Here is a 57,671-nt window from a genome sequence, read left to right on the forward strand (position 1 = left end):
GCCTTATTAATCCATTCTTTTGGCACTGTATAACTCAGCGAAACTTCACGAAATGCTAAATAATCTGCTTTTTTCCAAAACATATCACTTGGACGATCAAAGTTTTTGGCATTTAACTGGTCTGCCCAAACGTAGCGGGGATACTTCGCTGTAGGATTATCAAGTGTCCAAGTATCGTTCACTAATGTAGTGGCATTAAACTCTCCTTGAAAAAAACCAAGAGACCACATCTGCATTTGATCCATCTGAATATGTCCTAACGCAAAATCAAGTCTAGTAAACAAGGAAAGTCCTTTATAACTCAATGTAGTATTTATCCCTCCTGTCCAATTCGGCAACTGATTACCTAATTTCACTCGATCATCCTGATTAATAACACCGTCTCCATTAATATCCTCCCACATCGCATCACCAAGCTGTGTTGGCAAATATCCTGATAAACCCTGTTCATCGATGATTTGTTGACTAGCTACTCTTTTCCCAATTGCACCACCATAATATACTTCTCCGGCCGCATCGTCTCTCACATTATAATTAGCAAGATCATGTTCATTACGAATAATATCATTCATGCGAAAGCCATACACATCTCCCCACTCCATTCCTTCCTGATAGCCTCCGACCCATATCAATGCTCCACTAGCAGGATCATATACTTGCGTCCCCCCCTGTCTGTTACGTTCATTTCCGTTAAACGGTAACTTAACTATCTTGTTACGAACATAAGCAGCATTTGCATTCACCGTCCATGTAAAATCTCCATTTTGCAAAATTCTGTACCCTAGTTCAAACTCAACGCCACGATTACGCATAGTTCCGTTATTCGTACGAATAGAACCTATACCAGAAGAGCTTGGGAGCTCAATATTGGTAAGTTTATCTGATGTAATTCTATTGTAATAAGCCGTCGAAATATTTAATCTATTATTTAATAGCCCAATATCTACCCCGATCTCTGTTGTATTTGTTTTCTCCCATTGCAATGTTGGCAAAATGGGGTTAGAGAATAAGAATCCACGAGTTTGGTCATATGCATTCTGCACATTATAACTACCTTGCACCTCATAAATACCAATAGCATTATTAGTTCCGATGCCAATATTTCCATTTTTACCCCAACTAGCACGAAGCTTAAGAAAATCTAACCACGGTGCACTGTCTCTTATAAAATCTTCTTTTGTCGCTACCCATCCAACTGAAGCTGCAGGAAAAAAGCCCCATCTATTATCAGAACTCAAACGAGAAGCACCATCTTGTCGAAAAGTAAATGAGGCTAAATATTTATCAGCAAAATCATAATTAACACGTGCAAATTGCGAAATAATGCGATCGTTAGTATGACTTGAAGAAGCACCTCTAGTCGGATTATCCGAAGTATTAGTTGTCAAACCAAGAGACATAAAATCATCTGTAGGAGCTAAAGCACCCGATGCTCCAAGTGAACGATAATAGGAATCATAAAACTCTGCTCCTAACAACCCATTAACATTATGATATCCGAATGATCTATCATAATTTAAAATCACATTATATGTTTGTCGAATATCACGTCCAAAGCTTGCAGAGCTACTTCGCTGTCTGTTCCATCCTGCGTCAGGATTAGTATAGCTTAAAAAGTTTGTTCTAAAATCACGATTAAATGATTCATAATAGCCTTCCTCATAATAAAGCACACCGTTCATTCGTAAACTCAGTTCAGGCATTAAATTAATTGTCACAGCCTGGTTTAATGTAAACTTATCCGTGTGATTACGGCGAATATATTTATCAATATTAACCAATGGGTTGCCGTCGCTAGCGTCACGTCCTAAAATCCAATCACCTGTAATGGGACTACGGCTTCTTAAAGTTGGTGGTGCAGAAATCATTCGCCCCCAATAATTTGCTTCTCCGTTTGTCAACGATTGATCGCGCCAATTTGCACGAGTAAAATTTATCCTAGACTCTGACTTTATCCAATCCTTTATTTTGTAATCAGCATTTACTGCAAAATTATATCTACGGTAAAATGTTTCCAAAGACAATCCTTTCTCATCATATAAGCCTATATTACTATAGTAAGTGGCTTTATCATTTCCTCCAGAAAAAGATAAATTATAATCCTGCGATGGTGCTGAAGAGTGAAAGGCAACATCACGATAACTAAAATCTTCATAAATGAGATCATAATATTCTCCGCTAGGATCATAATTACCAGCCGCATTAGTCGGAATAACATCTTTCATCGTTTTCCATCCTTGATTAAGTAAAAACCGATTCTGATCGTCCAACCGCATTAAGCTCCATCTAGCTTCATTCGCATAATTTCCATCCAATGGTGTTATGCCATCTGCCGCAAAATAAGCATTCCCAGTACCCCTTGGACCAGGAGATCCTAAAGTTGTATTAGGAAGTGTACCCGAATTTATAGCCCCTACAGCACCTAGGCGATTCCACTTCACATAGTCTCCAGCCTCCAAAAAATCGTAGGGTATATTTAAGTAGTTTATACCACGATTTGCCTTAAATGCTAATTCAGAACGTCCTTCTTTCCCACCTTTTGTTGTCACTATAATCACTCCATTACTAGCTCTTGCACCATATATTGCAGTAGCAGCAGCATCTTTCTGAACATCTATACGCTCTATCTCTTCTGGATTGATATCGGAAAGAGAAGAACGGACTTGACCATCTACCAAAATTAAAGGACTTCCCGAACCATCAAAGTGGGTTCCTCCACGTAAAGTAATACCTCCAATTGCCCCAGGACGCCCCGAACCTGTAGATATACGGACTCCTGGAATTGTCCCAGCTAAAGCCTGAACAGGATTAGCACGCATACCACTTTCTAACACTTTACTATCTAATGTAGAAACAGAAGCTGTCGCTTTTGTACGTTTCACAATACCGTACCCCATAACTACAACTTCTTCCAAAGCTGTATTTTCAAAATCTAAAACTATCTGAAGAGTCTCTAATTCATCTAATACAACTTCCTTAGCCAAATAGCCAACAGAAGTAAAAATAACTTTATCCCCCTTCTTCCCTCGCAAAGTAAACTTTCCTTCCTTATCGGTAGAAGTAGAAAAACTTAATGTACTATTTGTAACACTAACATCCGACAATGGAAGCCCGTCTTGTCCTAGCACTTCCCCTCTAATTGTACTCTGTGCATACAATGCTATGTGCAGAATACTGAATAAAAGAACTATTAAAGTCTTTTTCTGAATTATAAAACTAAATCTTGTCATAAAATATGGTTTAATAAAATTATTATGTCGTACATAATAATACCAAATGTATAACATAATATCTGAAATACAAATATTTTATATATAATTGTTCAATTAATAAACGAGGTAAAGAAAATGGATAACAAGAATAAGGTAGGAGATATTACTAAGTTGGGAAACGTTGATACATCTAGCTTAGTAGATAAAGTAGAAGAAAGAATAGTGACCTTCATTCAAGAAACAGAAATGAAAGTTGGAGATATACTCCCAAAAGAATTAGATTTAGCAGAAAGCTTAGGTGTAAGTCGCACAGTTATTAGGGAAGCTCTATTACGATTAAAAACTGTAGGGCTTATAGAGTCAAAAAAACACAAGGGATCTGTTCTTACTAACCCAGATGTATTAGGCTCATTCAGAAGAATATTTCATCCATCATTATTAGATAACAATACATTAAAAGATCTCTTTGAAATGCGTTTAGCATTAGAAGTCGGAATGGCAGATTTTATCATCAATAAAATTACAGACCAAGATATTAAAGAATTGGAAGAAATTTCTAATTCAATTGCATCAGGTGATACTGCCTTTCCTTGGAACATTGATGACGAGATTAGATTTCATGGAAAGCTATATCAGATATCAGAAAACAAAATGTTATTGGAGCTTCAACAATTATTACTTCCTATTTTTCAATATGTACATAATAGTGGTTTCTTAGAACACAGCATAAATAGTTCAGAATTTGTAACACATAAAGAATTAGTCGATGTTTTAAAAAAACGAGATGCTGATGCATATAGAAGAGCAATTAGAACACATTTGAATAATCATTTTTTACGTATTTTCAATAATGACAAACCCTTATAAAAAATCAAAAAACATCACCTACAAACTCCTCATCACTTAATGTGCCGATGAAAGAAATGATATCAACTTTTTCCTGCTCGGTCATAGGAATTCTGTTCCCATTCTCTTTCAAAATAGGATCCAGATTAGTAGCGTCCAAAACACCTTCATCAAGATAGTCCAAAACAGCCCGTAATGTTAAAAATTGCCCAAAACTACCATAAGGAGCAGTATAAAAAGCATTCCGCAAAGAAGGCACCCTAAAGCTCATCATATCATTAGGATCACCCGTTACACGTGCACGTCCAGCTTCTTCTGTACTCGGGTTGATAGGAAATCCAATATTTCTAAAACTCTGATCTGTAAATAATTCTGTACTATGACAACTTCCACATTTCAGCTGGAAAATACGATAGCCCCTCTCTTCGCTATCGGTAAACAAAAGCTCCTCTCCTCTTTTTACCTTATCGTACTTACTATCTGCCGAAACCAGCATATACTGATATTGCGAAATGCTTCTATAAATTCTATCAGCCGTAATATTTTCATCACCAAAAGCCTTTCTAAACAATTCCCTATATATACTTTCTTCTTTTAGTTTATTAATAACTTCTACGATCGAAGAATTCATTTCTTCATGGGTAATGATAGGTACTAAGGTTTGCCTTTCCAATTGGCGAATATTTCCATCCCAATTGTAAGCCTTCATAAATGCTAAATTCTGAATAGATGGTGTATTTCGAAGTCCGACCCTACTGTAAATCCCTATAGCTTGTTCATTATTATCCGCAAAAGCATGTGCTTTATTATGGCAACTCGCACAGGATATCGTATTATTTCCACTAAATTTCTTTTCATGAAACAGCTTTTCACCTAGTTCTACCCCATATTTTGTCGGCATATTCTCGATGACAAACGGGTTGAATTCAGGAAAACCATCAGGGATATTCAAAGCTAACTCATGATTATCATCAGGCACTATCTCTACTTGATCTTCTTTATTACATGAAAATAAAAATAGTACCAAAAATAATTTAACAAACAACCTATTCATCTGAATAAAATATAATTCAAGAATAGCCGCCCATACTTAAAGGAAGGGGCGGCTAAACTACATCCTTTAGTTATTTACTGCCTCGATAGAAAACATGCCTGAAATATCATTCTCACCGTTTCCTCCCAAATTGTCCACAAACTTCATCATTTCCACCGCAGTATGAACATTAGGCGTCGCATTATCTGCATCGCCCCTGCCCGAAGACAAAGTAATCGTATGCACTTTACCGCTTAATAACTTATCAAAGTCCGCTTTAATCATAATTTTAGGTGCAATCTTACCTACCATAGCATGCTGAGGCAATGTCAAAACCACATCCCTATAAGCATCTACTCCTGGAACATAAGAACTTGGGTCATTTCTATTGCCATCTAATGTGCTTCCAGTATGTATAGACAGCTCTTTATTATCTATCTCATAGAAACCTTCTATCTTCGTAAAACGATATCCTGTTCCCCACTCCCACATCATCTTCGTGTCATTAGCTCCAGCTTCAGCATAAAACCCAGGAAATTTCACCTCATCCAATGTATTCAAACCCTGTTTAACACCTAGACCAAACTTGATCTGCTTATATTCACCTGCAGGGATATTTGTCATGACATAATCTAGAGTCTGCGGCTTAGCCTGATTTATGACAGTCGCACCTTTATCTAAATCGTTAATATGATAAGGAATCTCTCCTCCATCCGCCTTAATCAACCGGATATTACTAATCACATACTTTACTTCGGAAAATCGGTGTTCTTGGCCTTTTGCAGACGTATTCACCGATGCTAAAGAAGAAGATGCATCGCCCAAAATAATAGTCTCATCCTTAAAGGTATTATTAAAACTCAATGTTAACTGATTCGCGACAGGACTATCACTATCCTTACTACACGATATAAACGAGATAAAAAATAGGCCTAAAAAAAAGTATGGATTCAATATTTTCATGATATAAAATTTTATAGTTTATTTAATAATTTGCGTATTGTTATTCGTTGCTTTTAGCATAAAAAACATCAGCCGATAGGCGGTGGTACAATCACCTCCCTAAAAGGATCTTCGTAGCAAATATCCTGATAAACAGGAGCATTACTACCAATATCAATTATTAAATCACGCACTTCAAATTCTATAATCGGAACCGTCATTAGGTCTACTTTCGAATATACAGTAGACGGCACCGAACCCTTCTCTTCCGTGTTCTTTAGTTGCTTCCTTAAGAAACATGCTCCGTGGCAATGCATCATAGGCTCATCTTTGTTTACACAAAAAGCAGCTTCAATTTCTTTCTGGTTCAATTTAAAATGAAGCACAATAATAGCCTGTTGAAAACCGATCAACAGTGATAATATCATTAACAAAGAAATCAATAGCCTTTTCATTTTTTTAAAAAGAAAGCTTCATAGAAGTAAAAATATTACGCCCCATTCGTGGTATACTTCCCCAATCTGCATAGGTACTGTAATATTCATTAAATAAATTTTCAGCTCCAACCTGTAACATCGCCTTATAACCTCTAAAACTAAACATATAACCCGCCGAAACATTCCAAAGGGTATATGCAGGCGTTAAATCTTCCCCATATTCCGGACTATAGTTTTCTTGAGAAAAATCACCGTTAACTGAGGTTTGAGCCGAAAATCTACCATACATAAAATGTAAAGAAGTCTGATAACTCAACGGACGTATAAAAGGTAGATTTCCCCCTTTATCATCAGTCGAGCGAGCATAAGTCAAAGTCCCTTTCCAATGTAAATTTTGCAATAAATCATAATTCGCATTTAGCGCTAGGTTAAACAATCGAGCATATCGTAAAGAAGTATAACCTTTAACACCTACAGATTGATAATTCATCGGACTTCCCAAACTTAAAATTTGCCCGACTATATAGTTTTCTATGTGAAAATAATTCACCTTAGCTCCTATCCCTGCTCGATCAGTTTTATACCCCACCCCAGCGTTCATCTCATACGAAACTTCATTCTTCAAGTCAGGATTTCCTATATAATCATAGCGATCAAAACTATTATAAATATAATACCCGTACCCTTCTGATACCGAAGGTGCCCGATGCCCATATCCTCCTCCAATAGAAAAATCAAATTGATCTATGTTTAATTCATATCCCGCAAACAAACTTGGAAGCATCCTATCTTTTTGTTGAGAGGCTCCTGGATGAAAAATCCAATTAAACTCAATATATTTAGAACGATTGTAATTCCAACCTAGCGATCCCCCAAAATTAAAACGGCTGTTAGTCGAAGCATCCCATGCGTTTTTCATAGAAACACCCGTAAAACGTGTCGTCACCCAGGGCCAAGTATAAGCAAACATTGTTTTTTTTTCTCTATCCTGTGGATACATAGTCATTTCTGCTATAGAGACATTTTCGTACATATTCAACTGTAGCTCTGAACTATAATTTCCCTTCTTTAGATTTACCTGCGAAAGCAATCCATAAGTCGTACTCCACCCAGGCATATCCATGTGCACCAAATTCTCCGGACGTTTCGTATCATCCATATAATGTTCTATCGCATTAAAATAAAACTTAGTATCCCACACCTTTAACAAGCCTTCTTCAAATAACCGCTTATAGGCAGCTGACGTAATAATCGCACGGGAAAGCCATAAATCCATAGGTAAAGCTGGAAACCCAACATCCTTTGCCTTATCATATATAGCATCAACTCGAACTGACGACAAATCATCAATTTTATAAGCTAAACCCATAGACGTATTAAACTTATTATACTGTGAATGCCTAACCTCGTTATTCTTCCCATCCGAATAATTCCCCGCATTACGAAAAGAAACACTCCCATCAGCTACAAACTTAGCCCCCGAATAAGACAAACTCCCTAAATTAAAAAACTGCTTATTATTAAATTCAAAACCACTCTCATATACACCAGACCATTGTTTATCCAAAGCAAAAGGTGTACTTTTTCTTTTCATATCAATGCTTCCTGCTACAGTAGCACCATGCATACTCCCTTCCTGCCCCGAAGTAATTTCAATAGTCGATAAGTTATTTGTCTCAACATAAGAAGTCACAGGATCCATCTTATCTGTACAGGCACCAAAAATATGCATACCATCAATCGTAATGGTAGATCGTTCAATAGCCATATTGTTCAGCAACGGCTCCCAAGCGTAGGCACCTCTTTTAATAAAACTTATATTATCTGAAGAAGCTAAAAACTCATCCACTGACACTGCCATTTTTAAATCGGTTTCAATCTTTCGCTTAGCCTTTGCTGTTATTTCTACTTTTTCAATATTTCTTATACTATCCCTTTTTATACCTACCTCCTGCGCATGTGTGTGCAGCACTCCCAAAACTACAAGCCCCAAAAACGTATTAATCGTCTTCATACTTTAAAATAAAACATCTAGATGCAACTCACTTTTCTTACCTTCCACCCCCGGTGTAAAATCATCAGGAACAACCGTACCTTTCAAAACTTTCCCTTGCTCATTCAACATAATAAAATTCAATGTCCAATTTCCGGTCATCGTATAGTTCACTCGGCCTTCATACGTACCATCTTCTTTCTGAGTAAGATCTTGATTATTTGGTGATGAGTGATTGCCCATGGATGGTTCAGGCATACGCGGATCTAACCGCAATGTATACCCTTGTGCCTCTTGATAAATAGGGAAAGTGGCTTCGCCATATTCCTGTTCTATTTCATAATTCTCCTGGCTATAAATACCTGCCACCAATGTATTCTCACCTACCTTTGGACTTTGTGGGGCTATCAAAGCAATAATATACTCACGTTCATCCCTACCCAGAAAAGAAGTCATATTTAAGTTCTTATTTTGTTGTTCTCTAACAATAACATCTTGCCTAGCTTTAGATATAGTCCCGTCAACTGTAAGATTAATTTCAAACGCCCACTTTCCGTTGTCATCACTCCTTTCAGTAAACACTACATAGCCTTCCAAAAAATCGTCCCCCGAGTTATAAACCATCTCTTGCAAATGCGGACAGGAAGATAACTGCTCATTTTCACCTATCCTTATCGGTGTAAAACTCACAACTGCTCCCTTAACCTTTTCATTACTAATCTTATCGTAAACCTTTAAGCGTATATCATTATACCCCTTATAAAAAGTACCATTTAGGGCCTCCACACTAATTTTATGAGATTCTGTTTGTAAAACCGCAGCTTCTTCAAACTCGCTATATACCGGCACCTCCTGATCTATTTCTGCTTCATAGTCTGTTTTACTTTTCGTACATGATAAAAACATAAAAAACAACAGGATAAGAAAAAGTAGATTTACTTTCATACAAGTCATATTATTTAAAGATTTAAATGCTCTACCACAAAGCTTAGATTATTATAAAAGGTCTGGCACAGTCTCCTTTTATAAAATCAAAAATCTTTTTCGTTAAAATGTTAAATGAATAAATACCTGAGATATATACCACATATCAAAATACTTCCATTTAAAAAGAAGTACACTATCCAATCACATGAATAAAATATGGATATAACTATGTTTAAATGAAATTAAACTAACTAATAGGGGGGCGAAAAACAGAAATATTATAATTATAACGGTAATCAGTAGAATAAAAAGAAAGGCTACTTTTCGTAACATCTAACAGAGGGTCGGACATTAAAAAATCAACATATTCAGGAGTTACATACAGCGAACTATACTCGTACACCAATAGATTTTTTTTAGTTCCTTCCTTTTCGTGTTCCGCTACTTTCTTCATCAACACACACTGACCGTCACAGTGCAATTCAGGTAAATCGATGTTCATACACTTTGCTAAGTATTCTGGCAAATGCAACTGATAGTCCAAAGTCATGATACTGCGATAAAACGATTGCAGTGTCAAAACGACTAAAAGAATATATGCACAACAACGGATCAAAACTACTTTACCTTTATTTTTAAATGATTTGTGCCAAATATAAATAATACATAGAAGGTTTAAAAGGTATTTATTTGTTTTTATAGAAAATCGTTGTCAAAAATAAAACTCCAAATACAAAAAAGATTACTCTTAAGGATATTAAAGTCACTTCAATGATATTGGTCTATACAGATAAAACGGCAATATTTCAACCTATGGTCTATAAAAAAACGTATACCTAGAACAAAAAAACAACCTTTTTTCACAGATTTTAAAACCAATCCTTGCCTACTCCTTTGTCATATTTTTGTCTTAAAACCATTAGTACTAAACCCTACTCATCAATAATTATTAACATTGCTCTTATTTATAATAATTCTAAATAACAATGAGTAATTCACTACTTGATAATCAAATACTGGAATTAATTGCAGATGGTGATCATCAGGCTTTCCATGAACTGTTTCGTCGCCACTATGCCAAATTGTGTAGCTTTGCCAATCAAGTTTGTAACGACAGCCAACAAGCAGAAGATATTGTTCAAGATTTTTTCCTTAACCTTTGGCATAAACGGGATCAAATTATCATTAAATATACTTTTAAAGCCTATGCCTATCGCTCTGTTCACAATGCTACAATCAATTATTATCAAAGAAATAAGTTTAAACATGTAGAATTACAGCCCGATGATACAGCAGAAGCATTTGCCATTCCAGATAATGGTTTAGACTATGAGGAAAGAGAACATATATATAGTTGTTTAGAGTTAGCTGTCGAAGAATTACCAAAACAATGCAGAAAAATTTTTAAATTGATATATTTCGAAAACCACTCCTACGCACAGGCCGCTAACCAACTTGGTCTTTCAATTAATACAATTAAAGTACAAATGAACAGAGCGTATACGCGAATACGAGAACAATTTGAAAAAGACCACAAAATATATGCTAGCTTACTCTTCCTGCTGATATACCTTCTCGAAGAAAAAACGGGGTGTATTTTATAAAAACGCCTCTTCTTCATTTAAAAACACAAAAATACAAAACAAAAACAAACTGATAAACAGCGTTTTATAAATTTATTTATAATCAGTTTAAATAAACGTAATACAAAACTAAGCTTTCTGTGTCTTAGGAGTAGTGAAAGCAGAAAATAAATATTTATTAAGTACAATCAGTGAAATCGAGTGGGCACTCGTACTGCAGGTACTAGATGGTCGCATCCAGGAAACTGACCGTTTATTTCAGGATTGGTTGGCTGAAAAGGAGGAGAATAGTTTGTTTTACAACGCAATTCAGGAAAGCCTGAAACCTAATGCGCTTCAACACTTCGAATTCAACACCGAACAGCAACTATATAACATACAGAAAGAAATAAGCCATAAAAAAACTACCTGGAGAAGAAGTTGGCGCCTATGGCGTATAACAGCCGCAGCCGCATGTCTCTTATTCGTTACAATTGGAGCAACATTATTTTTCAAATCTGAGAATAATAAAAATACACCCCAGATATCGTTGCACAGCACTACCCCCCTAGACACAATACGACTAGAAGACGGGTCAATGGTGTGGCTAAATGAGAAAAGCTCTTTATCCTTAGCTGCCGACTTCGGAAAAAAAGACCGTAAAGTGATTCTACATGGTGAAGCCTATTTTGAAGTTGTAAAAGATAAAACAAAACCATTTATCGTACAGGTTGACGATGCAAATGTTCGTGTCACTGGTACATCCTTCTCTATCGATGCTCGAGAGGCTAAAAAAGTAATAACAACAACATTATATAGTGGTGGAATCATTTTCTCAACGTCAAAAATAGCTGATATCACCCTAATACCTCAACAACGCATAGTCTATTCTCCAACCACTGGAAAAGCAACCATAGAATCACTAAACCGTCATATAACATCACCAACTTGGAGGCTGGACCAAGTAATACTCGAAGACATGCCATTAGCCGAGTGTATGACTATTCTAGCCGAATGGAATCAATTGGAGGTAAAGTATGCTGAAGAAAGGTTAAAGCTGATTCCATTTAATGGAACATTGACACGTTCAAACTCATTAGAAGAGTGCCTAAAAATGTTAGAAGCCACCAAAAAAGTTAGACTAAAATTGCTAAACAACGAAGTCTATGTTATGCCGGCAAAACAAAAATAACACAGCCCATACATTATGAAATTTACGTTCTTAATTTAAACACAAATGATTAAAAAACAACCATATATCAGGTCACTAAATGGCAGGGTAAAACTATCACGATACAAAATAAGAGTTATCGCACTCTCCTTATTCTGTATAATAGGATTGACGGCAACCGTAGTAAGTCAAACCATCAAAGTAGATGTCAAGAACACGCCAATATCAACTATACTTGATCAAATAAAAAAACAGAGTGGACTTTCACTTTTTTATAGTAGTGAAGATATAGATACCCACAAACGTGTCAATTTTAACTTCATAGGAAAAGAAGCTGATGCAGCATTAAAACAATTACTAGGTCTTGATTATGTTATAACACATAGCGGACACCAGGCGCTATCAATAGCTTATCAACCCCAACCCAAAAAGAAAACAACCCGTATTTCCGGAGCCATACAGGACAGGTCTGGGCAACCGATAGAAGGTGTGACTCTCCAACTCAGTAATAAATCCATGGGGGCATTCACAGGAAGAGATGGACAGTTTTCACTGTCATCTATGCCAGGCGATGAACTCTCTATCTCATTTGTAGGTATGCAACGCCAAGTCATCGAAATTCCAACTCAGGACACAACGATTCTCGTAATAATGCAGCCTTCAAACCTTACGGTAAGTGATGTGGTGGTTACCGGCTATCAAGAGCTGCAACGAAAACAAGTAGTAGGGTCAATATCTTCTCTAAGTCCTAGTAGCCTTACTCAACTAGGAGCAGTAAGTGTTGATCAAATGTTACAGGGGCGTATACCTGGCATGACTGTAACAGGTATTATCGGCAATCCCGGAGCTCCACCAAAAATCAGAATCAGAGGAACCTCCAGTATTACAGGGGATCAAGAACCAATATGGGTAGTCGATGGAGTAATTTGGGAAGACCCTATACCTATCAGAAACCGCGATCTAGCAACAGCTGACGACCTGACATTACTAAATATGGTCGGAAGCAGTATAGCGGGTCTAAATCCAAATGATATCGAGTCCATTGATGTATTAAAGGATGCGTCAGCTACAGCAATATATGGAGTACGTGCAGTCAATGGTGTTATTGTAGTAACGACCAAGCAGGGAAAAACAGGAGAAACACGCGTCAATTATTCTGCCGATGTACAGATTCGTGCTAGACCCAACTATGGACAGGTAGATGTTATGAATGCCGCACAACGACTGCGTACATCTGAAGAATTATTTGCAGCAAACATCCTATCTACCACTCGCTCTAATAAAATTGGATGGGAAGGAGCATACTTGGACTATACGGCTAAAAACATCTCTAAAGAAGAGTTTGATCAACGTCTCCAAAATATGGCTACAATGAATACAAATTGGTTCGACGAACTATTTACTAATTCTTGGAGTCAGAATCATAACCTTAGCCTTAGTGGCGGTTCTCAACGCACCACCTACTTATTCTCTGGTAGTATCTACGACGAGAAAGCAAATGCAAAAGGTAGTGGACTTACACGTTATGCAGCAACAATGCGCTTAGGTAACCAAATCACTGATCGTCTATATACAGATCTGAAAGTTGGAATTAACATTCGAGACAATAAGGGCTTTCACAAAAGTATAAACCCTTACACTTATGCAATCAATACCAGCAGAGCTATTCCAGCCTATGACTCCAATGGCTTACCTTTCTTTTATGATATGGGAGCACCACAAAATGGAGGTTGGCTTAACTACAACATTTTCAACGAACTATCAACAACAGGGTCTACATTAAAAGCCAAAGAACTCCAAGCCCAACTCAATCTCCGCTATTCTATTTTAAAAAACTTACGATTTGAAAGTTTATTAGCTTACAATACAACCACAAGTAGAAACGAAATGTGGGCCGAAGAGCGCTCGCACTACATCAGCTATATACGAGGTTATCAGTACGGAGCTTTCTCACCTTCTACATCGCAATTTGATCGCAGTCCCTTACAAATGGGCGGTATTTTGGAAACTAACAGAATGGATCAATCAAGCTATACAGTAAGAAACCAGTTGTTTTATGATAAAGAATTCACTGGAGAACACCGACTTACTGTTCTAGCGGGTAATGAAATACGTAGTGTTGGTTACTATGGCGATGAACAAAAATTACATGGTTATTTCCACGATCGTGGTGGACTTATCGTAAATTTAGAAAACAAACAAGCTGAAAAAAATAAATACAATTTCACCAACAGACGTAATAATTATTTATCTTATTATGGAATTGCAGACTACCGATATGCTAACCGATACATAGCCAACTTCAGTGCGCGTTATGACGGTTCCAATCTTTTTGGAAAAAACAGCAGATTCCGTTATTCTCCAATCTGGTCCGCAGGAGCTAAATGGATCATCTCAGAAGAAAATTTCTTGCAGGACAGTAAGCTACTATCACACCTTGCGGTCAGAATGTCCTACGGGTGGCAAGGCAATATCCGTTCAGATGCTTCACCATCATTAGTTGCGGAACAAAATAATGTAGATCCTCTCACTGGTAAATACTATTCAAGCATCCGCTACTTCCCCAACCCCGATCTTCGATGGGAGAAAAGCGCCACATTGAATGCAGGTTTAGAAATAGGTTTATTTAATAATAGGATAAACATAGCAGCTGACTATTACAACAAAAAAGGCAAAGATTTATTAATTGACCAAATAGTATCTTATACCAACGGTCGCAATACTGTATTAGTCAACGGTGGCGATATGTATAATCGCGGAATAGAATTAAGTCTGAGCGCTTATGTCCTAAGAAACCAGCAATTCAGCTGGCACACGACACTGACCGGAGCAAATAACCGCAACCGCATCACGCTTGCAAATGTCGAAGAATCATCTCGCCAAAACCGATATAATGGCCGTGCAGTTATTCAAGGAGATGCTTACGGAAGTCTATACTCCTACCGTTTTATGGGATTAAATGAAAAAGGCTGGCCAACATTTTTAAATGAAGATGGCACCCAAGCGCACATGTCCACGTTAGATCAGGCAATACTCCTTAATTCAGGAAGCATCAATCCAGACCTTAGTGGAGGGTGGCATAACACATTCCGTTATAAAAACATCACCCTTGACCTGGCTATGGCCTTCAATTTTGGAAGTGTTAAAAGACTACCCAAATACTATCCGAGTGAATCGATAGCATTCCCTTTTGATGTTGTCCAAAACTTCCCAGCCGAATATATTAACAGATGGAAACAACCCGGTGATGAACAATTCAGTAATCTCCCGGTTTTAATGGATGTATTAGCACTTACACAAGGGAAAAATTCACCTCACAATTTCCCAACTCCCAATGGTTTCGTGTACGCGACTTCTACTCAAGCCGCACTTCACATGCATGAAATGTATAACAACAGTGACCTTCGTGTTATCAAAGCTGACTATGTTAGGCTACAAGCAATAAATGTCCACTATGACATGCCACAGAAATGGGTTGCCAGAACGCCTGTAAAAAGTTTGCGCATACGTTTATCTGCACAAAATATTGCTTTCTGGGCGGCAGATAAAGATCGTCTCTCCGGTAGAGACCCTGAAATCATTGATCAGCCAGACGCACTTCCTATTCCTAGAATATATAGTTTCGGTATTAATGCCGGTTTTTAAAATTTATTATAGATAAAAATAAACATGATATTTTCAATGATAAATAAAAAGATCACCATATTGATCTTACTCCCTTTATTTGGTGCCTGCACAAAATTTATGGAGGAAACCTCTGCTGATATAGTAATCCCAGAATCCATCTCTCAATACGAGGAACTACTATATGGCGGTGGATATCCGGCTGGTAGTGCTGGTGTTTCCGCCGTAGACAGCTACAACAATCTCGATATAATGACTGATCTTGTCGGGTATAACCCAGTAGGAGGAACGTCCTCCCCATGGAATGCAGACAACATGACTTTTCGAGCTTTTTATAGATGGGAGGCAGATATGGAACAATGGAACTCCTCGCTTCTACATGGCATTTGGCAAAAAACCTATGCGGCAGTCATGGTCTGTAATACTGTAATAAATGACCTCGAAACAGCACCTATCAAAACGTTTGAAAATCAAGAGTTCCGCGACCATGTACAAGGTCAAGCTTTTCTACTTCGTGCTTTTCATCATTTCACACTTGCTACATTATTTGCAGAACCTTATCGCCCGGACATAGATAATGAAATGGGCATACCTATAAAACTTGAAGCAGGAGTTGTAAAAGGAGGAATAGCACGAAACACAGTGCATCAGGTGTTCAAACAAATTCGCAATGATATAGATAAAGGTTTGTCATTAATAGATAAGAAAACCTTTGACACGCCTTACACCATTAATTATCGTGCCGGATTAGTGCTAGCAAGCCGAGTAGCCTTAGTTATGGAAGACTGGCAGTCGGTAATCAAATATGGTGAAGAATTCACAGAAATACACCCTGCATTAGCTCCTTTAGAAGGAGCCTACAATGACAATAACCGCTTTATTCAAGCGAAGAATGTTGAAGTAGTTTTTCTTTATGGTGCTAGCAACCCTGTCACATTACTTTATAATGGTCAACACCCAGGTTTTGTTGTAGACGACGCACTATTCGATCTGTACAAAAAAGATAAAAAAGAAACAGAAATAGATTTACGTCCCACTTGGTTTTTCACTAAAAACTCCACAACGGGAGTTCCTTACCCTACAAAAAAACAAGGAACAGCAGGTGCCCGAGGCAATGCCTTCCGCAGTGCAGAAGTTTACCTAAACCTAGCAGAAGCCTATGCGAAAAAAGAAGAAAGGGCAAAAAGTGTACAAATATTAAACAAATTACGAAAAAACCGTATTCAAAACGCTATTAATTTAGCCGACGCAAACTGGAAAGGAGAAACACTAATGCAATTGGTCAAAAATGAACGCATCAGAGAGTTGTGTTTTGAAGATCAGATACGGTGGATGGACTTAAGAAGATTTCAAGAGACAGTACAGCATGAATGGCAATTAAATGGGCAACACTATAGAGTTGTTTTAACACCTGAGGATAAAGGGTATACATTACAAATTCCAAAAGCCGAACTGGACAGAAACCCTTTATTGAAAATGATTCAAAGACCGCAACGTCCCGTAGAAGTTTTAAATAATTAAAATATGAAAATGAAAAACAACTCAACTATACTTTGGATATTATTAGCGCTATTAACCTTCTGCTACGGATGCGAAAAAGACAATATCGCTAAATTTGAATCTACAGGTGTATTAGATTATCCGGTTGATGAATCATCACCATCCCATGCAAAACTAAAAGAATGGAGAGAAAAATATAACACAACCATCCTTTATAAAGACCTTCATGAACGGGATTTTGTATGGGATTTTGAAACAAAAAAACTAATTGGAATGGTAACTACAGATGTATCTGAAGAAGTATTACCAAGTGCAATTTCTTTTTTTGAAAAACATATTTTCGCTTATTACCCCCAAAGTTTCTTAAAAGAATACTTCCCTTTGCGTTTAGCTTTGGCCGATAGCTGCTATATGTTTATGGATCAATTTAACCTCAAAGTTCCACATGCTTCTGTACAAACAGCCGGGACCATGTTAATGGCTAACATAAACGAGCCCTTCACAATGCTGAGCGATAACACATTACAACAGCAAGCTCGAACATTCAACAATGAATTTTTCAAATACATGTACAGGCGAATAGAAAAAGACCTGCCTGAATTTTTCCAAATGGTAGATTACTCCTACAGCAGACCTGCAGATGCTAAAGATCCGCAACCAAAAGAACTCGGGTTCTGGGCATTTCGATCCGTACGATTTGCTCCTTTAGCTATAGATGACTTTGCAATCTGGATGACAGAAATTGCTTCCACTCCTCCTGAGAAAATGGACGCTCGATTTTATTTTACTAGAGAAACAAATTCAGAGCCCCAACTCGAATACTCGCCTATGATGAAAAAAAGATATGACCTGCTTTCAAATTATTTCAAAAGCATTGGATTAGATATTCATGAATTAAGAGGATTATACCAATGATAACAAGATCAGCTCATTTGTCCAAATATATTATAGCACTATCCATATGGATAGTGCTATCCTATAACTTGGCACAAGCGCAAGAAGTACAGCGTACAAAAACCAACAGTACAATAATAGATTGGCACTTACAAAAATGGCAGCCAGGAAAGAGTTACGGAATTAGTTGGAACATCGTAAAAGACAGCCTACTCACAAACCAAATCCCCACTCCTGTCGTAGTTGCTATTCTAGATACAGGCGTAGATACGGCGCATCACGCAATCTATAAAAGATTATGGCATAACCCACATGCACAAAACGCCCCCCATTCTAAGAAAAGACACAATAAATATATTAATGACAAATATGGATGGAATTTCTTAGGGAACAGTATTGACAACCAACAGAATATCACTAAAGAACATTATGAATATCAGCGCATATATTTTAATGGTCTTTCATCCTATGGATCATATAAACCTAAAAAATGGGCTAAACTATTCCATAAAAAAGGTTATCAAGAATGGCAGCGTGCCAAAACGGAAATGATTTCAAATAGCCCCGAACGCCTTATGGCTAGAGGGTTGCGTTTTTATCAGTCGTTACTGCCCGACCAAGACACTGTTCTACAAATAAAATTTCAGAAAACATACGATTACAACGATCTGGAAAAAATGACTATAGATTCTACCGATCATACACTAGTAGCAGCTAGAGGAATGATGATGGGAATGTATCGTTATTTTCCTAAACACACGAAGAATTCTGATATAAATAATGCTATGGATAGTGTAATAGCCTACTATCAAGCACTCCCTCCTACTTTACCGGACTCACTGGGCAGTTATCGCACAGCGGTGATAAACTTCTCAAAAGGAAAAAAAGGGAAAAGACACTATGGGAACCCTAACATAGCAGCTTCAGATACACGACATGGTACCCATGTCGCTGGAATCGTGGCAGGCATAGCGCAAACCAATGGATTCTCCGGTATCGGAAGCTCTGAAGTATCCCTTATGATCGTTCGGGTCGTCCCATCTGATGGTGACGAACATGACGAAGATATAGCTGCGGGAATTCGTTATGCTGTAGATAATGGAGCTCACATTATTAATATGAGCTTTGGGAAATCATATTCACCAGATCTAAAGCTTGTCAATAAAGCTATACGCTATGCTCAAAAAAAAGATGTCCTGCTTGTTCATGCTGCAGGCAATAGCAGCATAGATCTAGATACCACATATAATTATCCTAATCCTAAAGTCGGTCGAAAGAAAGCTAAAAACTATATCACAGTAGGTGCATCAACAAACCCCCATTTCTCCCATGGGAAAATAGTCGCAAAATTCTCCAACATCGGAAAAAATACAGTAGATGTTTTTGCTCCCGGCGACAATATTTATTCCACCCTACCAGGCAATCGATATGCGGCACTAAGTGGAACCAGTATGGCTGCCCCTGTAGTTACAGGATTAGCTGCTGTACTAAAAGCTTATTATCCAAATTTGAAAGCACACGACTTAAAACAAATTATTGAAGCATCCGTATTACCCCCCGATCAGAACGATCCTTTAATTAACAAAGAGCAAAAATATATCATGCAGGAAAATTCTATTTCCGGTGGAATCATAAATGCTTTACGGGCTTTTGAACTTGCAGAGAAATGGTATAACCCAGAAAACAAAAAACTATAAATGAAAAAGCTATTATTATTCTACTTAATAACCCCTATATACCTTTCGGCGCAAAAAGATCCGCTATACAAGGTATACAACACAGCGGACAAAAAGGAAATAACACTTGACCAACTCATAAAAGAAATCAGTTTGGCACAAGTTGTCTTCTTTGGTGAAGAACACAATGATTCTGTTGCCCATGTCCTCCAACTGGAAGTATTCAAAGGGCTTCATAATATCCATGGAAAAAACATTTCACTTTCTATGGAAATGTTCCAGACCGATGTACAGCTTGTATTAAATGAATACCTCGCTGGACAAATCACAGAGAAAAACCTTCTTGTAGACGCACGACCGTGGCAAAACTATAAAGATTACCGTCCATTAGTCGAATACGCTAAAAGTAACGGCATCTATGTCCTAGCTGCCAATGCTCCCTCTAGATATACAAACCGAGTAACACGTCACGGAGTTCAAAGCCTAAAAGAATTATCAACAGAAGGAAAAAAGCTCATCGCACCATTACCTATTGATACATTAACGGGCAGATATTATGAGAAATTTGTTGGCTTACTGGGTGGACATGCCGGTATGGGAAATATGAAAATATATCAGTCTCAAAACGTCTGGGATGCGACCATGGCATCTAAAATAGCAAAGCTAGCTAAGAAACGCTCCATTAAACAGGTTTTGCACCTCAACGGTCGCTTCCATACCGATGAAAAACTGGGCACCTATGCACAGTTGCAGCGTTATGGTAGAAAACTAAAACTGATAAATATCTCATCATTCAGCCATGACAATCTCGATGCACCCAGCTGGGCATCATGGGAACACCTCGGCGACTACGTTATTCTCACAGCGTCTAGCGTTCAAAAAACTTTTTAAAACACTCTATTTAAATCATTTTACAACCATTAATAATTACACAACAATGAAAACATTCAAAAAAATAATCTATACAAGTTTGTTTTTCACTAACGCCCTCATATTGGGAAGCAGCTGTAACTCCGCACCTCAACAAAACAAACCCTCCCTACTCGATTCTGCACGCATTGTATCCGTCAATGGCACAACCTCCGAAATCCTAGCCGGATTGGGACTCGAAGACAAAATTGTGGGAGTCGATGTGGCAAGCACCTATCCAGAAAGCCTATCCAGCATACCGCAAATTGGTCATAGCCGCAAATTATCTTCAGAAGGGATTCTAGCCCTAAATCCCACAATGGTCATCGGAACGAAAAAAGACGTCAGCCCCGAAATCGCTGAAATACTATCCTCTGCAGGAGTCAACTTAATGCTTTTTGAGCAAGAATTCAGCGTTGAAGGTAGCAAACACCTCATTCGCTCCATAGCTGATAGTCTAGGAATCCATAACAAAGGAGATTCCATCATACAAATACTAAAAAATGACCTCGAGCAAATCAACATTCAAAAATATAAAGACCAAAAAAGTAAAGTACTCTTTATCTATGCACGTGGCACCGGGACAATGATGGTAGCAGGAGAAGATACTCCTATACAGAAAATAATAGAACTGGCAGGAGCAGAAAATGCGGTAAGCGGCTTTACAGATTATAAACCTTTAACAGCAGAAGCCTTAGTAGCTGCCAACCCTGATGTTATCCTTTTATTTGATTCCGGACTGAAAAGCCTGGGCGGTATTCCTGGTCTACTAGAAGTTCAGGGAATAAAAGAAACCAAAGCAGGAAAAAACAAAAAATTCATCGAAATGGACGGTCAGTTTCTAACTGGATTCAGCCCCCGATTAGGTAAAGCTTTGCAAGAGCTTTCGACAAAGATTTATCAATAATTTAAGCCAATTTTAAATTGAAGAATAGTATTATATTTATTGTATTATCCGTCATACTCATCGTAGCTAGTTTGCTATCACTCTGCTTAGGAGCTGTTCAAATCAGCGTAAGTGAATTAATGGCTATTATCGGACATCAGCTTGGCTTTACAGACGGGGCCACATTTCAGCCACAACAAGAAGCCGTTTTTATAAACATACGTTTGCCAAGAGTATTACTTGGCATACTGGTCGGTAGTGCACTCAGCATATCTGGAGCTGTGATACAGGGACTATTTCGCAACCCGCTTGCAGAACCCGGACTGATAGGCATATCCTCTGGAGCCATGCTATTTACCGCATTACTCATCGTAGTTGAAACCCCGTTATTACTCCTCATAAAAACTTATATGGGATATTATGCGCTAGCATTTTCCGCTTTTGTCGGAGCTTGTCTTACAACATGGATGGTCTACAGGCTATCCATGCGCAACGGGAAAGCGGATATCACTACCTTGCTCCTATCCGGTATAGCTATAAATGCCCTTTCAGGAGCATTTACCGGTTTGCTCATTTTTCTGGCCAACGATGAACAGCTCCGTAATATTACATTTTGGAGCTTGGGAAGCTTAGGCGGTGCTAATTGGAAAACTGTAACAACCATGTTGCCATTTGCCATCATTCCTGTAGCTATTCTTCCCTTCTTTGCAAAATCCATCAACGGTCTTGCCCTCGGAGAGGCACAAGCTATGCATATGGGTATTAATGTATCCACTTTGAAAAAGATCATTATCCTACTGGCAACACTGGGTGTCGGAGCATCAGTAGCTGTAACAGGACTGATCGGTTTTGTAGGGCTGGTCGTACCGCATATTATCCGTATGTCACTTTCGTCAGACCACCGGTTGGTCATCCCTGCTTCTGCCCTTTTAGGTGCCATAGTCCTGCTCCTATCCGACCTTATAGCAAGAACTATAGCATCTCCGGCAGAACTTCCCATTGGTATATTAACAGCTATGATAGGAACACCCATCTTTATATACATTATCGTACATGAACGCAAAAAAAGATTTTTTTAAATAAACAGCAGATGGAAGCACTTACCGTAAATAATATTGAATACAAAGCCAACGGAAAAATATTGCTGGACAATGTTTCTTTCACATTACCCAAAAATTCTATGCTTGCTGTTATCGGGGCTAACGGGGCCGGAAAGAGCACCCTAATCAAGTTACTCTGTAAAGAATTGGAACCGTCCGCAGGCCATATTCACATCCATGGAAAAGCTTTAGTAAACTACACCATATCTGAATTGGCTGGGTTTCGCTCCGTATTAAACCAACATAATACTTTGTCTATTTCATTTCGTGTGGATGAATTAGTTATGATGGGGCGCTACCCACATTTCAAACACCAACCTACAGACAAAGACCACAACATCGTTCGTGCTGCATTAAAAGAAACTGGAATGGAGGCCTATAGCAGAAGAGACTACAATACTCTTTCAGGAGGTGAGCAGCAACGGGTACAATTGGCTCGTGTCATAGCACAAATCTACGAACAGCAAAATGCTTTACTCTTCCTAGATGAGCCCACAAACGGGCTAGACCTCCTCTATCAGCAACATATTCTACAACTGGCAAGTGCCATGACACAAAAATCATGCACGGTAGTCAGCATCTTGCACGACATCAATTTTGCATCTCAATATGCAGACTACATCCTCTTATTAAAAAATGGAAAAACTGTTGCTTTTGGCGAACCGAACGAAGTCATAACTGAAGAACACATAGAAACAGCCTTTCAAGTGAGAATCAAAAAGATTGACGATGTAGACTACAAGCATCCCTTAGTTTTCCCAATATCAACCTTATTAACAAACAAATAAAATAAAAAAAAAAAGATAAAAAATGAAGTCATTAGTAGAGAAATATAACAAATTAAAAAACGAAAATCCCAAGGCACGTATACGCGACATAGCCAATCAACTAGGAGTAAAAGAAGTAGAACTAATAGCTATCAGTAACAACAATATACAGCTGAAAGATGAATTTGAAGCTATATTGAACGAAATACCTCAATTAGGCCCTGTCATGGCACTCACAAGAAACGAGTTTGCTGTACACGAACGTAAAGGTACCTACAACACTTCTGAGTTTCACGGAAAAATGGGGCAAGTAGTCGGGCCGGATATTGATTTACGATTATTCCTTTTTTCGTGGAAATTCGCATTTGCTGTAATTGAAAATGACAAAAAAAGCATACAGTTCTTTGCAAAAGATGGCTCCGCCATACATAAAATTTATCTCACAAAATCCAGTAACGAGATTGCATTTGATGATCTTGTTGAAAAATATAGAGATAATAACTTCAGCAAGAATTTGATAATTGAAGCCGCCCCCCAAGAACAGTCTCCAGTTTCTACGGAAAAAATTGATATACAAGCTTTCCAACAAGACTGGTTAGCATTGGAGAACACCCATCAATTCTTTTCAATGTTAAAAAAACATGGAGTAGATCGCAGACATGCACTACAGCATGCACCCGAAGGCTATTCACAAACGATCTCTAAAGATAAATTTAAAGAAATATTACAGAAAGTTGCAAAAGAGCAAATAGAAATCATGGTTTTCATAGGTAATAAAGGTTGTATCCAGATCCATTCCGGTGCTATTAACCGCTTAGTACAAGCAGATACTTGGTACAACATACTAGATCAAAAATTTAATATGCACCTCAACGAAGACGGTATTGCCGACATCTGGGTTGTCAAAAAGCCCTCTACAAACGGAATTATCAGCAGTATAGAAATACTAGATACTGCAGGAGAAATCATTGTGCAGTTTTTCGGAAAAAGAAATGCAGGAGTTCCTGAACCAGAGGGTTGGAAAAAAGTGTTGACCGAAATCGATAACAGTATTAGTTAAAATAAAAATTATTCATCTAATATGTCCCAATTCATCATTGGGTCGTTTGCTCATGTAATGTCAAATGACCTAATGATGATATATAAACGCTCAAAAATCAGGAGAATGCGATCTTTAAGGCAGATCTTAAAATAACAAAAAATTGTAGACCTTCTCCTCTACAGGCTTAAAATATAAGTTGATATCTTTCTCACTATGAGAGTTTCCAAAACTGTTTGTAATAAAATACAAAAAGTATTAAAAATCTTAAAAAGAAAAGCCTAATTCCCACAATATAACCTCCCGATTATTCATAACATATTGGGTCAATCTAAACTGCTTGGTATCTTCATATTCTACAAGCTCGATCCCATCTACTGATACATGATAGATATCTGCATCTGGATAGGCCATCAATATCAGCGAATGTATAGCAATAATAAATTACGATCGCTTTTCTACCAATTTGTTTAATACGCGTCAACATATTAAACTGACTTACTATAAATAAGGCCGACTTCTGTTCATCAAATGTGTAAAGCCCATTACCATATACTCGATTGTTCAGAAGTGTCAAAAAATTATCGCCATGCAATCGCTCATGTAGAGAACCACCATAAGCTCTCTCCAGTTTTTCAAATTCACCTTTATAAAGTTGGTCAACTTCACTTGCAATATTGTAAAAGCTCTCTGCTCTCAAAAAGTAGCTGTCCTTATTACGATAAGCAGTTCCAGTCAGTTTTATATCTTCAAATAGTGCAGACTTCGAATCGAACCACGGTTCTCATCAGGCGATCCCGTAAACGAAAAAGCCCTAACTTTCGTTAGAGCTTTTTTGTCGGGGTGGCAGGATTCGAACCTACGACCTCCACATCCCAAATGTGGCGCGATACCGGGCTACGCTACACCCCGATCGTTGGTATCACCTTTTCTTGTGTGGCACAAATATACGGCGCAAAAAACTAATCTGCAAACTTTATTTTAGCCTTTCTATTTAAAGCACTGATAATTTGATTGATAATTTTTCATGACTGACATAAATAGTGTTTTCCTATTCCATAAACAGCATTATCAACCGCTTACTATCATACATAGTACTAAAAGACACCTCGTCCATAAACAAAAATACACAACCAATCACACCCCACTTCCCAAAGCAGATCAGATGACACCTCAAAAGACAGAAAGTATAAAATAACTGGAATAAAAATCAAATTAAAGATGCAGAAAACACCATATATTTCAAAAATTTCCGAATATGAATATTTTTTTTCCCTTTACACCACCCAACCATAACGCATTCAAAGTATATTTGCTGTCACTATTTGTATTCAATCTAAATAAAAATAGTGCTGCATAATCTCTTCTCTTAAAGTTGTCGTGAGATCCTTCTTACGGCAACTTCTTTACATTATTACAGTCATTTTTTTACAATAACCAAACTCATATTACTGCAAGCACATAAAGCTATCCTTTTTCTTTCGTAAATTTGACGTATGAGCAAGCATGATATTTCGGATCTAGATGATATAAAAAATTTAGTCGACACCTTCTACGGGAAAGTACAGGTCGATGACTTTATAGGCCCTATTTTTAATGAAAAAATAAGAAACAATTGGCCGGAGCATTTACGTAAAATGTACCAATTTTGGCAAACAATACTACTAGATCAACATACCTATCAAGGGCGGCCATTCCCCCCTCATGCGCAGCTTCCAATAAAGCAGGAACACTTTGAGCGCTGGCTTGCCCTATTCGATACAACAGTCAATGAGCTCTACGAAGGTCCTATTGCTGAAGAAGCAAAATCCCGAGGTAGAAAAATGGCTACACTTTTTCAAGTAAAATTAGAACATATCCGTCAATCGCCTTTCCGCCCCTTACTCTAGTAAGCTCTATTCTACGTAGTTCCTATACTAATATAGCGATTTTTCTAGCTATAGGTATTCTAATTACTCATGCCACAGCCTCGCCACCTACAATGCTGTCTGTTGCCTTCACATACATCAGCAATCCCTCCTAAAGCTGCCAGCGACTCCTAGCCGCTCCTAACGAAGTCATAATCACCAGCCTTTACCTAAAGCACAAGACAACAAACATACATAAGATAAATACGGGATAACATAGGGATAAGTATGGGGTAAACTAGAATAATCACGGACTTCCACGGACTTTCACGCATTTTCACGGACTTTCACGGACTAATTGCCTACACAGAAAAGAAAAAGGAAAGAATCTTAGGGTCGGATTGACCCTAAGACTAATATAGAAAATTAATTGGCATCAAAGCCAATTAACATCAATAATAATTAATGCAATGTATCAATCTGCTGATCAATCAAATAAAGTAAAGAAGCAATCGCTGCTACCCCAGACTGCAACTCCCTATGATCTACCGCTTCAAATACATCCTTTGCCGAGTGATGAAGGTCAAAATAACGATTTGGATCAGGACGAAAATTAAACATCACCGTATTCGGGAAATGCCTACCCCATACACCTGAATCTACACCTGGGCTTCCCTGTAGAAAACGGGATACCCAATATTTTTCTTCAAACAAAGGCTGCCATTTTTCCTGAATCAAAGCGACCTGAGAAGCCGAAGCTTTAATATCAAATCCTCGCGGAGCAAAACCACCTGCATCACTCTCTATTGCAGCAATTAATTTCTCTTCCCGTTCTTTTGCCTCCTCTCCATATTTTAAAGCTCCATGCACCCCATTTTCTTCATTCATATAAAACACCAAACGGATTGTATGCTTAGGCTTATAGCCCAAAGCCATTAACGTACGTATGGCATCCAAAGTTCCCATAGTACCTGTACCGTTATCATGTGCTCCCTCACCGACATCCCAAGAGTCAATATGTCCGCCAATGGTAATAATTTCGTTAGGCTTCTCGCTACCATGCCATTCTGCTATAACATTATGCGTATTCACCAAACCTTTCCAGGCTCCATGTCCCGATAAATTTACTTTTGTTTTAGAATCTTCCTTTAAGATATCCGATAGCTTTGTTGCCCCTACAGCCGAAATAGCAAAAGCAGGGATACTGTCTATTCCTTCCACATAGCGTGTACCTCCGGTATGTGGGTAATCATCAAAACGGGAAGAGCCTAAAGAGCGAAAAAGATAAGCAACTGCCCCTAGCTTGGCTGCCTCTGCTGGGCCACGGCTACGTTGCCCACTATTCAGTCCATAAGCCACACCTGTTTCAACAATGGTCTCATCCCAAGCTTTATTTACAAAAACAATCTTCCCCTCTACCGCATCACCATGCTGGCGGAGTTCGCTCAACAATTCAATCTCCAATACCTCAGCCTCTAAACCTTCAGTAGGGGTAGCAACTGATCCTCCCAGTAATAACACATTTAAGGGTTCTTGGCTTCCTTTTATAAATGCTTTTTCCGCAGGACCTCTATCCCAATAGGGTACCTGAACATCCTGTAAGTACACCTTATCGAAAGGTAATTTTTCCATCAGCGTTTTAGACCATTGCACAGCTCGGTCGGAACGTTCCGATCCGGCGATACGATGCCCGATTTCCTTCGTGAGATACCGCAAATTAGAATAAGCCTCACCATTAGTAAAAGACTCTTTATATATCTTATCCAACATCAATGAATCCTGCTCCTGAGCAGCAAGTGATCCCAGTCCAAATACAGAAAGGGCCGAAAAAAAAAGTATATGCTTCATAAAGGTTTTTTCTATGTGTATAGTCTATCTTTTATCTATCTTATGAAATAAAACCCGAGACGCACTTATATCGCTTTTACAATAACACCATGCATAATATTTAATACCAGGTTATGTTTCGCAGAAGCTACGCAACATGGATCTTTCATATTTTAGAATGCTAAACTTAAGTATTATTTTTGAAAAATGGCAAGAGAATTACCCCGACCGCCAAAAACGGTGGATCTACACAGTGATGCTTTTTTAAGCAATTTGGACGAATACGAAGCTGACGAGCTTCTGGCAGAATCCATCGACCTCTTGCGTGCATCCCTAGATGCTGCCATCTATTGGGATTATGCCGAAATACGCTTTATCCACGGTAAAGGTAAAGGCACTTTACGTAAAGCTGTCTATCAAGAGCTCGCCTATTACAAATCTAGCGGTGCTATTGCCCAGTATCACCCTGCCTATCACAATGAAGATATTGTCATCGTAAATATCGGCCTATAATACTTTAACTCGGTATATTTCATATGGAAAACTCGTTTTATCCTCCCCTCCGTGCCATTGTGGCAAACGGTTGACCTGTGCGCATGAAAAATAAAGGTAGCCATCACTACCCACACCTAAAGAGTCTGGCCAGATCAACCGGCTATCTTGCACAACAAGTTCAATCTTTCCGTCGGGAGTTAATCTTTTTATACTATAATCCAATGACGATGTTAAGTAAATATTCCCTTCACGGTCCGCAACCAACCCATGTGTAATAGTGGTTTCCCCAAGGTCTTCTACATAACCCTGTAAAGAGGCTGCTGATAATGCAGCATCTGCAAGGTACCTCGTTTCTATCCGATAAAGATGCAGGCTATTAATAGGTTTAAAATAAAAATAACGATTATCTTTCGTCAGTGCAATCCCGTTTACGTTCGAACGAAACGGATTGCCCTGCCTATCACGCATATCTTTACCCTCATACTGCAGTACAATATCAGGATCGGCCAGTGTAAACGCTGTATTTGCCAGCACCAAACGGCTTTGGCGGCTTTTCAAGTCTAAAACCACTATACCTGCCTGTCCGGGATCAGAAAGGTAAGCCATCTGCTTATCCGTGTCAACACGAACGTCGTTCAGTGCAGACTTAAATTTATCCAACCCTTCAAAATCATATTCACTGACGACTTTATTTGTAGCCAAATCAATCTGAACCAACTTAAAATCACCAGTGCGCGCCTGTTCATCACCATCGCCAAAAATAGACTGCGAAGGAGAAGGCTTTGAATCCAGCACCCACAGCTGATCATTCGTATCTACATATATATCCTGTACATTAACAAAGAATTTTGCTTTGTCTGTACCCTCTTTCACGTTCCATTCTGAATTTGGAAAAGCTTCTGCCTTTCCATTACTAACCTCCGCCAAACCAAAAGCATAAGGCTCACGCTTAGGAAATGAAACAAAAACCCTGTTTGTACTAGACACACTGACCCCTATAGGCTGCGACTTACCCAAGGAGACCACCACTTCCAACTTTGGGTCGTGCATCTGCTGTCCGCTCACAAAAGATCCTACCATAAAAAAAATTGCCATTAAAAAATAAAACCGCATGTTCCTATCATTTTAAAACCGCTACAAAAGCAACATCTCTTCAAATTATTTAACAAAGCATAGGCGATATAGTTTACACTTTTAGCAGGTCCTCCTTTTCCAGTTCTTCTTTCATAATCTGAAGAAACAAAGTCTTTGCTTTAGACATACTATCCTGACTCCAGAGCAAGGATAATGTTGTGCGTTGTTTAAGCGACCCTAAGTCTATAAAATTAACAAGTGTTGTATACCCCCTTTTCAGGGATGCCGGTACAATAGCTACCCCGAGCCCCTGCTCCACTAAATTAAAAATAGACAGGGCGTTTACCGTGCGCAAGGCCACTTTAGGTACGAAACCTGCATCGCTAAATATACTCATCACCAAATCATAATACGAATGGCTATAGTTTTTTGAAAACAAGATAAAAGGCTCTGTCGAAAAATCTTTCAGCGAAACAAAATTTTCCTGCTGTATAGGAAAATCACGGGGAACGGCTAATAAAAAATGCTCAGTAAGCACTGGTAAGCTGCTCAGTCCTTTAGGCACTTCATCCAGCCGTACAAAACCAAAGTCCAATTCTTCTCGCAACAGTTTATCCAATTGCGTATTATTGGAAAGCTCCTGCAAGTCTACCTCAAATAAAGGATAGTCGTGTTTCAACGTCACTAAAAGCTGCGCTAAAACCGACTGTACAGCCGAGCCTATAAACCCTACTTTAAGCTCCATAACTCCACCATCCTGAAAAGTACGAATATGCCGATCGACTCTTCGCAATGTCACAAACAAACTATCCACTTCTTCTTTTAAATAGCGGCCCGCTGCCGTCAGCGCCACACTACACTTGTTACGTTCGAACAATTCAACGCCATATCTTTCCTCCATCTGCTTAATCTGCCGGGTCAATCCGGGCTGTGATATAAACAGTCTTTCGGCAGCTTTCCTGAAGTGTAGCTCCTCTGCCAGAACACCAAAATAATGCAGATGTCTCAACTCTATCTGATAACTCATAGTAATCAATGATTGACAATATTGATATTTATAATTATTAAAACTAAACATTATTTTTGAGATATAACATTATAGATCACAACAATGGCAGCATTTAAATACGGCATAGATTATCTAACAAGCTCCACTGCCCATGCACTGGCAGAAGGGAAACATACAGGCATACTAACAGCTGAAGCAAAAGACGCTATCCTAAAAAGCGCAGGTTATGTAGATAAAATTGTAACATCAGGAAATACTGTTTATGGCATCAACACAGGCTTTGGTCCTTTATGCACCACGAAGATAGATGCGGACGACACCCGTAAACTACAGGAAAACATTTTAAAAAGCCACGCTGTTGGTGTAGGCGAACCGATAGACAAAACGCTATCGAAAATGATGATGATCTTGAAAGTTCACGCTTTATCACGGGGTTTTTCAGGAGTCAAATTGGACACCGTAGAGCGCATATTGTGGCATATTGAGAAAGATATTATCCCGATAGTACCTAAACAAGGATCGGTGGGTGCATCGGGCGATTTAGCTCCTCTTTCCCATCTCTTTCTCCCTTTAATAGGTTATGGAGAAGTATGGTATAAGGGAGCAGTTTGCCCTACGGATGAAGTGTTAAAAGAATACAATTTATCTCCAATAAATCTGGGGGCAAAAGAAGGGTTGGCACTAATCAACGGTACGCAATTTATGGCAGCCCATGGCGTACAGGCAGTGTTGCAAATGCATAATTTATTAACAAATGCCGACCTCATTGCCGCACTAATGATAGAAGGATTAAATGGCTCTATAAAACCGTTTTTTAAACAATTGCATGCCCTGCGCCCTCACCGTGGAAACAGCTTTGTAGCAGATAGCATTTATAACCTGCTAGAAAACTCGGCAATTGTAAACTCACATCAAAACTGTTCGCGCGTACAGGATCCTTATTCGTTACGCTGTATTCCGCAGATTCATGGGGCGTCCCGACAGGCATGGCTCCACCTCAAAGAAACAATAGAAACAGAAATAAATGCGGTTACCGACAACCCTATTATTATTAATGACGAACTTACAATCAGTGGTGGCAGTTTCCACGGACAGCCTATAGCACTTCCAATGGACTACGCTACACTTGCCGTTTCAGAGATTGGCAACGTATCGGACAGACGTGTTTACCTGTCTCTAGAAGGAGACACACCCAATGTTCCGAAATTGCTTTTAAAATCTACAGGGCTGAACTCCGGCTTCATGATTTTACAATACACAACAGCAGCCTTAGCAAGTGAAAATAAGTCTTTATGTTTTCCTGCAAGCGCGGATAGCATACCTACGTCTTTAGGCCAGGAAGACCATGTAAGCATGGGCTCTATCAGTGGGCGAAAACTTATAGAAGTAATAGGCAATGTTACCCGCATTCTGAGCATTGAACTCCTTTGCGCTGCACAAGCCTTCGACTTTCACCGTCCGTTACAGTCTACACCTATATTAGAGGCAGTACATAAAACAATACGGGAACACATTCCCCATATCGACGATGACAGACCCATGAAAGATATACTTGAAAATGCGCATACTTTAATCGCATCGGGAAAATTAATCCACGTAGCCGAACAGACCGCTAAAGAAGCTAATGTTCCCTACTATGGTATAAACAACGACCTTTTTAATACTTTCTAAGCATGAAAAAGATACTTATCGGGCCATTTGCCCAAATACTTACACTAGATAATTTGCCTTTACATGGAGCACTCGCCGATTCTTCACTCGAGGTTATTCAAGAAGGGGGGGTACTGATAGAAGGAGACTACATTGTAGAAACCGGCCTTTACAGCACATTAAAAGAGACTTACGGCGATACGGTTGACTATGTAAAGACTCCACCCCATACCGTATGCCTGCCCGGCTACATAGACTGCCATACCCATATCGCTTTCGGTGGCAACCGAGCAAACGATTACGCCTTACGCAATGCCGGAGCAACATACCTCGAAATAGCTGCTGCTGGCGGAGGTATCTGGAGCACGGTTACCCATACACGAGAAGCTACGGAAGAGGAATTAGTCCATCTGATCGTACAGCGCTCTTCACAGCTCGTAGAGCAAGGCATTACGACCATCGAAGTAAAAAGTGGCTATGGCCTATCTGTAGCAGAAGAGCTGAAAATGCTACGAGCTATAAAAAAAGCTCAAAAACAGGTAAAAGCAGATATTGTCCCCACTTGTCTAGCTGCACATATGAAACCTAGGGATTATACGGGTACAGGTGAAGAATATCTGCAGGAAATTGCAGACCAACTTTTCCCGATACTACGGAAAGAGAAATTGAGCAACCGCATAGATGCTTTCATTGAAGAAAGTGCCTTTTCAGCAGACGAAATTCAAGCCTACTTTAGCACCGCTAAAGAGCATGGGTTTGACATTACCGTGCATGCCGACCAGTTTTCAACCTCCGGTTCAAAAGTTGCCACAGCATTTGCTGCTGTTAGTGCCGATCATTTGGAAGCTTCCGGCGATCGGGAAATAGAATTATTAGCGAAATCCGACACAGTAGCTGTTGCACTTCCTGGTGCTTCCATAGGTTTGGGCTGCGCCTACACTCCTGCCCGAAAGCTACTGGATAGCGGAGCTTCCCTTGCTATTGCTACCGATTGGAACCCCGGTTCCGCACCTATGGGGCAACTTATGGTGCAGGCTTGCGTGTTGGCAACAGCCGAGAAGTTAAGCAATGCAGAAGTGTTCACAGCCCTCACCTCACGAGCAGCAAAAGCACTGAACCTGCGCGATCGTGGCGTACTAACAAAAGGTAAAAAAGCAGATTTCAGCATATACGCTACCGATAATTATCAAAACATCACATACCTGCAGGGCACGTTGCTGCCGCAGCAAGTTTGGAAAAATGGACAACTTATTCATGAGACAATCAAGTAAGCATGACATTTAAAGAAGAAATAAAACAAGGTATACCTCAGGTATTACCTGCGGCCCAACCTTATGATACAACCGTAAGTCATGCGCCAAGGCGAAAGGATATACTACAACCCGATGAAAAAAAACTGGCACTAAAGAATGCGCTCCGCTATTTCCCTGCAGAATGGCACAGCGAGTTAGCTCCAGAGTTTTTAGACGAGCTTAATACGTTTGGCCGTATTTACATGCACCGTTTTCGTCCGAACTATGCCATGTACGCACGCTCCATTGGTGAATATCCGGCACAAAGCATACAGGCAGCAGCTATTATGCTGATGATCCAGAACAACTTAGACCCCGCCGTAGCACAGCACCCTCACGAGCTGATTACTTATGGGGGAAACGGGGCGGTTTTTCAAAACTGGGCGCAATACCTACTTACTATGCAGTATCTCGCAGAGATGACCGAAGAACAGACTCTGCACAGCTATAGCGGCCATCCGATGGGTTTATTTCCTTCGTCGAAAGAGGCTCCTCGATTAGTTGTAACAAACGGCATGGTGATTCCAAATTACTCAAAGCCAGACGACTGGGAACGCTTCAATGCGCTGGGAGTTAGCCAGTACGGACAGATGACAGCAGGTTCGCATATGTACATTGGGTCTCAGGGCATCGTGCACGGCACAACGATTACTGTTATGAATGCTTTCCGCATGCATTTAACGGCAGGAGAAAGTATTAACGGAAAGGTATTTTTAACCTCTGGATTGGGAGGAATGAGCGGGGCACAGCCCAAAGCAGGCAATATTGCTGGCTGCGTAACTGTATGTGCAGAAGTAAACCCAGATGCTGCACGAAAGCGCCACCAGCAAGGCTGGGTAGATGTATTAGTGGATAACATGCCCGATTTGATCAGTCGCACCACAGAAGCGACCACCAAGAAGGAAGTTATTTCTATTGCCTATATCGGCAATATTGTAGAGGTTTGGGAAGCTTTTCTAGAGCATCAGATCCAAGTGCATGTCGGTTCTGATCAAACTTCCTTACACAATCCTTGGGCTGGAGGTTATTATCCTGCTGGACTAAGCTTTGCAGAAGCTAACGAACTGATGACCGACGATCCTACTGCATTCAGGCAGGCTGTACAGGCTTCATTAAAACGACAGATAGCCGCTATCAACAAACATGTAGCGCTCGGAACTTACTTCTTTGATTACGGCAATGCTTTTTTACTGGAAAGCAGCCGCGCAGGAGCCGACGTGATGGCAGAAGACGGCATTAATTTCCGTTACCCTTCATATGTACAGGATATTTTGGGTCCGCTTTGTTTTGATTACGGCTTTGGTCCGTTCCGTTGGGTATGTACTTCAGGCGAACCAAAAGACCTTCGCCAATCTGACCATATTGCACAACAGGTATTGGAAGAGCTAAAAAAGACAGCTTACCCAGAAATCGAGCAACAGCTTGCGGATAATATACAATGGATTAAACAGGCCGAAGCCAATCAACTTGTTGTGGGTTCACAAGCACGTATTTTATATGCCGATGCAATTGGGCGTATTCGCATAGCAAAAGCATTCAACAAAGCTATACGCGATGGAAAAATAACAGAACCTATTGTACTGGGCCGTGACCACCATGATGTTAGCGGAACTGACTCTCCTTATAGGGAAACAAGTAATATTTACGATGGAAGTAAATTTACGGCGGATATGGCCATACACAATGTGATTGGCGATAGTTTCCGTGGGGCAACTTGGGTTTCGATTCACAATGGTGGAGGCGTAGGCTGGGGTGAAGTGATTAATGGCGGCTTCGGCATGGTACTGGATGGCAGTGCAGATGCCGATCGTAAGCTGGAAAACATGTTATTTTATGATGTGAATAACGGTATTGCACGCCGTGCATGGGCACGCAACAAAGAGGCCAGACAGGCTATTGAGGTTGAACTTGCACGCACAGCAACTTTACAAGTAACGCTTGCTAATGAAGTGGACAGAAAAATTATTGAAAGTTTGTTTTAAGCTATCTTTGTACTAAAACACTTGGTTCAAATTTTCAGAAATGAGCGATATAACTAAAAATTACCACCCTGCCGATACAGCTATCTGGACAGGCAGAACAGATGGTACAGAGTCTGCACATTTGCGTTGGCACCAGATCATACAGTGTATCGACCTCCGAAATGTGGAGAGTTTAGCAGGAAAATATGTCTTTTTAGGTTTTCCTGTCGACGAAGGTGTTAAACGCAATAAGGGACGTATAGGTGCATCTGAAGGCAGCCTTTCGCTACGTAAAACTCTCGTGAATCTTCCTGTACAACGGGAATATGCTATTGACCTAGCAGATGCGGGAGATATTGTCTGTTTGGATAATGACCTCGAGTCGGCGCAAACAGCCTTAGCAGAGGCGGTAGCTATCATTATTCAAAGGGGTGGGTTTCCCATTGTTTTAGGCGGCGGACATGAGGTGACCTACGGTCATTACAGTGGTGTAAAAGCTGCTAAAAAAGGCAAGATAGGTGTCATTAACTTTGATGCGCACTTCGATCTGCGCAGGCCCGAAGGAGGAGTTCCGACATCGGGTACAGGCTTTTACCAAATAGCAAGTGAAGAAAAAGCTGCTGGTAGCCATATGGATTATCTTGCTATAGGCATACAACGCATCAGCAATACGGAGGCTTTATTTGATACCGCCTACAACTTTGGCGCTGATTATATCGAAGCTAAGGATTTCCATTATATGAATAATAGTTTTATTGAATATAAACTGCAAAACTTTCTTGACCGCATCGACCATTTGTACGTGACCGTTGATTTGGATGTATTTGCAGCAGCCTATGCCCCCGGTGTTAGTGCCACAGCTTTCAATGGCCTTGTCCCCGACCCTTATTTTAAACTGGCAATGAACCAGCTTATGGCTTCTCCAAAATTAGCCAGTATAGATTTTGCAGAGCTCAACCCTAGATACGATATTGATTCAAGGACTGCTAAATTAGCAGCAGATTTAATATATTCGTTGGTAAATAAGTAGCCCCTTTCGGGCTGTGCCTAGCAGTCGGCACATAAAAAAAAACACTATCAAAATCGATAGTGCTTTTTTATTTTTATATTATATCAAGCTATTTAGCGGGAATAATAGTTAATTTTCTAAATTCGATACCTGTGTGGTCACCCTGCAGATAGATAGGTCCCGGTTCGCCCTCATTACTATCTAACGCACCGCCCGTAATACCCGGTATTTCCTGCTCGCTAATGATTGTTTTTCCGTTAGCAACAATAGTTACTAAACGACCACGGAGTGTAATTTCATAGGTATTCCATTCGCCTACACCTTTTGCCATGTTCGCATTAGGTGCTAAGAAACCGTAGACACCTCCAAAATACAACGCTCCAGGATGTCTATCTTTAGGGGAGTCTTCAATCTGCACCTCATAACGTCCGCGTAAATAAATACCGGAGTTGCCATCTTTAGCGTAGCGGAATTCTGCCTGTAATTTAAAATCTTCAAAATTTTGATCTGAGATCAGGTTAGCACCAGCTTTTTGGTTGATCAGTATACCGTCTTCAACAATCCATTGATTATCATCCGATGTTGGCGTCCATCCTGTTAAGTCTTTATCATTAAATAATTCTATCGGTTCGCCCCACTGCACTTCACCTGTGCGCACTAAATAGGGCGCTTTGACACCTTTAAAGTTAAAAGTATTTCCTTTATTACTGGTTATAGTACCCTGAATGGCCCCATCTACCAATTCTCCTTGAATAGTAAACAAGCCTTCACCACCTTCCCATTGTGGTGGGATTTCAAATGAAAATTTATTATCCTGTAATTTAATATGAGATACCGGACGACTACTTCCTGCATCAGCAACAAACGCACCTACCAAAACATTAAAGCCTGATAGTTTTACTTCTAACCAAGATGGGGCTTGCTTCCCGTCCTTATCAACCGTAATATCCCAGCGTCCGATTAAATCTTTTGCTTCTTCAGGAATCGTCTGCGTAGCAGGATTGTGTATTTCTTCTTCCTGTTTTTCAGGAGATATCGCGTTATTACAGCTTATTAGTGAGCCTACTAAAAGACAGGCTAAAGTACCGTACTGTACATATTTTTTCATCATATCTATAGATCTTTTTAGGAGATTAGACGGCAATTTACGAAAAAAAATAAATTCTATAAACAATATTATGCTTTATTCATAGCGACGCTATTCTAAACTCGCTAAACTGTAAGTAAACATAGGTCAACATCGGCCATCTATAGAGCTTCCTAAGCAATATGGATATAAAACTCCAAATTATTAAGGTTAAAAAACTACACTTTCAGTAAAAAAGCTTATCAATAAATGTATATAAATAAAAATAAACCAATAAAAGCACATAAATATTACCTTTTTGATATTTCATCCACTACAATTAGGTCATCTAATATGAAAGTCCTAAATTTATCAACTTTATTTTACATCGACTATGCCGATCGAAACATATACCCTTACCGATACACATACACATATCTATTACCACGCAGGCAGTGAGAAGTTAGATGAACAGCTACAGCGTTGCTTTGACAATAGGATTGATCGTTTATTTCTTCCAAATGTCGACAATAAATCCATACAAGCTGTAATGGAAACTACCAAAGCTTACCCTGCACATTGTTTTCCTATGCTGGGACTTCACCCCTGCTCGGTAAAAGAAAACTACAAACAAGAACTCAAGCAGATAGAATCGGCCTTGGCCGACCATAAAGTATACGCTATTGGCGAAATAGGCTTGGATTTATATTGGGACAAAACAACGCTCGCTATACAGCAAGATGCTTTCCGAATACAGGTAGCGTGGGCAAAGGCCCTGAACCTACCAATTGACATACATTGTAGAGAGGCGTTCGATGAGCTTTTTGTACTCCTGGAAGAATTAAAAGATGATAAGCTTTTTGGCATATTACATTGCTTTACGGGCAATCTTGAGCAAGCCCAAAGAGCTATAGATTTGGGCTTTAGCTTGGGAATAGGTGGTGTAGTAACCTATAAGAAAGCAGGCTTAGACCTCGTTGTGAAAGAAATCGATCTGCAGCACCTTGTTTTAGAAACCGATGCGCCTTACCTCGCTCCTACACCATACCGTGGTAAAGAAAATGAAAGCAGCTATTTGATTCATACTGCGCAAAAAGTAGCAGATCTGCATGAAATTAGCCTAACCCAGTTAGCGCAGATTACCACAGAAAACTCGAAAAGAATATTTGGAATTTAGATAGCCCATTATGCAAAATATATTTATAATATATACAGGTGGCACTATAGGAATGGTTCAGGATAAAGAAACAGGCACCTTTGTTCCTTTTGATTTTGAACTTATCGCCCGTAATCTGCCCGACCTAGCACGCTTAAATTATAAGCTAACCGTACACTCATTTACCCCTATTATAGACTCGTCCAATATGCGCCCATCTATCTGGGTGGAGATGGCACAAATTATTAAAGATAATTATGAGCAGTACGATGGTTTTGTTATTCTGCATGGCTCGGATACGATGTCGTTCTCGGCTTCTATATTGAGCTTCATGTTAGAAGGACTTCAAAAGCCCGTCATCTTATCAGGATCACAGCTTCCGATAGGCGAAATTCGGACGGACGCCCGCGAAAATATGATGACAGCTCTGGAGATTGCTTCAGCAAAAGAGAATGGAAAATCCATTATACAAGAGGTATGTATATTATTTGACAATAAATTATTTAGAGGAAACCGCTCTTTTAAATACCACTCGTCAAAGTTTGAGGCTTTCCGCTCACCAAACTATCCTGTATTGGCTGAGGCTGGTATACATATCAACTATAATAGAGACGCGCTATTAGACAATAGTGGCAAAGAATTTATCCTACATACCGAATTGGACAACCGTGTAGGCGTTTTAAAATTATTTCCGGGCATTAGCGAAGAAACAACACGGACCATACTGAGTGCCGATGTGCGCAGTATAGTCATGGAAACTTTTGGTTCAGGGAATACCATGACCGACCCTTGGTTTTTAGATTTACTAGCCGATACAATACGGGGTGGAAAAAATATAATTGACATCTCGCAATGTAAGGTAGGCTCGGTAGAGCTTGGCCGTTATGAAACATCGCAGGGATTAAAAGCACTGGGCGTGACTAATGGCTATGATATGACCTTTGAATCTGCTGTTACCAAACTGATGTACCTGCAAGGACAACTTAAAGATCAGGCAGAAGTAGCTTACTGGGTGGAACAAAGTATCCGTGGTGAGATCACGATAAACGATTAGCATATCAGCCTTTTTATATATCTCTTAAAGTATAAAAAGGCTGAACTATCCATACGTGTATAAAATTACTCTGCCTTTTTAACGTTCGCCGCCGCCGGAGTTTTATTAACTTTCTTTCGACCATTACCGGGCTTTCTATTTTTATGAAAAGGTTTACGCTTTTTATTTTTTGTGCGCGGCGCATATTCCGGTCCTTTTTCCATACCTTCCGGCAATGCTATTTTAGGAATCTCCTTACCGTTCAACTCCTCAATACGTGCAAATTTCCCCTGATCTTTATCATTAATAAATGTTATGGCAGTACCTGTGGTTTCTGCACGTGCCGTACGGCCTACACGGTGTACATAGTCTTCCGCATCCGGCGGTACATCGTAATTAACTACTAGACTTATACCGACTACATCTATTCCTCTTGATATTACATCTGTCCCTACCAAAACAGGTAAGCTTTTTGCCTTAAACCTGTTTAGCAGCTGCTCACGTTGGGCCTGATCGAGATCCGAATGAAAGCCTTCGGCATTGATACCCGCTTTTACGAGCTCCTGTGCTAGTTTTTTTACAATTTCTTTTTTCGAGGCAAACACTATAGCTGTCGTATATTTCGGATCTTTCAGAATCTGTTTAATCAGTTCTAATTTTTGCGGATCGTAGACTAAGTAAGCCTGTTGATCGATACCTTCAGAAGGTTTTGATATTGCTATATTCACCTCTTTAGGGTTTCGGAGCAATTTTTTCGCCAGCGTCCGTATCTTACCCGGCATCGTAGCCGAAAACAGCAAACTTTGTCTTTCTTTCGGTAGGTAGCTGATTACCCGAACGATATCATCAAAGAATCCCATGTCCAACATCCTGTCTGCCTCATCAAGCACAAGATATTGCAGCTTAGTGAAGTCAAACTTGCCGGATGACATGTGTGCGATCAGCCTCCCCGGTGTGGCTACAATAATATTAGCACCATATTGCAATGCCCTACGCTGCTGTTCATACTCTTTACCATCGCCCCCGCCATACACAGCTACTGAAGTAGCACCGGTGAAATAGCCTAAGCCCATAATTTGTTGATCTATCTGTAAAGCCAACTCCCTTGTCGGAGCTAAAATAAGTGCTTTAATGGCTTCTTCGGGTTGTTCACCGATCAAATTCAACAAGGGAAGTAAATAAGACGCTGTTTTACCCGTTCCCGTCTGCGCACAGGCAATTAAATCGTGTTTTTTTAATACTAAAGGAATTGTTTGTTCCTGGATTGGGGTCGCGTCTGAAAACCCCATGCTATCAAGACCTTCTTCGAGCGAAGAAATAAAGCCAAATTCTGTAAATTTCAATATAAATATATGTTCGTTACTAAATAATTAAGTTGAAGATACACCGAAAATATTATATCTCAAGTAAATCGAATTATTTTTCCATCAAAAAACACATCTTCAAGCTATATCTTTTACAACTTTAACTCACCTGGAGAAATACCATAATATTTTTTAAATGCACTACTAAAGTTATTCTGATGACCAAAACCAGTAAGTAGAGACACTTCATAAACAGAAAGCTTGTCTTTTAACAGATAAATTCGTGCTTTTTCCATTCGCAGACGCGTTTGATATTCGTGAATAGTAACAGAAAAATATTCTTTAAAATCCTTTCGCAATTTACTTTCACTCATCATCACCTCTCTTGCGAGCTCTTGCTGCGTGAGTGGATTAGCAATCCGCTGTTCTAGCAGCTGCCTTGCCATCTCCAATCGTTCGATGTCTTCATCTCTAAAAAGGGTCCCTTTCTCCTGTGCACTTTCTGTATACTGTTCAAATTGATACATTAACAGTTCGACAATATGCGATTCTGTATGTAAACGTCTAAGCTCGCCCGTTTTATTGGATTCGACCAGCTCGTCAATCGTCTGCTTCATCTCATAGGTAGCCATCAGATCCTTATCAGAAAATGATACATATTGCCCTTTTTCAATTTCCTCGACAAAATGCCTGTGTAGAAGGGAGTCTCTTTTGATTAAATTCAGGTAGTAATCTTTAGATAAAACAGCAATAAAATAGGTGTATGACACGCCAGCTTTAATTTCCTGCGAACTGGTCATTGATGGAATGTAACGAATATTATGCCTACTCATGCCATATGGCAATTTACTATCCGCTGTTTTAAAGAATATAAACTGACTGGTAATAACCTCCCCTTCTATTTCTGTCTGAATATGTACAGGTTCACTTACAGTCATCTGTAAATTTAGAATAAACAAACCACTGGTCGACAACTGATATACCGACATCTTTACAGGGCCATTGTTAATCTCGCGACGATTTTCTAATAAAGGCTGGTCAGGAACGAAATTATCTGGAATTTCCTCTGCGAAAAGCCACTCATCTAATTCCTCAATTTTACTTCTAATCACCATATATCAAAACACTTAAGCGTATTCACACAGCTTTAAAGATACAATTTTTACGATTAAAAAGAGCAGTTGTTTAAAATCTTTCTAAATAATAGGGTTTAAATTATTCCGTGCTTCCTTTATCCAGCCCCACGTTGAATTCGAGCTGATCTAATTCCATTTCTTCAAAGCGAACATAAGGCTTCAATGTGCGTTTATTAATATCTATAGTGGATTCGACAGAAAACACGGTATACACATCTTTGGTGTTCAACACTTCAATAGGAGTACCGTCAAATAACTTACGTCCATTTTTAAGCATAATGATCCGGTCTGCATAAATAGATGCAAAATTTATATCATGCACGACCATGATAACCATAAATCCTTTCCTAGACAAGGTTTTAGCTATTGCTAACACTTTCTGTTGGTAGTGTAAATCAAGCGCAGATATAGGTTCATCGAGTAATAATAAACTATCTGTATTATCCCATACTTGAGCTAAAACACGTGCTAACTGTACGCGTTGCTGCTCGCCGCCCGACAGGCTCATGTAAACACGATCGTTCAACTCCGTCACGCCACAAAGATTCATCACCTCTTTCACCACATCATAATCTCTAACTGATGGCTTCGAAGAAAAATGTGGATAACGTCCCATCATCACAATTTCATGAACCTTAAACGCCAACGTAATGTGACTGCTTTGACTCAATAAAGCACGGCACCGGGCTAAATCGATGGGCTTATAGGCAGCTATCTCTTTACCATGAAGACTGATAATACCTGAATCAGCTTTTTTTTCTCCACATAATAAATGCATCAGCGTAGATTTTCCTGCACCATTCGCTCCCAACAAGGCAAGAACCTCTCCTTTTCTAATTTGAAAGGATACATTCTTCAGCAATGATCTTCCGTTAATTGTATATGATAGTTTCTCTACGCGTAACATGATTGTGTATACTACTTTTCTTTTATTAATATGTACAAAAACACAGGTGTCCCCAACAAAGCAGTAATAACACCTATAGGTAACTCTATCGGTGCTACCAATGTACGGGCTATAACATCCGCTAGCGTCAGGACCAAAGCCCCCATAACTGTAGATGCAGGTAATACAAAGCGATGATCGACTCCGCCCATCAAACGTACGGTGTGCGGAACTAACAAACCAACAAAGCCTATAACACCAGAAACAGCTACCGAAGCGCCAACAGCAAGTGTTGATAATATAACAACCCAGCGCTTGATTCGATCTGTCCGCATACCTAACAGATCTGCATGTATCTCGCCCAAAGAAAATGCATTTAAAGACTTACCAAAGAATGAGAGAATAAATACAGGTATAAGCACAAAGGGAAGAACAACAGAAATATTTTCCCAGGATGCGCCCCCTAAACTTCCCAACATCCAAAAGGTAATGGTCCGTAACTCCTGCTCGGTGGCCATATACGTAAGCAGCCCCGTTAACGCCCCTGCAAAGCCATTAATAGCTATTCCGGCCAATAACATTGTAGTAACGCTCGGCTTGCCGTTTTTTATCGAGATCTGATAGACAATAAAAGCTGTCAGGCCCGCACCGATAAAAGCGCCAAATACTAATAAATAACTTCCCAGTATTTGCGATAAATGCATGAATAACACACCTTCTAACGCAATAATTAAGACAGCAAATAGAGAAGCTCCTGAAGAAATACCAATAAGCCCGGGCTCTGCCAGCGGGTTTCTAAAAATACCTTGTATTGCAGCTCCCGACACGCCCAATGCTGCTCCGACCAGTATACCTAAAAATACCCGAGGCGCACGAACCACATATAATACATCAGCTTCGATTGATTCGACAGTACTTTTAGTAAACAGTCCTATTTTCTGTGCTAATAGAATACAAACATCAGTAAATGGAATATGGTAAGCCCCCATTCCCATGGAAAGTATAGCCACAAAGATTAAAGCTACAATTAGCCCTATTAATATCAACCGTTGCCTTCCCTGCATTTATTTCATTTATATTGGAAAAAAAACATAATTATCTATTGCATGATTTGATGCAGTTCTTTATTGAGCTCCAAAACAGCTTCTGGCAAGCGTGTACTGAAATTAACTAATAAAGTAGGGCTCATTTCGAGGATACGCTTATTTTTACCAGCCTCTGTTAAACGCATTCCCGGCATTTTCAGTACTGCCTCTTTCCCTCCTAAACTACTTAATCCAAAGTCAAATAACAAGATAATATCCGGATTTGCTTTCACTAAAGCTTCTGTTGTATAAGGTTTAAAATCAGCAAATTCCTGTACAGCATTCTTCGCCCCGGCTAAAGTAATCATAGCATCTAAACTACTCCCCTTCCCCGCGACACTCATTGTCCCCGTTCCTCTTGCATAAATAAAAAGAATTTTAGGCGAAGCCTTACCCATATTGGCACTTGCAACAACTTCCTTGACACGAGCCATTGTTGTTTTTGTACGTTCAGCCACTTGCTTACATCTCTCTTGTTCGCCCAAAGCATCAGCCACTTGCTGAATAAACTTTAACGAACCCTTCTCTGAATATTCCTGTGTAAAAGAAACATATTTGATTCCCGCCTTTTTCAAATGTTGCACGATAGCTTTCGAAACGTCCCCTTCTAACGCCAAAACCACAGTAGGCTTAAAAGATAATATTCCTTCACTAGATAATGAACGATTTTGGCTAACCCGGGGTAAATCTGCTGCTGCTCGCGGTGAAATACTAGTAACATCGGTCGCTACAATAGACTCTCCCAGACCTAAACCAAAAACCGTTTCGGTAATCGCACTATGTAAGGTTATTATTCTTTGCTCTTGCCCGTAAACAAAGGTATTCACAATCAATGCAAGGCATAAAAAAATAATTTTTCTCATATAAATTAAACACGCCACATAAGTGGTGAAAGATAACACAATAATTTCTGATTAACGGAAAATGTGTCAAAAGGACACCTGGATTCTCCATCATTCTACAAAGCAAATCAATAATTAGTCTAAATACAAGGGGCGAGCAAAACAAACAAAACATTTCAAACAGACGGAAATAACACAAAAGAAATTGACAATAAGACAATTACAATCTTATAAAAGTGTTACACAGTTTTTAACGCATCATTTTTCATAGAAGATTTGACAATATTAATACAGTGTTAATTCGTAATAATTCAAATGTATTCACTTCCTTTGCTTTGTTATTTAGAATCATTAAAAACAAAATTAAGTGTATAGTATTTCGCATCCAAAAATAAGGACAGCCGTAATATGTTTAGGCATTTTACTACCAGGTTTATGTTTTTGTCAACAAAAATTTAAAATCAGTGGTTTAATACAAAATAACACATTACAACCTGTATCTGATGTGACCATTACACTATATCCGGATAAACATACAGTGCGAAGTGATGTAAAAGGTTTTTTTAACATTCCTGAACTGTATGAAGGTCGCTATAATTTAGAAACAGACGCAAAAGGATACGAACCGCAGAAACTGACAATTGATTTAGAAAACCGCGATACCTTACTGCAGATAAGCTTAAAGCCTATAACGCAGACCATAGAAAATATTTCGGTGCACGGAAAAATTACAGCCGTTGATAATTTGATTAAAGCTGAAAATGCAGCAATGCCTGTTAAAGTAATCACACGCCGAGAGATTGAGCTAATGGGAAGCAGAAGGCTTGATGAGGTGTTAAAAGAACAAACTGGTGTAGCTGTAGTAAATGATATAGCCGCAGGTTCTCGAGCCACCGGTGTACAGTTACAAGGTTTTAGCAGTAATTATGTCATGGTTTTGATTGACGGTCAACCAATGCTTGGGCGAAACACAGGAAACTTTGACCTTTCCCGTATATCGGTGACAAATATTGAACGTATAGAAATTATTAAAGGAGCTTCATCCTGCTTATACGGCAGTGACGCTCTAGGTGGCGCTATAAATATCATAACGCGGCATGGCGCCTTAGCGCCGCAAGCACATGCTTCTATACTATACGGTAGTTTGAATATTGTTGATGCTACGGTCGAAACTGAAACACCATTCGCTAACCAACGTGGCTCATTAGTGTTATCAGGTAACTATTACCGGACAGACGGTTTTAATACCAATAAAAAATATATGAGCGACGGAACAACTGCACCGCCTTATGAGAACTACAGCTTTCAAGGGCGGTCCCGTTACCGCACCAGCAAAGACGGCACATTAGGTGTTACGTTCCGCTATGCACAGAGAAACTCGACTATGCTGCATGACTGGTCAAACGAGCAAATAAATGAAGACCAGCAAACCGACAAAGACCTTAATTTATCAGCAAGCTACGATCACAACTTCAGCTCCGGCTTACGGAGTATGACTCGTTACTATGTAAATCTTTATCAAAATGAGCTGCAGGCTCGTTGGCTACACCAGAACTCATTGATTAATGCCGAAAAGTTTGACCAGCAAAGCCATAGATTGGAACAACAGTTTGCTTATCAACCGCTATCGTCGTTAAAAATGACTGGTGGTCTAGGTGGGAGCATCGAAAGCATGAAAAACAGAAGGCAAGAAGAGACGCCTGATTTAAATACTGTTTTTGGTTATGTTCAAGGAGAATGGCAAGCTTTAACTCGCTTACAAGCTACCATAGGCTTAAGATACGACCACACCAATGCTTATAATGGGCGTTTAAGCCCCAGTTTAGGCTTACAGTATGAGCTAGCCCCTACTTTGACAGTTAAAGGTGGAATAGGTGCTGGTTTTAAAGCTCCTGACCACAAAATGCTATATCAGGTATTCTATAACCCGTCTGCAAATTATATGGTAGTAGGCGCTGACAGGGTGCGCGATGTGATTGAGGCTATGGATCAGAGCGGAGAATTGAGCTCAAAAAACAATTATATGCTGAACTTAGCAGCAAATAACTTGAAAGCAGAAAAAAGTTTATCCAACAATGTAGGTTTTGTTTGGGCTCCTTCGGGTAAGTCTCGTACAGAATTCACTGCTTTTTATCACCGCATAGACAATCAGATAAATAATATAGCAGTGGCGACCGGGACAAAAGTAGGTCAAATCTACACCTATCGAAACCTCCCAAAAGCTGTTAATAAAGGTTTTGAAATATCCACCACTTATCAGCTTACATCAGATCTAGAGGTATCTGCAGGCTATCAATACCTCATAGCTAAAGACTTAAGCGTAATCGATAGTATACGTGCAGGAAAATATCCATACAACCAAAACATTCACAATCCAGTAACTGGCGAATCCCGCCCAGTAACCACAAAAGATTACTGGGGTATTGAAGATCGTTCAAGACACATGCTAAATTTAAAAGCATTGTATACATATCGTCCTTGGGATATGAACATCAACATAAGGGCAAACTACAGGGGCAAGTACCCGTTTCAAGAGATCAATGGCAACCAATTCATTGACGAGTATGATGCTTTTGTTCCTGACCACATCTTACTAAACTTAACGATAGAAAAAACAATCTGGAAAAGACAGCTCACCTTACGTCTCATTGCAGATAATATACTGGATTACACCCATCGATATATGCCTGGACAACCGGGAAGAGTTATCTTAGGTGGCGTTAGCTACCGATGGATTAAAGGAAATAAGTAGTAATAACAAAATAGTATGATATGATTTTTTCAAGAATACCTTTTAAAAGCTTCCTACAAAATCACCACCCTAACTCGTGGTTAAGCGTGACTGCCGCTGCAATAGTATTAATATTTAGCGCCTGCAGTAAAGATGATGATGATAAGCGTCCTTCTTTTGAGGACGGGAGGAGTAAGGTCGTCTACGACTTGCCTGGGGACTTAGAAACATCCATGGGAACTGCGAATGCTCCACCGGACAAAATCAAAGGTCAATTTCAAACATTTCTATTTACTTTCAACGGTGCAAAACAACATAAGCCAGGAAAAGGTAATGAGGCAGAAACCGATTGGAATAAATTACAAAAAAGTGCAGATTGGGACTTAGCTTTCACCGGCCCTTATAATTCAGAAATCTATATTAATAATGCATCTCAGGAAAAAAATCCAGGTTACGGGGGGGCAGCAACTAACACAGCAGTTGTATTAATTAAAGACAGTTACGAAAACATCACTGAAGCACCTAGTGATGAAGCTTTTGATAAAAGCACGATTGGTTTAATCGGATGGTCAGCAATCGCCAATGATAACGGTTGGTTTCAATATAGCGACCAAACGCATATTATGAAAGCTTTGCCAAACCGTACCTACGTGATCCGTTTACAAAACGGAAAATATGCAAAATTACAGATTATCAGTGCATACAAAGGCTATCCACCTGCTATCACCGACTTAAACTGGCCTGCACCATATTACACTTTCAGATATTATGTCCAGGAAGATGGTAGCAAAGATTTAAGAACCAAATAATAAAATAAACAATCAAAATCATGAAATTTAAACACTTATTCTCAGCAGCAGCAATAACACTTGCTTTATCCTTCGGTTTTACATCCTGTAGCAGCGATGATGACGATTACGTACCGATTGACCCTGTAACAAAACTGAACAAGGATCTTTCCAAAGATTCTAAAACAGAAAACACTATTGGAACGATTGTGGGAAATGATAACGGTGTGGTTCAATTGCGTAATTTTAGACAAGTGGTTAAAAATGACAAAGAGGAAGAAATTGAGTCTCCATTATTCTACTTTGATTTTATAAATCATGATGCTGGGACTGAAGAACAACATAACATTAGCTTAGCGGCTCCTTCTAGTATGGCAATAACTGCTAACTTAGAAGCTGGCTATACCTTATCATACATCGATAAAGATTTTAAAGATGTAAAAGCTGACGATCAGTTTACGCCACTAAAAAGCGAAGTAAAAGACAAAGAGGGTAATACAAAAACAGTAAGTCAAAGCGGCCTACGCGATATGTTAATTAATGGGACACCTAGACGCCTCGACGAGTTTGGTTGGTGTGATTATATTTTCACGGAAAACAACAAAGAGACACACAGAGTGATAGCTATAGAAAATAGGACTTTGATTCTTGTAAAAGACAGTAAACCTCTTGTCAAATTTAAAGTAAATAACATATATGAAAACGAAAAGCCTAATAAAGAAGAAAAACCAGACAATTATCGTTTCTACTCTATCGACTATCAAGCTTTGTAAAAAATAAAAAACATTTAAAGTCTAATTAGACTTTAACATAGAAAGAAGTATTGGGCAATAATAATTATTGCCCAATACTCTTTTAACGACTTTTTATCAAAAATATTTAGAACAGTATGAAAACAATGAACAAATCGATCCTAACAAATATCTTCCGCCTTTTTGTCTTCTTCATGATTTTTAGTGTGACTACAAGTTGTAGCAGTAAAAACGACCCGGAACCGACAGAGCCAGAGATTGAAGAACCGGTGACACCAGATCATACTTTCAATCAATTATTGACCATAACTAATTTACATACCCCACACGAAGGAGAAGAAAATACTTTTACGCTTTTCAGTTTAGAACAAAATACAGTAATTGATAAAAAAAATGCTAAAACACGCTTGTGGGACATATCATTTGATAATATGTTTAGTAGTTTTATAGATATCAACAACAAAAAGGCAGGATATGGAAAAGATGGGTTAGGTGGTGGGGGTATCATATTGGTCAAAAAGAAATTTGAAGATGTGGTTGATATTCCTGAGGATAGTGAATTTAGAAATGGTGGAGAACCGTATGGGCCTGATGCTTCTGGAGATATGGCTGTTAGTGGTTACCCTGATGGCTGGTTCCGTTATGATTTTAGCACACATATATGCTACCCTATTGAAGATCATACTCTCGTTGTACGTACTGCCCGCGGCAACTATGCAAAATTAAAAATTAAAAGTGTATATAAAGATCAGACCGACCCACAAGATTGGTCAAAAGATTCACAGATGACCTACTATACAATAGATTATGTTTTGGCAAAAAAAGGAAGTAAAACGTTTGAAATTAAAGCTGACTAATAAAAAGTATACAACATAGAAGATAATATTATCTTTAGAAATAGCGCTTTTAATAGATGATTAGCCAAAAAGCAGCATACAAACAAATGATATATTTAGAATATTTGTATGTAATCATTCTAAATATAAATAAGATACTATTATGTTAAATCAAAATATAAAAGAAAGCACTACACAAGCACATGCTAAGCTAGAAGGAACAGTTGTTCGCCAGTTGAAAGCAGTACGCTCAAATGCAGATTATGCAGATGTTTTAAAAGCATTTTATGCTTATTTCAATGCGGTAGAAAAAACTATAGCGCCTTATATTACTCCTGATGTTCTTCCTGATTATGCAGAACGCAGAAACTCGAGCCATATAAAAGCAGATATCATCGAATTGGGTGGTAATGTCGATAACTTACTACAGGTTGAAACACCAACGGTGAACAATGCCCTTGAAGCTCTATCCGCTCTTTATGTATTGGAAGGTTCGATTATGGGCGGGCCGTACATTGTACAAATGCTTAACAAATACGGTGTACAGCAAGGCACATCATTCTTTTCGGGCTATGGCGACAATACGCACAATATGTGGCAAGCTTTCGTTACTGTGCTGAACAAGCATGGTGAAGACCCCGCAACACATGCTCGCTCCATTGAAATAGCAAATGAAACATTCAGCCGTTTTGGAGATGTATTTACGCAATTGGCAGCTACAGAATAATGGCTATACCCGATAAAGAAAATAAAAAAAACAATAAATGGTTGAAACGCGCTGGTATAGGCGCGTTTCTTTTCTTTTTAATCAAAGGGTTAGTTTGGCTCGTGGTATTCTTTTTTGCAGCAAAGTCCTGTAGCGGTTTTAACTTTTAACACTTCTAGTTAGTAGCCGAAGTGATTTCTTTATTGTACAAATAAACTCTCCTTATGTGCAAGCATATTGCACTACTTACTGTTATCTTCCCTATATTTTTGTAAATTTGATTAATCCCGTCATGGTAATCAATTAACATAAAATGTCAAATCAATTTACCGAAGATCAGGCCTTCGATAAAATCAATTTTCGCGAACAGCGGCAAGGACCTTATTACTTCGAAAACTGTACGTTTAACTCATGCGAGTTCTCCAGCATAAATTTATCACAGAGCCAGTTTATCGACTGCTCTTTCAACAACTGTAACTTTAGTTTGGCACAAGTTGAAAATACTTCTTTTCAAAATGCAGTATTTCAGCAATGTAAAATGCTGGGCATACGTTTTGACAGCTGCAATACATTTGGCTTATCGTTTACATTTGATAATTGCCAACTTGACCATTCTTCATTCTATAAATTAAAACTCAGGAAGACCTTATTTACTGACACACAATTAAAAGAGGTTGATTTTTCGGAATGTGAACTTTCGGAGAGTGTTTTCGAAAACTGTAATCTGGAAAACACAGTATTCAACCGCAGCATTTTGAATAAGGTTGACTTCAGGACTGCATTTAACTACCGCATCGATGCTGAAAATAATAAAATTAAAAAAGCAAAGTTTTCTATGGAAGGGCTTCCGGGCTTATTAAGAAAATACGATATACTTATAGAGCGATAAATAATACCGTTAGAGATAAAATCAAGTCTGTCCACAAGATTGTTGCGAAACTGCAAAACTCGTGAACAGACTGATTCTTTTATTAATTAGCTTTATTCCACCACACCTTGGTACCGATAACATCATCTCCCTGTTTAGAAAGAGCTTGTTGATAATTCAGCTTATTGGTACTTTGTTCTTTTAATGGGTAAATAAAACGGCTTGGTATTTCGCTTCCAACTTCAGGTGTAAACTGATAAGACACCTTCTCTCCCTCTACTGTGCCGGACCAAACAACATCACCCTTTTTAATTAGAAATAAGGGATAACCCGTTCTGCGTATTTCTGACCAACTTTCTATACCTTGATTAAACAGAGCTAGGTATTTCTGACTTAATACATTCTCTTTATTTGCAGAAGGCAGTTGTTGCACGTATAGATCAGCTGCTGCAGTGCTAACCTGCCATTTATCCAACGATGCACGAACAGCTTTTTTATAAGCTTTATCTTCCCAGTCATTGATTTCTGAGATCAAGAATTCGACTTCAGCATACTCCATTAAGACCTCGCCATAGTTAGCTGCATTAATAACAGCTCCCGGTAAAGAGATCGAATCTACGGGGAACAAGTCACCTGCTGCCAATGGCAAACCATAGGGTTGTCCAAAATAAACGCCTTTGCTATTAGGCTTGGCAAAGATTTCTAAACGTGGATCTGCAATATTAAAAGGACCTCGATCGCCTTTTAAAACATCTACCAATACATGCGATATAGCAAAGTCCTTTCTATTTGCCGTTATTGTAGCCTGATAAAGCGGAGCCTCATTAGGGGAAGAGCTTGAATATTTAAATATTGCATTATCAGCATTGGATGCAAACACACCTTTCGCTAAAGCATCTTCAATATGTTCAGTAGCCAATGAAGGTAACTTATGAGCAATGCGATTTGCTAAGCGCAAACGTAAACTGTTTGCAAACTTTGCCCATTTAAGGTTATTACCATCATAAATGATATCAGCATTTTTAAAAGTCTGCTGTTCCTGGTACTTTAAAAGCGTATCTGCAGATTGCTTTAGTTCATTTAGTATATCTACATATATCTTTTCCTGAGTAGCATATTTAGGTGTCAGATTATCCGGATCTTGCTGTAAAGCTTCAAAATCGGGGTCATTGTTTCCATAAGATTGATAAGGAATATCTCCGAAAACATCACTTAAGTTATGAAATGCGTAGGATTTTAATATCCGTACTACAGCGATCTGATTGGCATTACTTCCTGCTGCACCCAATGTTGCCCAATTTTTCGTTTTCTCATCAACATTTAACTTTATGATTTCATTAAAGTTGTTCAATGCACGGTTCAAACCAGTCCAGAAAGCATCAGAATAGCCTGTCGGCATCATATACCGAGATTGATCGGTATAGATATTCTGGCTAAAATACTGTGCATAAAGTTGTGCACCACGCAGGTTCAAGTCTGGATTACGCACTGTATTCATTAATAATTTCTCTCCACTTACCAACAGACTCGACGTACTCACTGCTGAAGGTCTGTTGGGGTCGGTATTAATGTCTTCAAAGATACTATCTGAACAGCCTGCTAACTGTAAAGCAACAAACAACAGGCCTATTATATATTTAAAATCTCTCATGATGCTCTAAAATTTAACGTTTAAATTAAAACCATACGTTACCGGAGTAGGAATATTTCCTCCTTCAATGCCCTGTACATTTCCACCACTTGACGTAAATTCCGGATCAATATACTTACTCTTCGTATAGATATTCCACAGGTTACGACCGTAAACAGACACACCTACATCTTTGATAACTTTATTATTATTTATTTTGAAGTTATATCCAAATGTCACCTCCCGTAACTTAACAAACGTTGCGTCAAAAATAGAGAAGGCGGTAGGTCCGTTATACTCATTTCTTGCCCACTGCTGCGCTGTAACCCGGGTGTCATTTTCTTCAACATTTGTGACTGTGTAAGAACCATCAGCATTAAAGTTCACATCGGCCTTTACACCATCCAGCACCACGCCGGTCTCCCGAATATTATTAGCTGCCGTTTTATCCAATATTCCGGCATACATGCCTACTTTATAGGTCTGGGAGAAGAAACTTCCACCTACACGTCCGTCAATAAGAAACCCGAGGTTAAAACGTTTGTAACGGAATTGATTTTGGAATCCAAAAATATATTTAGGTAACACAGATCCCAAAGGCACAAGTTGTGATGTTTTCATATAAACTCCGTCATTATCCAATACTTTACGCCCATCTTCAGCATATACAAAATCATACCCTAGGAACTGACCATAAGCTTCGCCTTCACGAGCTACTAAATTGATCAAGCCTTCGCTCAAGGTCAAAGTATTTACCATATCATCAATATGGATTACTTTATTTTGATTTCTAGACCAATTTAATACGGTGTTCCATTCAAAATCAGACTGGCGTATAGGCGTTCCTGTTAAGGTTACCTCAATACCTTTATTATTGATTTTCCCTGCATTGAGCACTTTTGCTTCATAACCGAATGAAGGTGAGACCGGAACTGGCAGTATCTGGTTACGAGAGTCATTGTTATAATAGGTTACGTCAAAACCTAATCTATTACGGAACAATTGCACCTGTAGCCCTGTTTCCCAAGAACTGGTGATCTCGGGTTTTAATACAGCGTTATTCAATGTCGGCGGTAAGCTATTAGAGGGTCTTCCATCAAATGCCTGCTCGACCTCGTAAACCTTTGCCAACTGATATGGGTCGGTATCATTACCTACCTGAGCCCATCCTAGACGGAGTTTTGCAAAAGAAAGCCAATCCACTTGTTTCAATCCTTCTAATTGACTTAAAACAAAGCTACCTGTAAATGACGGATAGATAAATGAGTTGTTATTAGTTGGTAGTGTAGACGACCAATCGTTTCTTAATGTTGCATCTAAAAACAAATAGTCGGCGTAACCTAACGATACACTACCGTATAAAGATGAAATACGTTTGTGATAGCTCCTATTATCGACCTTAACGGCTGAGGCATTTTTTAAATTATAATAATTCGGCACGACTAGCCCCCCCTGCGTAATGGCATAATCTACGCGTCGCTGCTGATCACGCAAGTTGGCACCCACGTTTGCTACTAAAGACCAATCGTTCCAGTTTTTATTTGCCGTGGCTAAGAATTCATAATTATATTCATTTAAAGTATTACCCGATTCTTCATACTGAGAAGTACTTCTGGAGTAAACTGCGATGCGGTCCTGCGCTTTAAAGTTATAAATATCTCCGTGCGCTTTTGCATTCAATCTTAACCAATCGTTTACTTCATATTGCAGCCCTACGTTACCATAAAATCTATCTCGTTGTTCTTCCATATAGCTTTCATAAGCTGACCAGAAGGGGTTGTCAATAAAACGTGTTGCTTCTGCAGCGGCTGTATTTTGCCAGCCTGTCCTATTCCATGCTTTTGGCGTACCATCGGCTCGCTTATAATCTTCCAGAATCTTGTAATCAACCTGCACAGCCCCCCATTGGAACGCTTCTAACATGATATTACGGTTGGACGCTCCTGACCATGGTTTACCTACAGAACTATTTCGTACGTAATTTAAATTGGAAGTTATCCGCAATTTCCCTAACTGTGTACCGCCTGAGAAGTTTAAGTTATTTCTACCTAGGGTCGCATTAGGCACTGTACCGCGTACATTTTTATTGGTATAGGAGAATCTGTAATTTGTATTACCGCTTGTACCAGCTATAGCTAAATTATTGGTATTTGACAATCCGGTTCTAAAGAAGTAACCGACATCATGCTTAGGGTATAGCCAGGGAGTAGCTTTTAAATAATTCGCTTCGTCTTCCGGATCCAGAGCATACCACTGTAAGACATTTTCTCCATCAAGACGGGGACCCCAACTTTCGTCAGAAGCATAGTCTACAATCTTATAATTCTGTCCATTAATTTCCTGTGTTTTAAATTGCGTAGAGTATCCCTGTCCATAAAGTTTTTGACGCTTAGGCAGACGTACTACATTTTCAAAGTCTAGACCTGTATTAACAGAAATATCTACATGTTCACCTTTACCTGCTTTTTTAGTGGTTATGATGATTACACCGTTTGCTGCCCGAGCTCCGTATAAGGCTGCGGCCGATGGTCCTTTTAGAACTGTTACATTTTCAATATCATCAGGATTTATATCTTGAATTAAGTTTCCTACATCTTTACCGGCGCTGGCATTAATAGTTGATTCGGAGTTTAGATCAGTATTATCTATGGGAGTCCCGTCTATCACATAAAGAGGTTGGTTATTTCCGGATATTGAATTAATCCCCCGCAGGAGTACACGGGATGATCCGCCCATATTACCTCCGGAAGATATTACTTGTAGCCCCGCTACTTTACCCGACAGCGCACTAACTGCATTTGTTGGTCTGGTTTGCAGTTCAGTTCCTTTCACTTCTTGCACGGCGTATCCTAATGCTTTTTTCTCTCTGGATATACCCAAGGCAGTAACAACAACTTCATTAAGTTGTTCTGAAGTTGGCTTCAGGGTGATATATAGAGTTTCTGAAAGAGAAAAGTTTTGTAGCGTTTGCTCTTCGTAACCTATGTAACTGATATGTATAGCGGGATTTTCAGCTTTTATACTTAAAGTGAAGTTTCCATTTTCATTGGTTTGCGTTCTTATATCTGTAGCGACGTCTGTCACTGTTGCGCCTATTACGGCCTGTCCTTCCTGGTTGACGACCTTTCCGGTAAGGGTAGATTGGGCATAAATTTTTCCTGTCCCGAGGGCAATAGCTACCCAGACGAGACCTGTATGTAAGGTTCTGTTCATACTAAATATAACTCTGATTAATGGGTTAAAAACTAATAGGTAAGATCTAAGGGGATAATTATCTTCTCCTTATTATCCCCTTAGCACATTCGAGTAAAAGGTTGTTGTATCATTGTTTTCATTATTAAAGCACAAATGTACACATAATCTACTAAATATATAGTCTTTAAGTACTTTATTTAAATAACTAGCAAAACAAAACTCACAAACAACTTAAAATCAACGATTTTAATGCCGTTAATAAAAATATTCATAAACAAATATTTTTATTAAATTATTACTATTTTAAGGGTTATTGTGCTTTTAGGGTTACGAAAAGGCTTGAGTTATAATATTTACAACTTTTGTTTTGTTTTCATCAATAATAAAGACTGTTAGTTGCTTAATTTAGCAGTAGTATTAAAATGAAAAGGAAAGTTTATGAACAGAAATAATATATCGCGTAAGGATTTTCTTCGCAACAGTGCGTTAGCAAGTATAAGTGCTCTAGCAGCTACGCAAGGAGTGAGGGGATCTACATTGCCTGAACAAAAAACGACAAACATGCAATTAAAAGATGATTATATTCTAAAAAATGTAAGGTTAGAAACGGGTTTTGAATATGATAACGATGAAATAATCGGAACACGTAGCGAGCTATTCACGTTACATATTAAAGATGGCAAGATAAATTTTGTTAAGGAAGTTGGGGATATTGCGAATGTTATCGACATGAAGGGCCTCCTTATGTTGCCTGCATTCAGTGATATGCACATTCATTTGGATAAAACATTTTATGGCGGAAAATGGCAGGCTGTAAGACGACGGAGTGGCGGTGTAAAAGGAATGATTGCACTAGAGCAGGAAATTTTACCCGATATGCTTCACACCTCAACGGACCGGGCGATCAAATTGATAGAGTTATTGCAGGGATACGGCTCTTCTTTTGCTCGTAGCCATGTCAATATCGAACCTACA

46 protein-coding genes and 1 tRNA gene (2 of these 47 cut by a window edge) are annotated in these 57,671 nt (G+C 39.1%); 27 read left to right on the forward strand and 20 right to left on the reverse strand.

The features are described from left to right. Window positions 1-3,230: the 5' portion of a SusC/RagA family TonB-linked outer membrane protein gene (locus ORI89_RS08890; RefSeq protein ID WP_268230110.1), read on the reverse strand. 151 nt of this gene lie to the left of the window's left edge; only the first 3,230 of its 3,381 coding nucleotides appear in the window; its start codon is at window positions 3,228-3,230; its stop codon lies off the left edge, out of view. Between the two features lie 117 nt (window positions 3,231-3,347). Here ORI89_RS08890 and ORI89_RS08895 point away from each other — a divergent pair, with 117 nt between their 5' ends. After that, complete coding sequence (locus ORI89_RS08895; RefSeq protein ID WP_268230111.1) at window positions 3,348-4,079, forward strand: FadR/GntR family transcriptional regulator; 732 nt, start codon at window positions 3,348-3,350, stop codon at window positions 4,077-4,079. Window positions 4,080-4,083: 4 nt separating this feature from the next. Here ORI89_RS08895 and ORI89_RS08900 read toward each other — a convergent pair whose 3' ends face one another. From ORI89_RS08900 to ORI89_RS08925, 6 genes are all read right to left on the reverse strand, one after another. After that, complete coding sequence (locus tag ORI89_RS08900) at window positions 4,084-5,112, reverse strand: cytochrome-c peroxidase (protein ID WP_268230112.1); 1,029 nt, start codon at window positions 5,110-5,112, stop codon at window positions 4,084-4,086. A 66-nt stretch (window positions 5,113-5,178) separates the two neighbouring features. Further along, entirely contained in the window at window positions 5,179-6,054 is an 876-nt protein-coding gene (locus ORI89_RS08905; RefSeq protein ID WP_268230113.1) for an MbnP family protein, read from the reverse strand. Between the two features lie 68 nt (window positions 6,055-6,122). Beyond that, window positions 6,123-6,488, reverse strand: a complete 366-nt coding sequence (locus ORI89_RS08910; protein WP_268230114.1) for a hypothetical protein — start codon at window positions 6,486-6,488, stop codon at window positions 6,123-6,125. A gap of 4 nt (window positions 6,489-6,492) precedes the next feature. Beyond that, a complete protein-coding gene (locus tag ORI89_RS08915; RefSeq protein ID WP_268230115.1) occupies window positions 6,493-8,484 on the reverse strand; it encodes a TonB-dependent receptor domain-containing protein in 1,992 nt (663 codons plus the stop codon). A 3-nt stretch (window positions 8,485-8,487) separates the two neighbouring features. Beyond that, window positions 8,488-9,408, reverse strand: coding sequence for a hypothetical protein (locus ORI89_RS08920; RefSeq protein WP_268230116.1), 921 nt, complete (start codon window positions 9,406-9,408; stop codon window positions 8,488-8,490). A gap of 229 nt (window positions 9,409-9,637) precedes the next feature. Continuing rightward, on the reverse strand, window positions 9,638-9,892 hold the full coding sequence (locus ORI89_RS08925; RefSeq protein ID WP_268230117.1) for a hypothetical protein: 255 nt from the start codon (window positions 9,890-9,892) through the stop codon (window positions 9,638-9,640). A 484-nt stretch (window positions 9,893-10,376) separates the two neighbouring features. Between ORI89_RS08925 and ORI89_RS08930 the strand changes: the two genes are divergently transcribed. The 11 genes from ORI89_RS08930 (at window position 10,377) to ORI89_RS08980 (ending at window position 24,539) form a co-directional block, all read left to right on the forward strand. Further along, window positions 10,377-10,994 carry an RNA polymerase sigma factor gene (locus ORI89_RS08930; RefSeq protein WP_268230118.1) on the forward strand — a complete coding sequence of 206 codons (618 nt, stop codon included), beginning with the start codon at window positions 10,377-10,379 and terminating at the stop codon, window positions 10,992-10,994. A gap of 133 nt (window positions 10,995-11,127) precedes the next feature. Further along, window positions 11,128-12,144, forward strand: coding sequence for a FecR family protein (locus ORI89_RS08935; protein ID WP_268230119.1), 1,017 nt, complete (start codon window positions 11,128-11,130; stop codon window positions 12,142-12,144). 45 nt (window positions 12,145-12,189) lie between these two features. Then, on the forward strand, window positions 12,190-15,768 hold the full coding sequence (locus tag ORI89_RS08940; protein WP_268230120.1) for a SusC/RagA family TonB-linked outer membrane protein: 3,579 nt from the start codon (window positions 12,190-12,192) through the stop codon (window positions 15,766-15,768). Between the two features lie 36 nt (window positions 15,769-15,804). Then, window positions 15,805-17,268, forward strand: coding sequence for a RagB/SusD family nutrient uptake outer membrane protein (locus ORI89_RS08945; RefSeq protein WP_268230121.1), 1,464 nt, complete (start codon window positions 15,805-15,807; stop codon window positions 17,266-17,268). A 3-nt stretch (window positions 17,269-17,271) separates the two neighbouring features. Continuing rightward, window positions 17,272-18,162 carry a hypothetical protein gene (locus ORI89_RS08950; RefSeq protein WP_268230122.1) on the forward strand — a complete coding sequence of 297 codons (891 nt, stop codon included), beginning with the start codon at window positions 17,272-17,274 and terminating at the stop codon, window positions 18,160-18,162. After that, window positions 18,159-19,838: a S8 family serine peptidase gene (locus tag ORI89_RS08955; protein WP_268230123.1), complete on the forward strand. Its 1,680-nt coding sequence runs from the start codon at window positions 18,159-18,161 to the stop codon at window positions 19,836-19,838. Before ORI89_RS08950 ends, ORI89_RS08955 begins: the two co-directional genes overlap by 4 nt. Then, window positions 19,839-20,708, forward strand: a complete 870-nt coding sequence (locus ORI89_RS08960) for a ChaN family lipoprotein (protein WP_268230124.1) — start codon at window positions 19,839-19,841, stop codon at window positions 20,706-20,708. It abuts the gene before it with no gap. Between the two features lie 46 nt (window positions 20,709-20,754). After that, on the forward strand, window positions 20,755-21,633 hold the full coding sequence (locus ORI89_RS08965; RefSeq protein ID WP_268230125.1) for a heme/hemin ABC transporter substrate-binding protein: 879 nt from the start codon (window positions 20,755-20,757) through the stop codon (window positions 21,631-21,633). Window positions 21,634-21,650: 17 nt separating this feature from the next. Further along, on the forward strand, window positions 21,651-22,691 hold the full coding sequence (locus tag ORI89_RS08970; RefSeq protein ID WP_268230126.1) for a FecCD family ABC transporter permease: 1,041 nt from the start codon (window positions 21,651-21,653) through the stop codon (window positions 22,689-22,691). A gap of 11 nt (window positions 22,692-22,702) precedes the next feature. Beyond that, on the forward strand, window positions 22,703-23,500 hold the full coding sequence (locus ORI89_RS08975) for a heme ABC transporter ATP-binding protein (protein ID WP_268230127.1): 798 nt from the start codon (window positions 22,703-22,705) through the stop codon (window positions 23,498-23,500). 22 nt (window positions 23,501-23,522) lie between these two features. Continuing rightward, window positions 23,523-24,539: a hemin-degrading factor gene (locus ORI89_RS08980; RefSeq protein ID WP_268230128.1), complete on the forward strand. Its 1,017-nt coding sequence runs from the start codon at window positions 23,523-23,525 to the stop codon at window positions 24,537-24,539. Window positions 24,540-24,867: 328 nt separating this feature from the next. Here ORI89_RS08980 and ORI89_RS08985 read toward each other — a convergent pair whose 3' ends face one another. Beyond that, the gene (locus tag ORI89_RS08985; protein ID WP_268230129.1) at window positions 24,868-25,218 is read right to left on the reverse strand and encodes a hypothetical protein; all 351 of its coding nucleotides are present in this window, start codon (window positions 25,216-25,218) and stop codon (window positions 24,868-24,870) included. Between the two features lie 138 nt (window positions 25,219-25,356). Next, a tRNA-Pro gene (locus tag ORI89_RS08990) sits at window positions 25,357-25,430 on the reverse strand. A gap of 584 nt (window positions 25,431-26,014) precedes the next feature. Between ORI89_RS08990 and ORI89_RS08995 the strand changes: the two genes are divergently transcribed. Then, a complete protein-coding gene (locus ORI89_RS08995; protein ID WP_268230130.1) occupies window positions 26,015-26,407 on the forward strand; it encodes a group III truncated hemoglobin in 393 nt (130 codons plus the stop codon). A gap of 420 nt (window positions 26,408-26,827) precedes the next feature. On the opposite strand, the gene ORI89_RS09000 is transcribed toward ORI89_RS08995, so the two are convergent. Further along, a complete protein-coding gene (locus tag ORI89_RS09000; protein ID WP_268230131.1) occupies window positions 26,828-28,213 on the reverse strand; it encodes a M20/M25/M40 family metallo-hydrolase in 1,386 nt (461 codons plus the stop codon). Between the two features lie 186 nt (window positions 28,214-28,399). Between ORI89_RS09000 and ORI89_RS09005 the strand changes: the two genes are divergently transcribed. After that, complete coding sequence (locus ORI89_RS09005) at window positions 28,400-28,705, forward strand: Smr/MutS family protein (protein ID WP_268230132.1); 306 nt, start codon at window positions 28,400-28,402, stop codon at window positions 28,703-28,705. Here the strand turns inward: ORI89_RS09005 and ORI89_RS09010 are convergent. Further along, window positions 28,700-29,800: an L-dopachrome tautomerase-related protein gene (locus ORI89_RS09010; RefSeq protein WP_268230133.1), complete on the reverse strand. Its 1,101-nt coding sequence runs from the start codon at window positions 29,798-29,800 to the stop codon at window positions 28,700-28,702. The two genes, ORI89_RS09005 and ORI89_RS09010, sit on opposite strands and share 6 nt — an antisense overlap. 73 nt (window positions 29,801-29,873) lie before the next feature. Then, window positions 29,874-30,788, reverse strand: coding sequence for a LysR family transcriptional regulator (locus ORI89_RS09015; RefSeq protein ID WP_268230134.1), 915 nt, complete (start codon window positions 30,786-30,788; stop codon window positions 29,874-29,876). An 84-nt stretch (window positions 30,789-30,872) separates the two neighbouring features. Between ORI89_RS09015 and hutH the strand changes: the two genes are divergently transcribed. The 4 genes from hutH to hutG are packed head-to-tail and all read left to right on the forward strand — an operon-like array spanning window position 30,873 to window position 36,703. Further along, window positions 30,873-32,441, forward strand: coding sequence for a histidine ammonia-lyase (gene hutH / locus ORI89_RS09020; RefSeq protein WP_268230135.1), 1,569 nt, complete (start codon window positions 30,873-30,875; stop codon window positions 32,439-32,441). Between the two features lie 2 nt (window positions 32,442-32,443). After that, a complete protein-coding gene (gene hutI, locus ORI89_RS09025) occupies window positions 32,444-33,691 on the forward strand; it encodes an imidazolonepropionase (protein WP_268230136.1) in 1,248 nt (415 codons plus the stop codon). A 2-nt stretch (window positions 33,692-33,693) separates the two neighbouring features. Next, window positions 33,694-35,694, forward strand: coding sequence for a urocanate hydratase (locus ORI89_RS09030; protein WP_268230137.1), 2,001 nt, complete (start codon window positions 33,694-33,696; stop codon window positions 35,692-35,694). Between the two features lie 40 nt (window positions 35,695-35,734). Beyond that, complete coding sequence (hutG, locus tag ORI89_RS09035; RefSeq protein WP_268230138.1) at window positions 35,735-36,703, forward strand: formimidoylglutamase; 969 nt, start codon at window positions 35,735-35,737, stop codon at window positions 36,701-36,703. Between the two features lie 88 nt (window positions 36,704-36,791). Here the strand turns inward: hutG and ORI89_RS09040 are convergent, their stop codons facing one another. Next, complete coding sequence (locus tag ORI89_RS09040; protein ID WP_268230139.1) at window positions 36,792-37,793, reverse strand: 3-keto-disaccharide hydrolase; 1,002 nt, start codon at window positions 37,791-37,793, stop codon at window positions 36,792-36,794. A gap of 349 nt (window positions 37,794-38,142) precedes the next feature. Between ORI89_RS09040 and ORI89_RS09045 the strand changes: the two genes are divergently transcribed. Together ORI89_RS09045 and ORI89_RS09050 are read left to right on the forward strand one after the other, a co-directional pair. Next, window positions 38,143-38,925, forward strand: coding sequence for a TatD family hydrolase (locus tag ORI89_RS09045; RefSeq protein ID WP_268230140.1), 783 nt, complete (start codon window positions 38,143-38,145; stop codon window positions 38,923-38,925). Window positions 38,926-38,935: 10 nt separating this feature from the next. Continuing rightward, window positions 38,936-39,958 (forward strand): asparaginase, encoded by a 1,023-nt coding sequence (locus tag ORI89_RS09050; protein WP_268230141.1) that lies wholly within the window; start codon window positions 38,936-38,938, stop codon window positions 39,956-39,958. Window positions 39,959-40,023: 65 nt separating this feature from the next. Here the strand turns inward: ORI89_RS09050 and ORI89_RS09055 are convergent, their stop codons facing one another. The 5 genes from ORI89_RS09055 to ORI89_RS09075 all read right to left on the reverse strand — a co-directional run bounded on the left by ORI89_RS09055 (window position 40,024) and on the right by ORI89_RS09075 (window position 45,211). After that, window positions 40,024-41,280 carry a DEAD/DEAH box helicase gene (locus tag ORI89_RS09055; protein WP_268230142.1) on the reverse strand — a complete coding sequence of 419 codons (1,257 nt, stop codon included), beginning with the start codon at window positions 41,278-41,280 and terminating at the stop codon, window positions 40,024-40,026. A 113-nt stretch (window positions 41,281-41,393) separates the two neighbouring features. Continuing rightward, the gene (locus ORI89_RS09060; RefSeq protein WP_268230143.1) at window positions 41,394-42,356 is read right to left on the reverse strand and encodes a helix-turn-helix transcriptional regulator; all 963 of its coding nucleotides are present in this window, start codon (window positions 42,354-42,356) and stop codon (window positions 41,394-41,396) included. 100 nt (window positions 42,357-42,456) lie between these two features. Further along, on the reverse strand, window positions 42,457-43,284 hold the full coding sequence (locus ORI89_RS09065; protein WP_268230144.1) for a heme ABC transporter ATP-binding protein: 828 nt from the start codon (window positions 43,282-43,284) through the stop codon (window positions 42,457-42,459). 11 nt (window positions 43,285-43,295) lie between these two features. Then, on the reverse strand, window positions 43,296-44,327 hold the full coding sequence (locus tag ORI89_RS09070; protein ID WP_268230145.1) for a FecCD family ABC transporter permease: 1,032 nt from the start codon (window positions 44,325-44,327) through the stop codon (window positions 43,296-43,298). 35 nt (window positions 44,328-44,362) lie between these two features. Next, the gene (locus tag ORI89_RS09075) at window positions 44,363-45,211 is read right to left on the reverse strand and encodes a heme/hemin ABC transporter substrate-binding protein (protein WP_268230146.1); all 849 of its coding nucleotides are present in this window, start codon (window positions 45,209-45,211) and stop codon (window positions 44,363-44,365) included. A gap of 346 nt (window positions 45,212-45,557) precedes the next feature. On the opposite strand from ORI89_RS09075, the gene ORI89_RS09080 reads away from it, so the two are divergent. The 6 genes from ORI89_RS09080 to ORI89_RS09105 all read left to right on the forward strand — a co-directional run bounded on the left by ORI89_RS09080 (window position 45,558) and on the right by ORI89_RS09105 (window position 51,892). Continuing rightward, window positions 45,558-47,942, forward strand: a complete 2,385-nt coding sequence (locus ORI89_RS09080; protein WP_268230147.1) for a TonB-dependent receptor — start codon at window positions 45,558-45,560, stop codon at window positions 47,940-47,942. Window positions 47,943-47,962: 20 nt separating this feature from the next. Then, entirely contained in the window at window positions 47,963-48,730 is a 768-nt protein-coding gene (locus ORI89_RS09085; RefSeq protein WP_268230148.1) for an HmuY family protein, read from the forward strand. A gap of 20 nt (window positions 48,731-48,750) precedes the next feature. Further along, window positions 48,751-49,482: a hypothetical protein gene (locus ORI89_RS09090; protein ID WP_268230149.1), complete on the forward strand. Its 732-nt coding sequence runs from the start codon at window positions 48,751-48,753 to the stop codon at window positions 49,480-49,482. A 125-nt stretch (window positions 49,483-49,607) separates the two neighbouring features. Further along, entirely contained in the window at window positions 49,608-50,318 is a 711-nt protein-coding gene (locus ORI89_RS09095) for a hypothetical protein (protein ID WP_268230150.1), read from the forward strand. A 142-nt stretch (window positions 50,319-50,460) separates the two neighbouring features. Next, window positions 50,461-51,024 carry a biliverdin-producing heme oxygenase gene (locus ORI89_RS09100; RefSeq protein ID WP_268230151.1) on the forward strand — a complete coding sequence of 188 codons (564 nt, stop codon included), beginning with the start codon at window positions 50,461-50,463 and terminating at the stop codon, window positions 51,022-51,024. 292 nt (window positions 51,025-51,316) lie between these two features. Next, complete coding sequence (locus ORI89_RS09105; protein WP_268230152.1) at window positions 51,317-51,892, forward strand: pentapeptide repeat-containing protein; 576 nt, start codon at window positions 51,317-51,319, stop codon at window positions 51,890-51,892. 82 nt (window positions 51,893-51,974) lie between these two features. Here the strand turns inward: ORI89_RS09105 and ORI89_RS09110 are convergent, their stop codons facing one another. Together ORI89_RS09110 and ORI89_RS09115 are read right to left on the reverse strand one after the other, a co-directional pair. Continuing rightward, complete coding sequence (locus ORI89_RS09110) at window positions 51,975-53,522, reverse strand: SusD/RagB family nutrient-binding outer membrane lipoprotein (RefSeq protein WP_268230153.1); 1,548 nt, start codon at window positions 53,520-53,522, stop codon at window positions 51,975-51,977. Window positions 53,523-53,528: 6 nt separating this feature from the next. After that, window positions 53,529-56,714, reverse strand: coding sequence for a SusC/RagA family TonB-linked outer membrane protein (locus ORI89_RS09115; RefSeq protein ID WP_268230154.1), 3,186 nt, complete (start codon window positions 56,712-56,714; stop codon window positions 53,529-53,531). 420 nt (window positions 56,715-57,134) lie between these two features. On the opposite strand from ORI89_RS09115, the gene ORI89_RS09120 reads away from it, so the two are divergent. Continuing rightward, window positions 57,135-57,671, forward strand: partial view of an amidohydrolase gene (locus tag ORI89_RS09120; protein ID WP_268230155.1) — the beginning only. It continues 798 nt past the right edge of the window; 537 of the gene's 1,335 nt are visible here — the first part of the coding sequence; it begins with the start codon at window positions 57,135-57,137; its stop codon lies off the right edge, out of view.

The organism is Sphingobacterium sp. UT-1RO-CII-1, assembly GCF_026711005.1.
Taxonomy (GTDB): domain Bacteria; phylum Bacteroidota; class Bacteroidia; order Sphingobacteriales; family Sphingobacteriaceae; genus Sphingobacterium.

Excerpts from the sequence above, each read along its gene's own strand:
- ORI89_RS08895 (WP_268230111.1), top strand. The coding sequence starts at position 3,348 with ATGGATAACAAGAATAAGGTAGGAGATATTACTAAGTTGGGAAACGTT.
- ORI89_RS08900 (WP_268230112.1), bottom strand. The coding sequence starts at position 5,112 with ATGAATAGGTTGTTTGTTAAATTATTTTTGGTACTATTTTTATTTTCA.
- ORI89_RS08905 (WP_268230113.1), bottom strand. The coding sequence starts at position 6,054 with ATGAAAATATTGAATCCATACTTTTTTTTAGGCCTATTTTTTATCTCG.
- ORI89_RS08910 (WP_268230114.1), bottom strand. The coding sequence starts at position 6,488 with ATGAAAAGGCTATTGATTTCTTTGTTAATGATATTATCACTGTTGATC.
- ORI89_RS08915 (WP_268230115.1), bottom strand. The coding sequence starts at position 8,484 with ATGAAGACGATTAATACGTTTTTGGGGCTTGTAGTTTTGGGAGTGCTG.
- ORI89_RS08920 (WP_268230116.1), bottom strand. The coding sequence starts at position 9,408 with ATGAAAGTAAATCTACTTTTTCTTATCCTGTTGTTTTTTATGTTTTTA.
- ORI89_RS08925 (WP_268230117.1), bottom strand. The coding sequence starts at position 9,892 with ATGAACATCGATTTACCTGAATTGCACTGTGACGGTCAGTGTGTGTTG.
- ORI89_RS08930 (WP_268230118.1), top strand. The coding sequence starts at position 10,377 with ATGAGTAATTCACTACTTGATAATCAAATACTGGAATTAATTGCAGAT.
- ORI89_RS08940 (WP_268230120.1), top strand. The coding sequence starts at position 12,190 with ATGATTAAAAAACAACCATATATCAGGTCACTAAATGGCAGGGTAAAA.
- ORI89_RS08945 (WP_268230121.1), top strand. The coding sequence starts at position 15,805 with ATGATAAATAAAAAGATCACCATATTGATCTTACTCCCTTTATTTGGT.
- ORI89_RS08950 (WP_268230122.1), top strand. The coding sequence starts at position 17,272 with ATGAAAATGAAAAACAACTCAACTATACTTTGGATATTATTAGCGCTA.
- ORI89_RS08955 (WP_268230123.1), top strand. The coding sequence starts at position 18,159 with ATGATAACAAGATCAGCTCATTTGTCCAAATATATTATAGCACTATCC.
- ORI89_RS08960 (WP_268230124.1), top strand. The coding sequence starts at position 19,839 with ATGAAAAAGCTATTATTATTCTACTTAATAACCCCTATATACCTTTCG.
- ORI89_RS08965 (WP_268230125.1), top strand. The coding sequence starts at position 20,755 with ATGAAAACATTCAAAAAAATAATCTATACAAGTTTGTTTTTCACTAAC.
- ORI89_RS08975 (WP_268230127.1), top strand. The coding sequence starts at position 22,703 with ATGGAAGCACTTACCGTAAATAATATTGAATACAAAGCCAACGGAAAA.
- ORI89_RS08980 (WP_268230128.1), top strand. The coding sequence starts at position 23,523 with ATGAAGTCATTAGTAGAGAAATATAACAAATTAAAAAACGAAAATCCC.
- ORI89_RS08995 (WP_268230130.1), top strand. The coding sequence starts at position 26,015 with ATGAGCAAGCATGATATTTCGGATCTAGATGATATAAAAAATTTAGTC.
- ORI89_RS09000 (WP_268230131.1), bottom strand. The coding sequence starts at position 28,213 with ATGAAGCATATACTTTTTTTTTCGGCCCTTTCTGTATTTGGACTGGGA.
- ORI89_RS09005 (WP_268230132.1), top strand. The coding sequence starts at position 28,400 with ATGGCAAGAGAATTACCCCGACCGCCAAAAACGGTGGATCTACACAGT.
- ORI89_RS09010 (WP_268230133.1), bottom strand. The coding sequence starts at position 29,800 with ATGCGGTTTTATTTTTTAATGGCAATTTTTTTTATGGTAGGATCTTTT.
- ORI89_RS09015 (WP_268230134.1), bottom strand. The coding sequence starts at position 30,788 with ATGAGTTATCAGATAGAGTTGAGACATCTGCATTATTTTGGTGTTCTG.
- hutH (WP_268230135.1), top strand. The coding sequence starts at position 30,873 with ATGGCAGCATTTAAATACGGCATAGATTATCTAACAAGCTCCACTGCC.
- hutI (WP_268230136.1), top strand. The coding sequence starts at position 32,444 with ATGAAAAAGATACTTATCGGGCCATTTGCCCAAATACTTACACTAGAT.
- ORI89_RS09030 (WP_268230137.1), top strand. The coding sequence starts at position 33,694 with ATGACATTTAAAGAAGAAATAAAACAAGGTATACCTCAGGTATTACCT.
- hutG (WP_268230138.1), top strand. The coding sequence starts at position 35,735 with ATGAGCGATATAACTAAAAATTACCACCCTGCCGATACAGCTATCTGG.
- ORI89_RS09040 (WP_268230139.1), bottom strand. The coding sequence starts at position 37,793 with ATGATGAAAAAATATGTACAGTACGGTACTTTAGCCTGTCTTTTAGTA.
- ORI89_RS09045 (WP_268230140.1), top strand. The coding sequence starts at position 38,143 with ATGCCGATCGAAACATATACCCTTACCGATACACATACACATATCTAT.
- ORI89_RS09050 (WP_268230141.1), top strand. The coding sequence starts at position 38,936 with ATGCAAAATATATTTATAATATATACAGGTGGCACTATAGGAATGGTT.
- ORI89_RS09060 (WP_268230143.1), bottom strand. The coding sequence starts at position 42,356 with ATGGTGATTAGAAGTAAAATTGAGGAATTAGATGAGTGGCTTTTCGCA.
- ORI89_RS09065 (WP_268230144.1), bottom strand. The coding sequence starts at position 43,284 with ATGTTACGCGTAGAGAAACTATCATATACAATTAACGGAAGATCATTG.
- ORI89_RS09070 (WP_268230145.1), bottom strand. The coding sequence starts at position 44,327 with ATGCAGGGAAGGCAACGGTTGATATTAATAGGGCTAATTGTAGCTTTA.
- ORI89_RS09075 (WP_268230146.1), bottom strand. The coding sequence starts at position 45,211 with ATGAGAAAAATTATTTTTTTATGCCTTGCATTGATTGTGAATACCTTT.
- ORI89_RS09085 (WP_268230148.1), top strand. The coding sequence starts at position 47,963 with ATGATTTTTTCAAGAATACCTTTTAAAAGCTTCCTACAAAATCACCAC.
- ORI89_RS09090 (WP_268230149.1), top strand. The coding sequence starts at position 48,751 with ATGAAATTTAAACACTTATTCTCAGCAGCAGCAATAACACTTGCTTTA.
- ORI89_RS09095 (WP_268230150.1), top strand. The coding sequence starts at position 49,608 with ATGAACAAATCGATCCTAACAAATATCTTCCGCCTTTTTGTCTTCTTC.
- ORI89_RS09100 (WP_268230151.1), top strand. The coding sequence starts at position 50,461 with ATGTTAAATCAAAATATAAAAGAAAGCACTACACAAGCACATGCTAAG.
- ORI89_RS09105 (WP_268230152.1), top strand. The coding sequence starts at position 51,317 with ATGTCAAATCAATTTACCGAAGATCAGGCCTTCGATAAAATCAATTTT.
- ORI89_RS09110 (WP_268230153.1), bottom strand. The coding sequence starts at position 53,522 with ATGAGAGATTTTAAATATATAATAGGCCTGTTGTTTGTTGCTTTACAG.
- ORI89_RS09115 (WP_268230154.1), bottom strand. The coding sequence starts at position 56,714 with ATGAACAGAACCTTACATACAGGTCTCGTCTGGGTAGCTATTGCCCTC.